Source organism: Lentzea sp. NPDC059081, from assembly GCF_042738015.1.
Classification (GTDB): Bacteria; Actinomycetota; Actinomycetes; order Mycobacteriales; family Pseudonocardiaceae; genus Lentzea.
Genome location: NZ_JBHYGW010000020.1, coordinates 53,646 through 109,162 on the forward strand (window position 1 = coordinate 53,646; position 55,517 = coordinate 109,162).

General features: G+C 68.6%; 58 protein-coding genes (1 of these 58 only partly in view). 21 read left to right on the forward strand and 37 right to left on the reverse strand.

Annotated elements, in window-relative coordinates; all coding sequences use genetic code 11:
* Positions 1-122: 122 nt before the first annotated feature.
* The 3 genes from ACFWV3_RS33110 to ACFWV3_RS33120 form a co-directional block, all read right to left on the reverse strand.
* Complete coding sequence (locus tag ACFWV3_RS33110; protein ID WP_382417121.1) at positions 123-1,232, reverse strand: polysaccharide deacetylase; 1,110 nt, start codon at positions 1,230-1,232, stop codon at positions 123-125.
* Positions 1,233-1,344: 112 nt separating this feature from the next.
* Positions 1,345-2,046 (reverse strand): class F sortase, encoded by a 702-nt coding sequence (locus tag ACFWV3_RS33115; protein ID WP_382417123.1) that lies wholly within the window; start codon positions 2,044-2,046, stop codon positions 1,345-1,347.
* A complete protein-coding gene (locus tag ACFWV3_RS33120; protein WP_382417124.1) occupies positions 2,043-3,431 on the reverse strand; it encodes a collagen binding domain-containing protein in 1,389 nt (462 codons plus the stop codon). Before ACFWV3_RS33120 ends, ACFWV3_RS33115 begins: the two co-directional genes overlap by 4 nt.
* A gap of 319 nt (positions 3,432-3,750) precedes the next feature.
* Here ACFWV3_RS33120 and ACFWV3_RS33125 point away from each other — a divergent pair, with 319 nt between their 5' ends.
* Positions 3,751-4,557 carry a Bax inhibitor-1/YccA family protein gene (locus ACFWV3_RS33125; protein WP_382417126.1) on the forward strand — a complete coding sequence of 269 codons (807 nt, stop codon included), beginning with the start codon at positions 3,751-3,753 and terminating at the stop codon, positions 4,555-4,557.
* Between the two features lie 169 nt (positions 4,558-4,726).
* Here ACFWV3_RS33125 and ACFWV3_RS33130 read toward each other — a convergent pair whose 3' ends face one another.
* From ACFWV3_RS33130 to ACFWV3_RS33140, 3 genes are all read right to left on the reverse strand, one after another.
* Entirely contained in the window at positions 4,727-4,936 is a 210-nt protein-coding gene (locus ACFWV3_RS33130; RefSeq protein ID WP_382417128.1) for a hypothetical protein, read from the reverse strand.
* A 175-nt stretch (positions 4,937-5,111) separates the two neighbouring features.
* A complete protein-coding gene (locus ACFWV3_RS33135; RefSeq protein ID WP_382417130.1) occupies positions 5,112-6,332 on the reverse strand; it encodes an acetyl-CoA C-acetyltransferase in 1,221 nt (406 codons plus the stop codon).
* A 108-nt stretch (positions 6,333-6,440) separates the two neighbouring features.
* A complete protein-coding gene (locus ACFWV3_RS33140) occupies positions 6,441-7,313 on the reverse strand; it encodes an SGNH/GDSL hydrolase family protein (protein WP_382417132.1) in 873 nt (290 codons plus the stop codon).
* A 117-nt stretch (positions 7,314-7,430) separates the two neighbouring features.
* Here ACFWV3_RS33140 and ACFWV3_RS33145 point away from each other — a divergent pair, with 117 nt between their 5' ends.
* From ACFWV3_RS33145 to ACFWV3_RS33155, 3 genes are all read left to right on the forward strand, one after another.
* Positions 7,431-8,801: a cystathionine beta-synthase gene (locus tag ACFWV3_RS33145; protein WP_382417134.1), complete on the forward strand. Its 1,371-nt coding sequence runs from the start codon at positions 7,431-7,433 to the stop codon at positions 8,799-8,801.
* Positions 8,802-8,888: 87 nt separating this feature from the next.
* Complete coding sequence (locus tag ACFWV3_RS33150; RefSeq protein ID WP_382417136.1) at positions 8,889-9,974, forward strand: RDD family protein; 1,086 nt, start codon at positions 8,889-8,891, stop codon at positions 9,972-9,974.
* A 115-nt stretch (positions 9,975-10,089) separates the two neighbouring features.
* Positions 10,090-11,235, forward strand: coding sequence for a cystathionine gamma-synthase (locus ACFWV3_RS33155; RefSeq protein ID WP_382417137.1), 1,146 nt, complete (start codon positions 10,090-10,092; stop codon positions 11,233-11,235).
* Between the two features lie 426 nt (positions 11,236-11,661).
* Here ACFWV3_RS33155 and ACFWV3_RS33160 read toward each other — a convergent pair whose 3' ends face one another.
* Both ACFWV3_RS33160 and hppD read right to left on the reverse strand, forming a co-directional pair.
* Positions 11,662-11,907: a hypothetical protein gene (locus tag ACFWV3_RS33160; protein ID WP_382417138.1), complete on the reverse strand. Its 246-nt coding sequence runs from the start codon at positions 11,905-11,907 to the stop codon at positions 11,662-11,664.
* Positions 11,908-11,962: 55 nt separating this feature from the next.
* Complete coding sequence (gene hppD / locus ACFWV3_RS33165; RefSeq protein ID WP_382417140.1) at positions 11,963-13,144, reverse strand: 4-hydroxyphenylpyruvate dioxygenase; 1,182 nt, start codon at positions 13,142-13,144, stop codon at positions 11,963-11,965.
* Between the two features lie 74 nt (positions 13,145-13,218).
* Between hppD and ACFWV3_RS33170 the strand changes: the two genes are divergently transcribed.
* A complete protein-coding gene (locus tag ACFWV3_RS33170) occupies positions 13,219-13,728 on the forward strand; it encodes an Lrp/AsnC family transcriptional regulator (protein WP_382417142.1) in 510 nt (169 codons plus the stop codon).
* A 26-nt stretch (positions 13,729-13,754) separates the two neighbouring features.
* Here the strand turns inward: ACFWV3_RS33170 and greA are convergent, their stop codons facing one another.
* Together greA and ACFWV3_RS33180 are read right to left on the reverse strand one after the other, a co-directional pair.
* Positions 13,755-14,252: a transcription elongation factor GreA gene (gene greA / locus ACFWV3_RS33175; RefSeq protein ID WP_090053440.1), complete on the reverse strand. Its 498-nt coding sequence runs from the start codon at positions 14,250-14,252 to the stop codon at positions 13,755-13,757.
* Between the two features lie 184 nt (positions 14,253-14,436).
* Positions 14,437-14,859: a DUF4307 domain-containing protein gene (locus tag ACFWV3_RS33180; protein WP_382417144.1), complete on the reverse strand. Its 423-nt coding sequence runs from the start codon at positions 14,857-14,859 to the stop codon at positions 14,437-14,439.
* Positions 14,860-14,954: 95 nt separating this feature from the next.
* Here ACFWV3_RS33180 and mca point away from each other — a divergent pair, with 95 nt between their 5' ends.
* On the forward strand, positions 14,955-15,824 hold the full coding sequence (gene mca / locus ACFWV3_RS33185) for a mycothiol conjugate amidase Mca (protein ID WP_382417146.1): 870 nt from the start codon (positions 14,955-14,957) through the stop codon (positions 15,822-15,824).
* Positions 15,825-15,826: 2 nt separating this feature from the next.
* The gene (locus ACFWV3_RS33190; protein ID WP_382417148.1) at positions 15,827-16,081 is read left to right on the forward strand and encodes a hypothetical protein; all 255 of its coding nucleotides are present in this window, start codon (positions 15,827-15,829) and stop codon (positions 16,079-16,081) included.
* Positions 16,082-16,118: 37 nt separating this feature from the next.
* Here ACFWV3_RS33190 and ACFWV3_RS33195 read toward each other — a convergent pair whose 3' ends face one another.
* The 3 genes from ACFWV3_RS33195 to ACFWV3_RS33205 are packed head-to-tail and all read right to left on the reverse strand — an operon-like array spanning position 16,119 to position 20,535.
* Positions 16,119-16,733, reverse strand: a complete 615-nt coding sequence (locus ACFWV3_RS33195) for a DNA polymerase beta superfamily protein (RefSeq protein ID WP_382417150.1) — start codon at positions 16,731-16,733, stop codon at positions 16,119-16,121.
* On the reverse strand, positions 16,730-19,198 hold the full coding sequence (locus tag ACFWV3_RS33200; protein ID WP_382417152.1) for a polynucleotide kinase-phosphatase: 2,469 nt from the start codon (positions 19,196-19,198) through the stop codon (positions 16,730-16,732). Before ACFWV3_RS33200 ends, ACFWV3_RS33195 begins: the two co-directional genes overlap by 4 nt.
* Entirely contained in the window at positions 19,198-20,535 is a 1,338-nt protein-coding gene (locus tag ACFWV3_RS33205; RefSeq protein WP_382417154.1) for a 3' terminal RNA ribose 2'-O-methyltransferase Hen1, read from the reverse strand. Before ACFWV3_RS33205 ends, ACFWV3_RS33200 begins: the two co-directional genes overlap by 1 nt.
* 55 nt (positions 20,536-20,590) lie before the next feature.
* On the opposite strand from ACFWV3_RS33205, the gene ACFWV3_RS33210 reads away from it, so the two are divergent.
* Positions 20,591-22,564: a thioredoxin domain-containing protein gene (locus ACFWV3_RS33210; protein WP_382417156.1), complete on the forward strand. Its 1,974-nt coding sequence runs from the start codon at positions 20,591-20,593 to the stop codon at positions 22,562-22,564.
* Between the two features lie 56 nt (positions 22,565-22,620).
* Positions 22,621-23,175 (forward strand): hypothetical protein, encoded by a 555-nt coding sequence (locus ACFWV3_RS33215; RefSeq protein ID WP_382417158.1) that lies wholly within the window; start codon positions 22,621-22,623, stop codon positions 23,173-23,175.
* Here ACFWV3_RS33215 and ACFWV3_RS33220 read toward each other — a convergent pair.
* Positions 23,168-23,998, reverse strand: coding sequence for a DMT family transporter (locus ACFWV3_RS33220; protein WP_382417160.1), 831 nt, complete (start codon positions 23,996-23,998; stop codon positions 23,168-23,170). The two genes, ACFWV3_RS33215 and ACFWV3_RS33220, sit on opposite strands and share 8 nt — an antisense overlap.
* Before the next feature lie 84 nt (positions 23,999-24,082).
* Here ACFWV3_RS33220 and ACFWV3_RS33225 point away from each other — a divergent pair, with 84 nt between their 5' ends.
* Positions 24,083-25,429, forward strand: coding sequence for a PLP-dependent aminotransferase family protein (locus ACFWV3_RS33225; protein WP_382417162.1), 1,347 nt, complete (start codon positions 24,083-24,085; stop codon positions 25,427-25,429).
* Between the two features lie 13 nt (positions 25,430-25,442).
* On the opposite strand, the gene ACFWV3_RS33230 is transcribed toward ACFWV3_RS33225, so the two are convergent.
* Positions 25,443-25,574: a hypothetical protein gene (locus ACFWV3_RS33230; protein WP_382417164.1), complete on the reverse strand. Its 132-nt coding sequence runs from the start codon at positions 25,572-25,574 to the stop codon at positions 25,443-25,445.
* A gap of 90 nt (positions 25,575-25,664) precedes the next feature.
* Between ACFWV3_RS33230 and ACFWV3_RS33235 the strand changes: the two genes are divergently transcribed.
* Positions 25,665-27,212 (forward strand): ATP-dependent DNA ligase, encoded by a 1,548-nt coding sequence (locus ACFWV3_RS33235; protein WP_382417166.1) that lies wholly within the window; start codon positions 25,665-25,667, stop codon positions 27,210-27,212.
* 154 nt (positions 27,213-27,366) lie between these two features.
* Here ACFWV3_RS33235 and ACFWV3_RS33240 read toward each other — a convergent pair whose 3' ends face one another.
* A complete protein-coding gene (locus ACFWV3_RS33240) occupies positions 27,367-27,636 on the reverse strand; it encodes a hypothetical protein (RefSeq protein WP_382417168.1) in 270 nt (89 codons plus the stop codon).
* Between the two features lie 155 nt (positions 27,637-27,791).
* Here ACFWV3_RS33240 and ACFWV3_RS33245 point away from each other — a divergent pair, with 155 nt between their 5' ends.
* The 4 genes from ACFWV3_RS33245 to ACFWV3_RS33260 are packed head-to-tail and all read left to right on the forward strand — an operon-like array spanning position 27,792 to position 31,767.
* Entirely contained in the window at positions 27,792-28,574 is a 783-nt protein-coding gene (locus tag ACFWV3_RS33245) for a GNAT family N-acetyltransferase (protein WP_382417170.1), read from the forward strand.
* Positions 28,575-28,605: 31 nt separating this feature from the next.
* On the forward strand, positions 28,606-30,045 hold the full coding sequence (locus ACFWV3_RS33250; protein WP_382417172.1) for a GuaB1 family IMP dehydrogenase-related protein: 1,440 nt from the start codon (positions 28,606-28,608) through the stop codon (positions 30,043-30,045).
* A 1-nt stretch (position 30,046) separates the two neighbouring features.
* Positions 30,047-31,000: an ATP-binding cassette domain-containing protein gene (locus ACFWV3_RS33255; protein ID WP_382417174.1), complete on the forward strand. Its 954-nt coding sequence runs from the start codon at positions 30,047-30,049 to the stop codon at positions 30,998-31,000.
* Positions 30,997-31,767 (forward strand): ABC transporter permease, encoded by a 771-nt coding sequence (locus tag ACFWV3_RS33260; RefSeq protein WP_382417176.1) that lies wholly within the window; start codon positions 30,997-30,999, stop codon positions 31,765-31,767. The genes ACFWV3_RS33255 and ACFWV3_RS33260 overlap by 4 nt, the downstream gene beginning before the upstream one ends.
* A gap of 60 nt (positions 31,768-31,827) precedes the next feature.
* Here ACFWV3_RS33260 and ACFWV3_RS33265 read toward each other — a convergent pair whose 3' ends face one another.
* Positions 31,828-33,132, reverse strand: coding sequence for a PhoH family protein (locus ACFWV3_RS33265; protein ID WP_382417302.1), 1,305 nt, complete (start codon positions 33,130-33,132; stop codon positions 31,828-31,830).
* A gap of 388 nt (positions 33,133-33,520) precedes the next feature.
* On the reverse strand, positions 33,521-34,771 hold the full coding sequence (locus tag ACFWV3_RS33270; protein ID WP_382417178.1) for a DUF885 domain-containing protein: 1,251 nt from the start codon (positions 34,769-34,771) through the stop codon (positions 33,521-33,523).
* A gap of 229 nt (positions 34,772-35,000) precedes the next feature.
* Between ACFWV3_RS33270 and ACFWV3_RS33275 the strand changes: the two genes are divergently transcribed.
* Complete coding sequence (locus tag ACFWV3_RS33275; RefSeq protein WP_382417179.1) at positions 35,001-35,258, forward strand: hypothetical protein; 258 nt, start codon at positions 35,001-35,003, stop codon at positions 35,256-35,258.
* 86 nt (positions 35,259-35,344) lie between these two features.
* Positions 35,345-35,614 carry a hypothetical protein gene (locus tag ACFWV3_RS33280; RefSeq protein WP_382417181.1) on the forward strand — a complete coding sequence of 90 codons (270 nt, stop codon included), beginning with the start codon at positions 35,345-35,347 and terminating at the stop codon, positions 35,612-35,614.
* 59 nt (positions 35,615-35,673) lie between these two features.
* Here ACFWV3_RS33280 and ACFWV3_RS33285 read toward each other — a convergent pair whose 3' ends face one another.
* The gene (locus ACFWV3_RS33285; protein ID WP_382417183.1) at positions 35,674-36,453 is read right to left on the reverse strand and encodes an isoprenyl transferase; all 780 of its coding nucleotides are present in this window, start codon (positions 36,451-36,453) and stop codon (positions 35,674-35,676) included.
* A gap of 77 nt (positions 36,454-36,530) precedes the next feature.
* On the opposite strand from ACFWV3_RS33285, the gene ACFWV3_RS33290 reads away from it, so the two are divergent.
* On the forward strand, positions 36,531-37,202 hold the full coding sequence (locus ACFWV3_RS33290; protein WP_382417185.1) for a hemolysin III family protein: 672 nt from the start codon (positions 36,531-36,533) through the stop codon (positions 37,200-37,202).
* 94 nt (positions 37,203-37,296) lie between these two features.
* Here the strand turns inward: ACFWV3_RS33290 and ACFWV3_RS33295 are convergent, their stop codons facing one another.
* The 9 genes from ACFWV3_RS33295 to ACFWV3_RS33335 form a co-directional block, all read right to left on the reverse strand.
* Positions 37,297-37,656 (reverse strand): hypothetical protein, encoded by a 360-nt coding sequence (locus ACFWV3_RS33295; protein WP_382417187.1) that lies wholly within the window; start codon positions 37,654-37,656, stop codon positions 37,297-37,299.
* 154 nt (positions 37,657-37,810) lie between these two features.
* Positions 37,811-39,037, reverse strand: coding sequence for a tyrosine-type recombinase/integrase (locus tag ACFWV3_RS33300; RefSeq protein WP_382417191.1), 1,227 nt, complete (start codon positions 39,035-39,037; stop codon positions 37,811-37,813).
* A gap of 11 nt (positions 39,038-39,048) precedes the next feature.
* Positions 39,049-39,231 carry a helix-turn-helix domain-containing protein gene (locus ACFWV3_RS33305; protein WP_382417193.1) on the reverse strand — a complete coding sequence of 61 codons (183 nt, stop codon included), beginning with the start codon at positions 39,229-39,231 and terminating at the stop codon, positions 39,049-39,051.
* Between the two features lie 16 nt (positions 39,232-39,247).
* The gene (locus ACFWV3_RS33310; protein WP_382417195.1) at positions 39,248-40,861 is read right to left on the reverse strand and encodes a replication initiator; all 1,614 of its coding nucleotides are present in this window, start codon (positions 40,859-40,861) and stop codon (positions 39,248-39,250) included.
* Positions 40,862-40,917: 56 nt separating this feature from the next.
* Complete coding sequence (locus ACFWV3_RS33315; protein ID WP_382417196.1) at positions 40,918-42,390, reverse strand: FtsK/SpoIIIE domain-containing protein; 1,473 nt, start codon at positions 42,388-42,390, stop codon at positions 40,918-40,920.
* Between the two features lie 332 nt (positions 42,391-42,722).
* Positions 42,723-42,971, reverse strand: a complete 249-nt coding sequence (locus ACFWV3_RS33320) for an AMED_5909 family protein (RefSeq protein ID WP_382417198.1) — start codon at positions 42,969-42,971, stop codon at positions 42,723-42,725.
* Positions 42,971-43,243, reverse strand: coding sequence for a hypothetical protein (locus ACFWV3_RS33325; RefSeq protein ID WP_382417199.1), 273 nt, complete (start codon positions 43,241-43,243; stop codon positions 42,971-42,973). The genes ACFWV3_RS33320 and ACFWV3_RS33325 overlap by 1 nt, the downstream gene beginning before the upstream one ends.
* Positions 43,244-43,254: 11 nt before the next feature.
* Entirely contained in the window at positions 43,255-43,671 is a 417-nt protein-coding gene (locus tag ACFWV3_RS33330; RefSeq protein ID WP_382417200.1) for a hypothetical protein, read from the reverse strand.
* Between the two features lie 119 nt (positions 43,672-43,790).
* Positions 43,791-44,561 carry a GntR family transcriptional regulator gene (locus ACFWV3_RS33335; protein WP_382417202.1) on the reverse strand — a complete coding sequence of 257 codons (771 nt, stop codon included), beginning with the start codon at positions 44,559-44,561 and terminating at the stop codon, positions 43,791-43,793.
* Positions 44,562-46,366: 1,805 nt separating this feature from the next.
* Here ACFWV3_RS33335 and ACFWV3_RS33340 point away from each other — a divergent pair.
* Positions 46,367-46,777 (forward strand): NUDIX hydrolase, encoded by a 411-nt coding sequence (locus tag ACFWV3_RS33340; RefSeq protein WP_382417204.1) that lies wholly within the window; start codon positions 46,367-46,369, stop codon positions 46,775-46,777.
* A 36-nt stretch (positions 46,778-46,813) separates the two neighbouring features.
* Here the strand turns inward: ACFWV3_RS33340 and ACFWV3_RS33345 are convergent, their stop codons facing one another.
* Positions 46,814-48,208: a class II fumarate hydratase gene (locus ACFWV3_RS33345; protein ID WP_382417206.1), complete on the reverse strand. Its 1,395-nt coding sequence runs from the start codon at positions 48,206-48,208 to the stop codon at positions 46,814-46,816.
* A 62-nt stretch (positions 48,209-48,270) separates the two neighbouring features.
* Between ACFWV3_RS33345 and ACFWV3_RS33350 the strand changes: the two genes are divergently transcribed.
* Positions 48,271-49,239 (forward strand): NAD(P)/FAD-dependent oxidoreductase, encoded by a 969-nt coding sequence (locus ACFWV3_RS33350; RefSeq protein ID WP_382417208.1) that lies wholly within the window; start codon positions 48,271-48,273, stop codon positions 49,237-49,239.
* A gap of 24 nt (positions 49,240-49,263) precedes the next feature.
* On the opposite strand, the gene ACFWV3_RS33355 is transcribed toward ACFWV3_RS33350, so the two are convergent.
* Complete coding sequence (locus ACFWV3_RS33355) at positions 49,264-49,725, reverse strand: Lrp/AsnC family transcriptional regulator (protein WP_382417209.1); 462 nt, start codon at positions 49,723-49,725, stop codon at positions 49,264-49,266.
* A gap of 110 nt (positions 49,726-49,835) precedes the next feature.
* Here ACFWV3_RS33355 and ACFWV3_RS33360 point away from each other — a divergent pair, with 110 nt between their 5' ends.
* A complete protein-coding gene (locus tag ACFWV3_RS33360; RefSeq protein WP_382417211.1) occupies positions 49,836-50,774 on the forward strand; it encodes a Glu/Leu/Phe/Val dehydrogenase dimerization domain-containing protein in 939 nt (312 codons plus the stop codon).
* An 86-nt stretch (positions 50,775-50,860) separates the two neighbouring features.
* Here ACFWV3_RS33360 and ACFWV3_RS33365 read toward each other — a convergent pair whose 3' ends face one another.
* From ACFWV3_RS33365 to xseA, 7 genes are all read right to left on the reverse strand, one after another.
* On the reverse strand, positions 50,861-51,271 hold the full coding sequence (locus ACFWV3_RS33365; RefSeq protein WP_382417213.1) for a L,D-transpeptidase: 411 nt from the start codon (positions 51,269-51,271) through the stop codon (positions 50,861-50,863).
* Between the two features lie 70 nt (positions 51,272-51,341).
* Entirely contained in the window at positions 51,342-51,698 is a 357-nt protein-coding gene (locus ACFWV3_RS33370; protein ID WP_382417215.1) for a L,D-transpeptidase, read from the reverse strand.
* A gap of 337 nt (positions 51,699-52,035) precedes the next feature.
* Positions 52,036-52,806 (reverse strand): S1 family peptidase, encoded by a 771-nt coding sequence (locus tag ACFWV3_RS33375; protein ID WP_382417217.1) that lies wholly within the window; start codon positions 52,804-52,806, stop codon positions 52,036-52,038.
* A 131-nt stretch (positions 52,807-52,937) separates the two neighbouring features.
* Entirely contained in the window at positions 52,938-53,978 is a 1,041-nt protein-coding gene (gene glpX / locus ACFWV3_RS33380) for a class II fructose-bisphosphatase (RefSeq protein ID WP_382417218.1), read from the reverse strand.
* Positions 53,979-54,044: 66 nt separating this feature from the next.
* Positions 54,045-54,278 (reverse strand): exodeoxyribonuclease VII small subunit, encoded by a 234-nt coding sequence (locus ACFWV3_RS33385; protein WP_382417220.1) that lies wholly within the window; start codon positions 54,276-54,278, stop codon positions 54,045-54,047.
* Complete coding sequence (locus tag ACFWV3_RS33390) at positions 54,275-54,619, reverse strand: sugar ABC transporter substrate-binding protein (RefSeq protein WP_382417222.1); 345 nt, start codon at positions 54,617-54,619, stop codon at positions 54,275-54,277. Before ACFWV3_RS33390 ends, ACFWV3_RS33385 begins: the two co-directional genes overlap by 4 nt.
* On the reverse strand, positions 54,609-55,517 hold the 3' portion of the coding sequence (gene xseA / locus ACFWV3_RS33395) for an exodeoxyribonuclease VII large subunit (RefSeq protein ID WP_382417304.1). Its footprint extends 333 nt past the window's final position; only the last 909 of its 1,242 coding nucleotides appear in the window; its start codon lies beyond the right edge, outside the window — the gene reads right to left on this strand; its stop codon occupies positions 54,609-54,611. The genes ACFWV3_RS33390 and xseA overlap by 11 nt, the downstream gene beginning before the upstream one ends.

The window sequence follows — 55,517 nt, forward strand, 5'->3', positions numbered from 1 at the left end:
GGATACGTAAAAAAGGAACAACAACGTTTCGCCTGGTCCAACAAACGACGGAACCTTCCCCACCGACGTTTAAACCGCGGTGGGTGTTTCCCGCCGCAGGGGGGGGGAAACCCCCCCACCGCTCAGTTGCGCGCCGGCGGCATCTTGCGGAGCTGGTCCAGCACGACCGGGTCCTGCAGCTGCATCCACTGGATCACCTCGGTGTAGGTGGCGCACACCGTCTCCGGCTTGTCGCACACGTACTCGAGGAACTGCTCCATCGCGTTGGAGAACGCCGACCCGTTCCACTCGTTGAAGTGGTTGCCGACGACGATCGGCGCGCGGTTGCTGTTCAGCGCGGCCTGGTGCACCGACTTGTAGGTGTCGAAGACGATCTGCGTGAAGTCGGCTGCGCGCTCCGGCTGGTCCTTCGCGCCGTTCAGCGAGAACCAGAGGTTGTAGTCCATCATCACGACCTGCTTGCCCAGACCGGGGACCTTCACCTCCGGCATCGGGAACTCGTACAGTCCGTTTTGGACGGACGGCCACTGCACGCCCAGCGCCACCTTGCTGGTGTCGTAGACGAGGCCGTGCGCGGCCATGGCGGGGAAGGCCTGGTCCCAGATGCCCTCCAGGCACGGCGTCCGGCCTCCCCGGATCGCGCTCTGCGGCAGGTTGAGGCCCGCGGCGCGCGACCTGTCGAGGATCTTCCTGAACTCGTCGAGCTCCGCGTTCCAGGCCGCGGTGTTCCACTTGTCGACCGACGGCTGGGTCGTGCTGCCGGAGCAGAAGTGACCGTTGTAGTGCGTGCCGATCTCGTGGCCGTCGGCGATCACCTGGTTCAGGTAGCCGATGCGCGCCGTGATGTCCTGCCTGGTGCCGCCGAACGAGATGTCGGAGGAACCGCGCGCCAGGCCCGCCGGCGGCTGGTACTGCGTGCTGTCCTGCTCCGACAGCATGTACACACCGGACAGCAGGCCGGTGACGTGGGCGTTCTTGGCCTTGGCGATCGGCAGGACCTTGTCCCAGTGCGGCTTCGAGACCGCGCCGTCGAAGGAGAAGAGCACGAACTGCGGGGGCTTCTCACCCGGCGTGAGCTTGTGCATCCACGGCTGCTTGGCGATCTGCTCCTGGGTGGGGGCGGGCACCGTGGGCGTCGGCCCAGCATCCTTGGGCGCGGGCAGGCGCGGCGCCATCGGCAGCGGGCCCGACTCGGCCTGGTTCTCGGAGTCCTTGTGCGGACCGAGGGTCATCACCAGAACGAGAGCGAGTGCCAGAGCAACACCCGTGGTCAGCCATCCCCAGCGTTTCACACTTATGGAGACGACTGGTCACCCGAAGGGGTTGCGCGGAGTCGAGAACTGGTCACGCGACGGGTTCGGCGATCACCACTCGGTTCGCCTCGTACCCCTGCTTGCCGCCCACCCAGGTACCGCCGCACGTGACGAGGACGAGCCGGTGCGGGCCGCGCGGACCGAAGAACTCGACGGCGCGCGCCGGCAGCTCCTCCTTGCGGACCGTCTCGATCTGCCTGATGCGGAACTTGAACTCCTTGCCCGCGCTGTCGGCGATCACGACCTCACGGCCGTTCTGCGCCTGCCACAGCTCCGCGAACGGGCCCTTCGCGCCCTTCCAGTCGACGTGCCCGGCGAGGACCGTCGCGCCCTCGGCGCCGGAGAGCTCGGTGCCCCACCAGGTCGCCTCGCCGATGCCGTCCGGCACGGGCAGCACGCCGTCCTTGACCTCCCTGCGCACCAGCGTGGCCGAACCGCCGGCGGGCAACCGCACGGAACCGGGCCCCGCTTTGGGCGGCGCCGGCTGCTGCTGTTGCGGCGCGGGCGGGTCGGCGGGCTTGGCGTTGTCCGTGTTCGCGCCGCCGATCAACCCCGTGAGGTCGGCGCCGCGGCCCGTGCTGAGGCTGTCGGCGACCGGACCGGGGCCGACCACGGGGATCTCGTCCGCGACCGCGCGTCCACCGACGACCTCGATCTCGGACGTGGCGACCAGCACGCTGGCGGCGGCGAGTCCCGCCACCAGCGCACCGGTCAGGAAAGCCCTGGAACTCACTGCCTGCGCCACACCAGGAAGCCTGCCAGCGCCGCACCGAGCAGCACCAGGCCACCCACCCCGAGCATCAGGCCGGGACGCAGTTGCGTGTCGAACGACGCGGTCGCGACCGGCGTCTGGCCCTCGGTGCCCGCGGGGATCGTGCTGGGCACCACCGGCTTGTTCGGCTTGTTCACCAGCTCCAGCGCGAGCGTCTGGCCCGCCGCCACCGCGCCGCACGCGGCAGGCGGTGCCTTCGGGTCGAAGTACTCCTCGTAACCCTTGGGCGCGGCCACCTCGACGAGGCAGATCTCCTGCGGCGTGCGCAGGTCCGGCACCTCGACCGTGCCGTCGGCACCGGTCTGCAGCACCAGCGGCTTGCCGTCCGTGCCGACGAGGTCGCCGTCGTCCTGCTTCTTCGCGGGCGACGTCTGGTCCTTCGCCGTGACGCGCAGCGCGACGCCCGCGATCGACTTCTTGGTCTCGGAGTCGATCTTCGTGATCTTCACGGCGCCGGGCGCGGTCTTGGCCAGGCCGGTGGCGTTCGCGTTGAGCTTCTTCTCGCCGCCGGTCGTGACCATGCGCTGCATGTTCTCGGTCTGGATCGGGAAGTGCACGACGGGCCGGTCGGCGGGGGAGTCCGCGACGGCCGCGATCGTCGGCTTCGGACCGGTGGGAATGATCTTCACGGCGGCCGGCTGGCCCTCGGCGCCCGTAGTGGCCTTGCCGCTGGTGCTGCCGTCGGCGAGCTTCGCGTCGGTCAGCGTGAAGTCGATGCCCGCGTTGGTGACGCCCTGGTCGTTGGCCTTGACCAGGGCCAGCGTCCAGGTGGACTCGGTGTCGATGACCAGCGGTTCCTTCGGTGCGGTCGCGGTGAGCGTCCACGGGCCGCGGTTGGCCTCGGCGTCGGCCTTCATGCGCGCGACGGCGTCCATGACGGACTGCGGCAGGCGCGCGGCGTAGAAGGGCGCGTCGTAGGCGAGGTACTTCGGGTCGGTCGTGTCGAGGCGGACCGCGCCGTCCGGTGCGGACGTCCAGCTGTGCAACAGGTGCGCGAGCGCGGCGGCCTCGTCCGGCGACTTCGTCGTGGAGTAGCGCAGCAGCAGGTAGGAGATGTTCGCCGCGATGTCCGGCGCGAGGTCCTTGCCCGCCTTGGTGCGCAGCGCGTCGCCCTCGTTGTAGCCGACGTTGCTGTCGGGCGCGGGCAGCGCGTACTGGACGCACCACACGTGCTTGTCCTGCCAGACGTAGGACCCGTGCCACTCGCTACCCGGTGTGGCGTTGGGCTGGAGCCCTGACGCGTTGTGGCCGATGCCCTTGACGCCGACAGCAGTCGCCGTCGCGGGAACGGTCAGGAGCGCGAGCCCCGAAACCATCGCCACGGCGGCCAGACGTTTCCAGCCCATGGTGAATCGTGATCCCCTCTGACCTGTGTATATCCCGCGTGCGAGCTTGTCGGTCCCCCGAACCGGCGACAAGCCCCCACGAGAGGGAAGTCTGGGTACTACGCAGAGTGTGATCGTGAACGAAGTGTGATCTGGACTACTCGATTCGAGCGTGCCGCGCCGCGACACGCCGCAGTCTTATAACGCTCCGGAGTCACGGCCCTATTTGCACGCGTGTGATCGTCGTCGGGGGTAAAGTCGCCTTTACCGACGGGGAACATGGCACCGGGCGTGCTCGTTGAACCCCATGACGGCGTAAGCAACGCCCCAGGAGGACCAGGTGCGCTCGAGCAGCAACCCGGCTTTCCGTAACCTGCCGACAGGCGGCGGGTACGGAGGCTACGCAGGCTTCGGCCAGCCAGAACAGGCTGGCTACCAGCAGGCCCCGCCGCCGCTGACCAGCGAGCGGCCGATGACGATCGACGACGTCGTCACCAAGACCGGCATCACGCTGGCCGTGGTGGCCGTCACCGCAGTCATCACCTACCTCATGCAGGCGTGGTTCCTGCTGTTCCCGGCCGCGATCATCGGCCTGGTGCTCGGTCTGGTCATCTCGTTCAAGCGAGTCCCGAGCCCGCCGCTGGTCATCGCCTACGCCGCCGTCGAAGGCATCTTCCTCGGCGCGTTCAGCGGCATCATCGGCGGCATGATCGACAACTGGACCCGCAACCCGGGCCAGGGCGTGGTGGTCATCGGCCAGGCCATCATCGGCACGATCGGCGTCTTCGCCGGCATGCTCGTGGTCTACAAGACGGGCGCGATCCGCGTCACGCCGAAGTTCACCAAGTGGATCACCGGCGCCATCATCGGCGTCGCCGTCCTGATGCTGTTCAACCTGATCATGAGCTTCTTCACCGACGGCGGCCTCGGCCTCCGCAACGGCGGCACGCTCGCGATCATCTTCAGCCTCGTCTGCATCGGCCTCGCGGCGTTCAGCTTCCTGATCGACTTCGACGCCGCCGACCAGGCGATCCGCGCCGGTGTGCCGGCGAAGTACGCGTGGCAGATCGCGTTCGGCCTCACCGTGACCCTGGTGTGGCTGTACACCGAGATCCTGCGCCTGCTGTCGTACTTCAACTCGGACTGACGTCCGGGTGCACTCGGAGGGGCGTTCCGCTGCGGCGGGGCGCCCCTTCGGCGTTTGTGCAGGAAATCCGAGGAATTCGACTTCCGGGGGAATCGGAAGTCATTGAATTCGAGCGGCATTCGGCCGGGGCGGGCCTGTTCGCCGTATTTCGACGAATGCTGAAAAAGACCTACACGCGCCAGCGCACGTCCGGGATCTCCGTGCCCACCTTGATCAGACAGGCGGTGCACAGCATCCCCGCCTGAGCGCGCGACACCCGCTCATCAGGCACCGAGTGCTCGCAAACGGCCTCGTAGAAGCTCCGCGGCCCGTCGGCTTGGTCGAGAGAGAAAGCGTGGCATTGCAGGTCGTATTCGCTTTGCCACCACACGTACGGCATGTCCGAACCCTCCTTGCTCATCGGTAGGGACGGACTTCCCCTCGCCTGATGACGTCATTTGAACGACGTTTTGTCTCATCGGCAGAAAGGGGGCAGACAAGTAGCTCCGTTCGGGTGAAGCGGAGCTACTTGCAAGCGTCAAATTGCAGATCTTGAACGAAAGATGCCGAACGACTCAGCTCAGCCGCTCGATGACCATCGCCATGCCCTGGCCGCCGCCGACGCACATCGTCTCGAGGCCGAACTGCTTGTCGTGGAACTGCAGCGAGTTGATCAGGGTGGTGGTGATGCGCGCGCCCGTCATGCCGAACGGGTGGCCCACGGCGATCGCGCCGCCGTTCACGTTCAGGCGGTCGAGGTCGATGCCGAGGTCCTGGTAGGACGGGATGACCTGGGCGGCGAACGCCTCGTTGATCTCCACCAGGTCGATGTCGGAGACCGAGAGGCCGGCCAGCGCCAGCGCGCGCTTCGAGGCCTCGACCGGGCCGAGGCCCATGATCTCCGGCGACAGGCCGGAGACGCCGGTCGAGACGATGCGGGCGAGCGGGGTGATGCCGAGCTCGCGGGCCTTCGTGTCGGACATGATCACCAGCGCCGCGGCGCCGTCGTTCAGCGGGCAGCAGTTGCCGGCGTTCACGCGGCCGTCGGGGCGGAAGACCGGCTTCAGGGCGGACACGGCCTCGTAGGTGACGCCGGCGCGCGGGCCGTCGTCGGCGGAGACCACGGTGCCGTCGGGCAGTTCCACCGGCGTGATCTCGCGGGCCCAGAAGCCGCCGGCGATCGCCTTCTCGGCGAGGTTCTGCGAGCGGACGCCGAACTCGTCCATCTCCTGGCGCGAGATCCCCTTGAGCAGGGCCAGGTTCTCGGCGGTCTGGCCCATCGGGACGTAGACGTCCGGCACGACGTCGAGCGTGCGCGGGTCGACCCACTCCGAGGCGCCGGACGAGGCCGTGGCACCGGTGCGCGCCTCGGCGTCGGCGAAGACCGGGTTGTGGGTGTCCGGCCACGAGTCGGAGCTGCCCTTGGCGAAGCGCGACACCATCTCGACGCCGGCGGAGATGAACACGTCGCCCTCGCCGGCCTTGATGGCGTGCAGGGCCATGCGCGTGGTCTGCAGCGACGAGGCGCAGTACCGGGTGACGGTCGTGCCGGGCAGGGTGTCCTGGCCGAGCAGCACGGAGACGACGCGCGCCATGTTGAAGCCCTGCTCGCCGCCGGGGAGACCGCAGCCGAGCATCAGGTCGTCGATCTGCGCCGGGTCGAGCTGGGGCACCTTGTCCAGGGCCGCCCGCACCATCCGCGCGGCGAGGTCGTCGGGCCGCAGGTCCTTCAGCGAGCCCTTACCCGCCCGGCCGATGGGGGAGCGGGCGGCGGAGACGATCACGGCCTCAGGCATCACGAAACTCCTCGTTGAGAGTCAAGGTTGCCGTCGAGCCTAGTTAACGGCCGCTCACCCCGGCCAGCGCGAGTGACGAGCATTTCGAAACCCGGTCATTCCGAAAACTCACGCGTGCCGCTTCTGCAGCCACGCCGGCACCCGTGACGGGCGGACCGCCAGCGCCGCCGCTGAGCGGACCGGCAGCGGCGACGCGGCCCACCCCGGCCACAAACCCGCGACCTGGCACAACGGGGCCAGCAGCACGCCTGCCGCCGCCTCGTAGCCGATCGCGCTGGGGTGGAAGCGGTCTGAGCTGAACATGTCGACGTGCCGCGCCAGGAACTCCGGCGCCAGCAGGTTCGCGAGCGACACCGGCACCCCGCCCGCACGCCGCACCTCCGCGGTCTGCGCCGCCGCGAGCCGCAGGCTGTACCGGCGTCCGATCGCCCGCAGCGGCTGCGGGATCGGCCGCACGATGCCCAGGTCGGGGCAGGTGCCGACGACGACACCGCAGCCGGCGGTGCGCAGCCTGCGCACCTGCTCGGCCAGCAGCAGCGCCGACTCGCGGGCGCCGATCCGCGACGTCACGTCGTTCGCGCCGATGATCACCAGCGCGACCTGCGGCTCGTCCAGCACCGCCGCGTCGACCTGCGGCACCAGGTCGCGGGTGGTGGAGCCGCTGACGGCGTAGGTCGAGAGCCGCACCGGCCGTTCCGCCTCCTCGGCCAGCGCCTGGGCCAGCAACACGCCCGGCATCTGCGAGGGATGTGTCACACCGACGCCCACCGCCATCGAGTCGCCGAGGACGGCCAGGCGCAACGGGTCGCGGCCGTCGTCGAAGTACACCCCGTCGGGCGCGGGCCAGAGGTGTTCCAGCACGCCGATGGCCACGCGGGCGCGTCTGCCCTGCTCGTTCAGCAGGCCGACGAGCGCTCCGGACAGGCCTCCGACCGTCGCGGCGGTCATCGCCACCGCCCGCAGCGTCCTCAGTCCGATCATCCGCGACACCCCCTTCACCAGGAATCGTCGGCCGCGCTGTTCGAATCACCCTCCGCAGCCACTAGAGCTACGCTTCCTCCCGCTATCTCGGAGAGTGGGAGCAGGGAGTAGATACCGGTGGAGTACGTCGAGCACGTCGTCGATCTGGTCGGCAACACGCCGCTGGTCAAGCTCAACTCGCTGACCGACGGCATCAAGGCCACGGTGCTGGCGAAGGTCGAGTACCTGAACCCCGGCGGCAGCGTGAAGGACCGCATCGCGCTGCGCATGGTCGAGGCCGCCGAGAAGTCCGGTGAGCTGAAGCCGGGCGGCACGATCGTCGAGCCCACCTCCGGCAACACCGGCGTCGGTCTCGCCCTGGTCGCCCAGCGCAAGGGCTACAAGTGCGTGTTCGTGTGCCCCGACAAGGTCAGCGAGGACAAGCGCAACGTCCTCAAGGCCTACGGCGCCGAGGTCGTGGTGTGCCCGACCGCCGTCGCGCCCGAGCACCCGGACTCCTACTACAACGTCTCCGACCGGCTCGTCCGCGAGATCCCCGGCGCGTGGAAGCCCGACCAGTACTCCAACCCGGAGAACCCGGCGAGCCACTACCACCAGACCGGCCCCGAGATCTGGCGCCAGACCGAGGGCCGCATCACGCACTTCGTCGCGGGCGTCGGCACCGGCGGCACGATCTCCGGCACCGGCCGCTACCTCAAGGACATCTCCGACGGCGCCGTGCAGGTCATCGGCGCCGACCCGGAGGGCTCCGTCTACTCCGGCGGCACCGGCAGGCCGTACCTGGTCGAGGGCGTCGGCGAGGACTTCTGGCCGGAGGCCTACGACAAGACCATCGCCGACCGGATCGTCGAGGTCTCCGACGCCGACTCGTTCGACGTCACCCGCCGCCTCGCGCGCGAGGAGGGCCTGCTCGTCGGCGGTTCGTGCGGCATGGCCGCCGCCGCCGCGCTGCGCGTCGCGAGGGACCTGCCCGAGGACGCCGTGGTGGTCGTGATCCTCCCCGACGGCGGACGCGGTTACCTCTCCAAGGTCTTCAACGACCGCTGGATGGCCTCCTACGGCTTCCTCCCGCCGGACTCCACCGGTGCGACCGTCGGCGACGTGCTGCGCCGCAAGGGCGGGATCCTCCCCGATCTGGTGCACGCTCACCCGAACGAGACCGTGGGTGACGCCGTCGCGATCCTGCGCGAGTTCGGCGTCTCGCAGATGCCCGTCGTCAACGCGGAGCCGCCGGTCATGGCCGCCGAGGTCGCGGGCGCCGTCAACGAGCGCGACCTGCTCGACGCCCTGTTCACCGGCAAGGCCCAGCTCTCGGACCGCCTCGACAAGCACATGTCGCCGCCGCTGCCCACGCTCGGCGCCGGCGAGCCGGTCGGGATCGCGATGAACGCCCTCTCGCACGCCGACGCGGCCCTCGTCCTGGAGGACGGGAAGCCCGCCGGCGTGGTCACGCGACAGGACATTCTGGGGTTCTTGGCTGGTCGCTGAGCGTAGAACCGGGTGCGTCCGATAGCGTGACGCCCCAGATCATCAGTCTTACTCGTACACGGCCCAGCCAAGGGGGTTGGAAACCGGATGAACGCTCCGCAGCCGCCAGGAAACCAGTTCGGCGGTCAGCCGCACCAGGAGCAGCCCAACGCGGACGCCACGCAGGTCGTCCCGGGAGGTGGGCAGCACTCCGCTGCCAACCCGAACCCGGACGCGACGCAGGTCGTCTCGCCTGGTCAGGCTCCTGCCGCACCGCAGCAGAACGCGGACGCCACCCAGGTCGTCAGCCCCGGTCAGGTACCGCCCTCGGCGGGCCCCGGCTCGGGCGGCTTCCCGGCGCAGGGTCCCGGCTCCGGCGGGTTCCCCGCCCAGCAGCCGCCCCCGTACGGCGCCCCGCAGCAGCCTTACGGCCAGCCGCAGCAGCCCTACGGCGCTCCGCAGTCGAACCCGTACGGCCAGCCGGCGGCCTCGCCCTACGGTCAGCCGCAGCAGCAGCCGTACGGTGCGCCGCAGTCGAACCCCTACGGCCAGCCGGCGGCCTCGCCGTACGGCCAGCCCGGGTACGGCGGTGCGCCCGGCTACGGCGCACCCGGCATGGTCCCGCCGCCTCCGACCGGCTACGCCGAGTGGGGCACGCGCGCCATCGGCTACCTGATCGACATCGCGGCCCCGACCGTCGTCTCGGTGGTGCTGTACTACATCATCGCCGCGATCGCGGTGTCCGCGGACGCGCCCGGCATCCTGTTCCTGGGTGCCCTGGTCTACCTGGCCAACTTCGGCTTCATCATCTGGAACACGGTGATCAAGCAGGGCCAGACCGGCCAGTCGATCGGCAAGAAGGTCGCGAAGATCAAGCTGATCTCCGAGGAGACCGGCCAGCCGCTCGGCGGCGGAACGACGTTCATCCGCCAGCTGTGCCACATCGTCGACGCCCTGCCGTGCTACGCGGGCTTCTTCGCCCCGCTGTGGGAGCCGAAGAAGCAGACCTGGGCCGACAAGATCATGAAGTCGATCGTGGTCAACGCCCCGGAGACCGCCTCGCCCTACGGCGGCGGCGCGGGCACCGGCGGCTACCAGCAGCAGCCGAACACCGGCGGCTACCCCCAGCAGCAGCCGGGCGGCTACGGCCAGCCCCCGCAGCAGGGTTACGGCGGCCAGCAGCAGGGCTGGTAAGCCCTCAGCCAGTCGCGAACGGCCCCGGTCACCACCTCGGTGACCGGGGCCGTTCCCGTTTTCACCAGGTGGACTACCCCCCGGCGGGGGCCAGATGGGTGAGTACCCTTCGGACATGAGCACCCCATACGGCTTCGCCACCAGGGCGATCCACGCCGGTCAGGACCCGGACCCGACCACGGGTGCGGTGAACGTGCCCATCTACGCGACCTCGACCTACGCCCAGGACGGCGTGGGAGGTCTGCGCGAGGGCTTCGAGTACTCCCGCACCGGCAACCCGACCCGCCGAGCGCTGGAGACCTGCCTGGCCTCCCTGGAACGCGGCCGCTACGGCAGGGCGTTCTCCTCCGGCATGGGTGCGACCGACGCGGCACTGCGCACGTTCCTCAAGCCCGGCGACCACATCGTCATCCCGAACGACGCCTACGGCGGCACGTTCCGCCTGATCGACAAGGTCTTCTCCCAGTGGGGCGTGACCCACTCACCGGCCCCGGTCTCCGACGTGGACGCCATCCGCGCCGCCGTGACCCCGGCGACGAAGCTGATCTGGATCGAGACCCCGACCAACCCGCTGCTGAACATCGGCGACATCGCGGCCATCGCCTCGGTGGCCCACGAGTCCGGCGCGAAGCTGGTCGTGGACAACACCTTCGCCTCCCCGGCCCTCCAGACCCCGCTGGAACTGGGCGCCGACGTGGTCCTGCACTCGACCACCAAGTACGTCGGCGGCCACTCCGACGTGGTCGGCGGCGCCCTGATCACCTCCGACGAGGAGATCGACGCGGCCTTCGGCTTCCTGCAGAACGGCGCTGGCGCGGTCCCGGGCCCGTTCGACGCCTACCTGACCCTGCGCGGCATCAAGACCCTCGAACTGCGCATGGAGAAGCACTCGGACAACGCCGAACTGGTGGCCGAGGCCCTGACCCGCCACCCGCGCGTCAAGAAGGTCATCTACCCCGGCCTGGAGTCGCACCCCGGCCACGCGGTGGCAGCCAAGCAGATGCGCCGGTTCGGCGGCATGGTCTCGTTCATCGTGGACGGCGGCGAGCAGGCAGCCCTCGACGTGTGCGCCCGCACGAAGCTGTTCACGCTGGCGGAGTCGCTCGGCGGCGTCGAGTCGCTGATCGAGCACCCCGGCAAGATGACGCACGCGTCCACCTCGGGCTCACTGCTGGAGGTCCCGGCGGACCTGGTCCGGGTCTCGGTGGGCATCGAGTCGGGCGACGACCTGGTGGCGGACCTGCTGGCAGCCCTGGGCTAGACACGCCACGCCGAACGTGACGCGGCGCGGCACCGCTTTCAAGCGATGCCGAAGGCGAGCAGTCAGACCTTGCGCCGATGGGTAGCGGTGCACCCACTCGTGGTTTGGCGATTGGGGCTTGACTTTGGGTGCGAGGTGCTACCACTAGTGGATCGGCCGGTTGCGAAGCATCCGGCCTTTTCCGGCCGAACCAGCGCCTCGCAAGGGCCCCGAAGTCAAGCCCCAATCGCAATCGTCGCGCAGCGGCGATGTACCCAGGTCTTCGTCCGAGGTGCACGCCCACGCTGGAACAGGCACCAGACCGCACTGGCGACCACGCTGGAACTCGCACCAGACCGCAATGGCGACCACGCTGGAACTCCCACAGCCCGAAAACAGACGAAGGCCCCCTCCCACCGGGAAGGGGCCTTTCACGTCTACCAAGCCCTAAGGCTTCTTGGACCCGCCGAACCGATCCACGTTCTCCACCTCGGCCACAGGAGCCGCCGGAAGATCGGCGCCGTTCACACACCCACCGACGAACTCGATGGACGTGCCGGTGCGCACGAAGCGGCCGGCCTCGTCGCAGCCCGCGTGGGCCACGGTCAAGAACGCCGCGCCGGTCAGTGCCGCAGCCGTGGTCACGGCTCCGACCAGCGGGATCACCGCGGCCACGCGTCGTACGAGTGCCATGCCACCTCCCCACGATGTGTTGCCCCCGTGAAGCCACCTTACCGGGGGAACGCCATCAGAGGTTGCCGCGGCGCTCCTGCTCGCGCTCGATCGCCTCGAACAGGGCCTTGAAGTTGCCCTTGCCGAAGCCCAGGGAGCCGTGGCGCTCGATCAGTTCGTAGAACACCGTCGGGCGGTCGCCGATCGGCTTGGTGAAGATCTGCAGCAGGTAGCCGTCCTCGTCGCGGTCGACCAGGATGCGGTGTTCCTTGAGCACCTCGATCGGCACGCGGACCTCGCCGATGCGGGCACGCAGCTCCGGGTCGTCGTAGTAGGAGTCCGGGGTCTCCAGGAACTCGACGCCCGCGTCGCGCATGGACGTGACCGTCTTGATGATGTCGTTCGTGGCCAGCGCGATGTGCTGGACGCCGGCACCCTCGTAGAACTCGAGGTACTCGTCGATCTGCGACTTCTTCTTCGCGATCGCCGGCTCGTTCAGCGGGAACTTGACGCGGTGGTTGCCGTTGGAGACGACCTTGGACATCAGCGCCGAATAGTCCGTGGCGATGTCGTCTCCGATGAACTCCGCCATGTTCACGAAGCCCATGACGCGGTTGTACCACTCGACCCAGTAGTCCATCTTGCCGAGCTCGACGTTGCCGACGCAGTGGTCGACGGCCTGGAACAGGCGCTTCGGCGCACCCTCCGGACGCTTGACCGTGGACGTGCGAGCCACATAACCCGGCAGGTACGGGCCGGTGTAGCGAGAGCGGTCGACGAGCGTGTGGCGGGTCTCGCCGTACGTTGCGATAGCCGCCGTGCGCACCGTGCCGTGCTCGTCGGAGATGTCGTGCGGCTCCTCCAGCACGGTCGCGCCCTGCTTGCGGGCGTGCTCGATGCACTGGTCGACGTCGCCGACCTCCAGCGCCAGGTCGACGACGCCGTCGCCGTGGCGGCGGTGGTGGTCGAGGAGCTCGGAGTTCGGGGTGACGCCGCCGTGGATCACGAAGCGGGCCGAGCCCGACTTCAGCACGAACGACTTGTGGGTGCGCTGGCCGGTCTCGGGGCCCGCGTAGGCCACGAGCTCCATGCCGAACGCCACCTGGTACAGCCACGCGGTCTGCGTGGCGTTGCCCGCGACGAACACCACGGCGTCCATGGCGCGCACGGGGAACGGGTCCTTGGTCGCGTCGTAGTCGACCAGGCCCACGAGCTGCCTGAGCTGGTCGTAGCTCACGTCGTCAAGCTGCTGCGTCATGTCATTCAGCATGAATCGACCTAGCAGGGTGAGCAATAGTCGACGATTTTGCTGCGCAATTTGTACAGTGATCTATGCCCAATGATCAGCAGAGTGAGCACTCTGACCAGCCCGTCGACGAACTCGACGCGAAGCTGCTGCTGCTCTTGACAGACGAGCCCCGCCTGGGCGTTCTCGAATGCTCGCGGCGGCTCGGCGTCGCCAGGGGAACGGTGCAGGCCAGGCTGGACCGGCTCACCGACAGGGGAGTGCTCGGCGGGTTCCCGCCGGCGCTCGACCTCGGCGCGATGGGCTACGGGCTGACGGCGTTCGCGACGGTCGAGATCGCGCAGGGACGGCGGGCCGAGGTGTGCGCGGGGCTGGCCGCCATCCCGGAGGTGTGCGAGGTGCACGCGACGACGGGTCAGGGAGATCTCTTCGTGAGAATGGTCGCTCGGTCCAACGCCGACCTGCAGCGCGTGGTCGACCACATCGTCGACGTTCCGCACGTCCGCCGGCTCTCGACGTCGATCGCGCTCTCGACGCCGGTGCCGCCGCGGGTGCGGCCCCTCCTGGAACGCGTGAAGGGCCGGTCACCGAAGTGACCGGCCCTTCGACAACGTCGTCGTGACTACCCGCCGTAGGGAACGGCGGAGATCAGCGTGACCTTCTGGAGCTTGCCGTTGGGCAGCTCGTACTCGACGGTCTCGCCGTCCTTCGCGCCGTTCAGAGCCTTGCCGAGCGGCGACACCGGGGAGTAGACCTCCATCTCGCCGTGCGCGCCCTCTTCGCGCGTGGCGAGCAGGAAGGTCTCCGTCTCGTCGTCACCCTCGTAACGGATCGTGAGCACCGTGCCCGGTGCCGCGACACCCTTGGTGGTGGGAGCCTCGCCGACCTTCGCGGCCTGGAGCAGCTCGTGCAGCTGGCGAATCCGCGCCTCCTGCTTGCCCTGCTCCTCGCGGGCCGCGTGGTAGCCGCCGTTCTCGCGCAGGTCGCCCTCCTCGCGACGGGCGTTGATCTCGGCAGCCATGACCGGGCGGTACGCGATGAGTTCGTCCAGCTCAGCCTTGAGCCGGTCGTAGGCCTCCTGGGTCAGCCAGGTCACCTGGGTGTCGCTCACGGTCACCAACTCCTCGTCTTGCTCTGGTGCACACGTGTGCACCAGATAGTTCCCGAGCCGGGGGCCCGGAACGGAAAAACACGGCCCGCGCCGGGGCCGTGCTTGAGCTGCAACTATAACACGGAGACAACGTTCAACGACGGCGATTTGTTCCCAATCTCGCCGTTCAAAACGCAGATCACCCGCTTGGCCGCTAGCTCGTGGACAAGTAGGGGGGAACCTGGTAGGAGCACCCGAACACCTCGCCGGTGACCGGCGGCTTCGAGCTTCGGAGAACTGTTGTCTCGACGACGAGCGAATTTCCCGGCGGAACCAGAACTTCGCGTCGACCTGCTTCGTCCCCGTCCTGGGACCGGGCCCGAATGATGCAGACCGCCGCGCGCTCCGGTTGATCTCGGGAAACCTCGAAACTGACCTGTACGCGGTCGTCGCCGAGGATCGTGAACGCCGTCTGCTTGGCCTCGATCGGCTTTGTGCCGAGATTTCGGTAACCGACGAAGGCGACCAGGGCACCGACCGCAACGGCTACAGCGAGTAACGCCCACCGCGTCCACTTGGCGAGCGGTTTGCCGCCCTGCCTGCTGTACCGCCCCACCGGCAGCGCGCGTTGTGCCACTTGCCGCGCCCTCCTCGGTCTCTGGGGAACAATGGTGCCCGACGTTCAGTTGATGAGTGTCGCAGGACCGTTGACACAGGAGGACCACGGGGGTCATGGCCGACAAGCTGCGCCTTATGGCAGTGCACGCACATCCCGACGACGAGTCGAGCAAGGGCGCGGCCACGATGGCCCGCTACATCGCCGAAGGGCACGACGTGATGGTCGTGACCTGCACCGACGGTGGTGCGGGCAGCATCCTCAACCCGGCGATGGACAAGCCGGACGTGCTCGAGAACATGGTCGAGATCCGCCGCGAGGAAATGGCCAACGCCGCCAAGATCCTGGGCATCCAGCACCGCTGGCTGAACTTCAAGGACTCCGGCCTTCCCGAGGGGGACCCGCTGCCGCCGCTGCCCGAGGGGTGCTTCGCCCTCGTGCCGCTGGAGGAGTCGGTGCCGCCCCTGGTGCAGGCCATCCGCGAGTTCCGCCCGCACGTCGTGGTGACCTACGACGAGAACGGCGGCTACCCGCACCCGGACCACATCCGCACGCACGAGGTCTCGATGGCCGCGCTCGACGCCGCCGCGGACCCCGAGTACCAGCCGGAGCTGGGCGACGCGTGGGAGACGCAGAAGGTCTACTACGGCCACGGCTTCTCGCGCGCGAAGATCCTCGCCTTCCACGAGGCGATCGAGGCTCGTGGCGGTGAGTCGCCCTACACGGAGTGGCTCGCGAACTGGAGCACCGACCGCCCGGACGTCATGCAGCGCGTGACGACGCAGGTCGAGTGCGCGGACTACTTCGACGTGCGCGACGAGGCGTTGAAGGCGCACGCCACCCAGATCGACCCGACGAGCCGCTGGTTCGCCATCCCGATGGACGTGCAGCGCGAGATCTGGCCGACCGAGGAGTACGAGCTCGTGCGCTCGCAGGTCGACTCGACGCTGCCGGAGAACGACCTGTTCGCCGGAGTTAAGGTCTAGGGGTGAACCCCTGGTACGACACCGTCGCGATCGTGGCTGTGCAGCCGTCGAACTCGAACGAGAACGACAAGGGCGGTCAGGGGGAGGACTTCGGCAAGTCCTCCCCGGTCGGCCTCGTCCTGCTCATCGTGTTCTTCATCGCGGTGTTCTTCCTCGTCAAGTCGATGAACAAGCACATCAAGGGCCTGCCGGCGTCGTTCGACGAGCCGGAGAAGCCTGCCGCGGAGCCGTCTTCGGAGACGAAGAAGGCGGACTAGCCGGCCGGTCGCGACCACCGCGCTCAGGTGCGGTGGCTCACAACGACCTCCTGCGCACGGAAACCAGCCAGTCCTCGACCCGGTCGCGGTCCGGCTCCTCCGGCAACGGCCCCTCCGCGGCCACGATCTCCGCACCCAGCCGGTGCGCCCACGCCACCGCGTCGTCCCACGGCATCGAGCCGTCGCGGATCTTCAGCAGCGACCGGTCCGCCGCGATGTCGTAGCGGCCGGTCCGCAGCAGGGTCAGGCCCACCAGCCGCAGCCGCACGACGTGCATGAGCTGCTTCGGCTTGAGGTTGCGACCGGCGCGCGAGAGCTGCATCTCCGTCGCGCGCGTGAACGCCCGCACCGCGTGCCGGGAGAGGAACGCGGGCAGCAGCTCCCGCAGTTCCTCCCCCAACGGCGTGCTGATCTCGACCAGCGGGCTGACCAGCGTCTCCAGCACGGTCGGGTTCGACTTCAGACCGAGCCTGCAGAAGTGCTCGACCTCCCAGCTGAGCTGTTCGGGGTCCGGGCCCTCGACCGAGGTCGGGGGCTTGTCGAACCGCCAGAACGCCTCCGCCGGCGCGACGAACACGCCTCGTCTGTCCACATCGGACGACGAGCTCGCGAGCCCGTAGGCGTGCGAGCCGACGATCACTTCGAGGATCACAGTCGTGGGTCCACCGGTTCCGATTCCAGGGCCAGCACTCCGAAGACGCATTCGTGCACCCGCCACAACGGCTCGCCGCGCACAAGACGCTCCAACGCCTCGATGCCCAGCGCGTACTCGCGCAACGCCAGACCGCGCTTGCGGCCGAGCGAACGCTTGCGCAGCCGCGCGAGGTTCGAAGGCTGCGTGTAGTCCGGTCCGTAGATGATCCGCAGGTACTCGCGCCCGCGGACCTTCACGCCCGGCTGCACGCGTCCGCCGAGGTTCGCCAGCGGCTTGACGACCATGCCCTCGCCGCCGTCCGCCGTCAGCTCCTCCCACCACCGCACGCCGGCCACGACCTGCTCGGGGTCGGTGACGTCGACCACGAGGTGCCGGGTCTGCTGGAACAACGGTCCGTCCAGCTTCGCCAGCGTCTCCAGGTGCCACAGGTGCGAACGGTCGTGGAACGTCTGCCCCTCGGCCGCGAGCAGCTGGAACGGCGCGATCCGCACGCCCTCCAGCCCGTCGGTCGGCCAGCAGTACCGCTCGTAGGCCGCGGTGTACGCCGAGGCGTTCGCGGCCCGCTGAGCGGTGCGTGCCAACAGGTCCGCGACGTCGACACCACGCGCGGCGGCCGCTTCCAGTGCCGAGACCGCCACCGGCAAAGCGCCACCGGCGGCCGCGCCGACCGCCGCGTACTGCTCGCGGATCAGGCCGGAAGCCTTGGCGTTCCACGGCATCAGCTCGGCGTCGATGAGCAGCCAGTCCGTGGCGAGCTCGTCGAACAGCCCGGCGCACGCCGAACGCACTCGGTCGAGCAGTTCGTCGCCCAGCGCACCGTCGAAGAACGCGCGTCCGGTGCGCGTGTAGATCGCACCACCCTCCTTGCGCACCAACAACACCGCGCGCGAACCCATGTGCTTCTCCTCGCAGATCACCTGCGAGACGCGCGCGGCCCGGTACTCGGCGAAGGCGTCCTCCGGGTGCTCCAGCACGTCGTCGCGCTGCGAGGTCGTGGTCGGCGCCATCGTCGGCGGCAGGTACAGCAGGTCGTGCGGGTCGATCGCGAACCGGCTCATCACCTCCAGCGCCGACGCCGACTGCTCGGCCCGGACCGTCACGGCACCCATCACCGACGTCTCGATCCGGCGCAGGCCGGTGACGTCGGTCAGCGCCAGCACGTCCGGTGCGCGCTCGACGGGCTTGGCGGGAAACGGCGAGGTGCTCTCGTACCAGGCCTGATGCGCCTTCACCGACACGATCTCGCGCGACGGGTAGCGCAACGCCGTGAGCTTCCCGCCGAACACCACACCGGTCTCGAGGCACATCGTGTTGTTGATCCACTCGGCCTCGGGCACCAGGACGTGGCCGTACAGCACCATCGCGGCGCCGCGGTAGTCGTTCGCCCATGGCAGCCGCACGGGCAGTCCGTACTCGTCGGTCTCGCCGGTCGTGTCGCCGTACAGCGCGAAGCTGCGCACCTTGGCCGACGCACGGCCGTGGTAGCGCTCGGGCAGACCGGCGTGCGCCACGACGAGGTTGCCGTCGTCGAGGACGTAGTGCGCGACCAGACCGTCGCAGAACCTCGTGGCGGCCAGGCGGAACTCCTCGGTCTCGTGCGCGAGCTGCTCCAGCGACTTCTCCAGCCCGTGCCGGACCGTCACCTTGTGCCCGCGCAGCGCCCGGACCAGCTTCTCCTCGTGGTTCCCGCGCACGCACAGGGCGTGGCCGCCGGCGACCATGCCCATCACGAGCCGCAGCACGCCGGGGGTGTCCGGGCCGCGGTCGACGAGGTCGCCGACGAACACGGCCTTGCGGTCGTCCGGCGGGACGGCGTCGACGGGACGGCCCTCGTCGTCGCGGACCAGGGTGTAGCCGAGCTCGGTGAGCAGCTCCTCCAGCTCCGCGCGGCAGCCGTGCACGTCACCGATCACGTCGAACGGGCCGGTCTCGTGCCGCAGGTCGTTGAGCAGCCGCTCGTACACGATGGTCGAGCTGTCCACTTCGGACTCCGAGCGCAGCACGTGGACGCGCTTGAAGCCCTCCTTGCCGAGGAACTTCAACGACTTCCGCAACGCGGCCCGGTGCCGCTTCACGACGTGCGCGCCGAAGTCGCGGTCGGGGCGGGTCGCGTTGCGCGCCAGGCACACCTCGGTCGGGGTGTCCAGCACGATCGCGACCGGCAGCACGTTGGCTCTCCGCGCGACCTCGACCAGCTTGGCGCGGTCGGGTGCCTGCACGTTGGTCGCGTCGATCACGGTGACACGGCCGGCCTCCAGCCGCTTCGACGCCACGTAGTGCAGCACGTCGAACGCGGCCGCCGACGCCGACTGGTCGTTCTCGTCGTCGGACACCAGCCCGCGGAAGTAGTCGCTCGACAGCACCTGAGTGGGCAGGAAGTGCTTGCGCGCGAACGTGGACTTGCCCGAACCGGAGGCGCCGATCAGCACCACCAGACACAGGTCGGGGATCTTCAGCTCCATCAGTTCACGTCCTTCACGCTGAACACGGCCATCTGGGTCGGAGCGCCGCGGTCGGCGTTCTCCGGTCCGATCGGCACGTAACGCACTTCGTAGCCACGGCGTTCCGCGACGCCGTCGGCCCATTCCGCGAACTCCGCCCGCGTCCACTCGAAACGGTGATCGGAATGCCTCAGCTGGCCTTCCGGCAACGTCTCGAACAGCGGGTTGTACTCGACGTTCGGCGTGGTCACCAGCACCGTGCGCGGCCTCGCGACCACGAACACCGAGTGCTCCAGCGCGGGCAGGCGCGACGGGTCGACGTGCTCGACGACCTCCATCAGCACCGCCGCGTCGTAGTCCGCGAGCTCCGTGTCGGCGTAGGTCAAAGCCGACTGCCGCAACGTGATCCGCTCGCGCTGGCGCTCGCCCATCCGGTCGAGGTGCAGCTTGCGCGCGGCCTCCTGCAACGCCTTCGCGGACACGTCGACGCCGTGGATCTCGGTGAACTCGGGTTCGTTCACCAGCGCCCGCAGCAACGCGCCACCACCACAGCCCAGGTCGAGCACGCGCTTCGCCCGTGCCTCCTTCAGCGCCGCGATCACGGCGTCCTTGCGCTGTGCGGCAAGGGAGATCTTCGGCTCGGCCAGCGCGTTGTCGAGCTCCTCGGGCTCGACCTCGTCGACGTCGGCGAGCCGTTCCAGGGCCGAGGTGATCAACGGGCGCTTGCGGGCCAGGTAGCGGGTGGTGATCAGCTCCTTGTCCGGGTGGGCGGCCAGCCAGCCGTCACCGGCCTTGAGCAGCTTGTCGACCTCGTCGGCCGCGACCCAGTAGTGCTTGCCGCCGTCGAGGACGGGCAGCAGCACGTAGAGGTGCTTGAGGGCGTCGCTGACCTTGAGGGTCCCGGTCAGCGTGACGTCACCGAAGCGCGAGTCGCCGTGCCCGGTCGTCTCCACCCTCCAGCCGAGCGGCGCGAACAACCGCTCCGCGAGCCGGTGCGGCAGCGCGGGAACGCGGATGACCAGCGGGATCGGGGTTTGGGCGAGCTCGGGGAAGCTGTCGCTGCGGCCGTTCATCGCCGTGCGGAACACGCTGCCGAGCGCGACCGTGAGCAACGAGCCGGCCGCGTACGGGCGGTCGTTGACGTATTGGGTGAGCGTGCTGCCGGGACCTCGCACCAACGCGATGGGGTCGACCTCCAGCAGGAGGGCGACCGTGCATTCGTCGTGCGTCGCCTTGGGGTAGAAGACGTGCGCGACACCCGAGCTCGTCGAGAAGGACTGGGCCCGGTCCGGGTGCTTGTGCAGCAGGTGACCGAGGTCGGTCGCCGGCTGGTGGGTCGTGGTCATGGTGAGCAACACCCGCACGAGTCTGATCGAGCGACGCCGTTTCCGCAGGCGATTTAGGGTGGAGGGCATGGCGAACCGACTCGCGGACGCGACCAGCCCCTACCTGCTGCAGCACGCCGAGAACCCGGTCGACTGGTGGCCGTGGACCGAGGAGGCGTTCGCCGAGGCACGGCGGCGCAACGTCCCGGTGCTGCTCTCCATCGGGTACGCGGCCTGCCACTGGTGCCACGTGATGGCCCACGAGTCGTTCGAGGACGTGTCCATCGCGGAGTTCCTGAACGAGAACTTCGTGTCCGTGAAGGTGGATCGCGAGGAACGTCCCGACGTCGACGCCGTGTACATGGAGGTCACGCAGGCCATGACCGGCCACGGCGGCTGGCCGATGACGGTGTTCCTCACGCCGGACGCGCGCCCGTTCCACGCGGGCACCTACTACCCGCCGGCCCCGCGGCCGGGCATGCCGTCGTTCAAGCAGATCATCGAGGCCGTGCACGCCACCTGGACCACTCGGCCGGACGAGATCCTGGAGTCGGCTTCCGTCGTGGTGGAGGAGATCTCCCGGCACGCCGCGCCACTGCCGCCATCCGTTGTGGACTCGGACGCGCTGGCGGGCGCCGTGGTGTCGTTGCTGGGGGAGTTCGACCGGCGGCACGGCGGGTTCGGTGGCGCGCCGAAGTTCCCGCCGTCGATGGTCGCGGAGTTCCTGCTGCGCCACCACGAGCGCACCGGGTCGGTCGAGGCGATCTCGATGGCGACCACGACGGCCGACGCGATGGCGAACGGCGGCATGTACGACCAGCTCGGCGGTGGGTTCGCGCGGTACAGCGTCGACGCGGCGTGGGTCGTGCCGCACTTCGAGAAGATGTTGTACGACAACGCTTTGCTGCTGCGCTTCTACACGCACCTCACGCGGGTCACCGGGTCCGAGCGCTACGCACGCGTTGCCCGTGACACCGCTGCATTTCTGCTGCGGGACCTCCGTGCGGGGGACGGCTTCGCGGCTTCGCTGGACGCGGACACCAACGGCGTCGAAGGCCTGACCTACGTGTGGTCGTTCGACGAGCTGGGCGACGCGGCCGCGGCGTTCGGCGTGACCGGGGAGCCGAACTTCGAGGGCGGCAAGTCGACGCTGGGGTTCGTGTCGGAGCCGGGGGAGGACGTGCGGGCCGCCTTGCTGGCGCGCCGTTCCGAACGGCCACAGCCGGGACGTGACGACAAGGTGATCGCCGCGTGGAACGGCATGGCGATCGCGGCGCTCGCCGAGGCCGGGGCGTTCTTCGGGGAGCCGGCGTGGGTCACGGCGGCTGTCGAGGCGGCGTCGTTGCTGGCGTCGGTGCACCTGGTCGAGGGCCGGTTGCTGCGCACCTCGCGCGGTGGGGTGGCCGGGCCGTCGTTCGGCGTGCTGGAGGACTACGGCTGCCTCGCCGACGGCTTGCTGGCGTTGCACCAGGTCACGGGGTCGATCCGGTGGCTCGACCTGGCGTGCGGGCTGCTGGACACCGCTCTCGTGCGGTTCGCCGTCCCGGAGACGCCGGGTGCCTACTACGACACCGCGGACGACGCCGAGGCGTTGGTCCGCCGTCCTGCGGACTCGACCGACAACGCGTCGCCGTCCGGAGCGTCTTCGCTGGCCTCGGCTCTGGTGACGGCCTCGCTGCTGGTCGGTGCGGATCGTTCGTCGCGGTATCTGGACGCGGCCTCGGCCGCTGTGACGCGCGCCGGTCTGCTGGCTGCGCGTGCGCCGCGGTTCGCCGGGCACTGGCTGACGGTCGCGGAGACGTTGGTCGCCGGGCCGCTGCAGGTGGCCGTCGTGGGCGCTGGTGACGACCCGCGCCGTGCGTCGCTGTGGGCGGCGGCGGTCGCGCATGTGCCCGGAGGCGGCGTCGTCGTGGCAGGAGAGCCGTCATCGGTTCCGTTGCTCGAAGAACGTCCGTTGCTCGACGAGGCTCCTGCGGCTTACGTGTGCCGCGGTTACGTCTGCGAAATGCCCGTCGCGTCGGTAGATGCGCTGGTCACTTCGCTGACGGCGAACACCCTCTAGCTGATTGCAGGCGTAACGTCGGCAACGACGTAATCATGTAATCAGGGGTGGTTCCGATGGGACGTGGATGGCGAGGACGAGGCGGGTGGCAGCAGGCTGACCTGCCCTCGGCCGACGACGCGGCGGCGTGGTTCGCGGGCAGGCTGCCCGACGCGTGGTTCACGGGCGCGCCGGAGGTGATCGTCGACCGCGAGGAGATCACGGTCGTCGGCACGCTGGCCGACCTGGAAGGCGAGTTCGACGACGCCTCGCGCGCGGCGGCCGAGTCGGGCCGCATCGCCCGCTGGCGCGAGGAGACGCGGGACGAGCGCATCGAGATCGCCCGCCAGGCCGAGCACCGCTACGGCCGCAAGGTGGCCTGGGGCGCGGTCCAGGGCGGCACACGCGAGCTGTTCACGCACCTGGCCGTCCCGGTGATGACGCGGCTGCGCCAGCCAGAACGCCAGGTGCTGGACACGTTGGTCGCAGCCGGCGTGGCGCGCTCTCGTGCCGACGCGCTGGCGTGGGCCGTGCGTCTGGTCGGTGAGCACGCCGACTCGTGGCTCGGTGAGCTGCGGGACGCGATGTCGAAGGTGGACGACCTGCGTTCGCAGGGGCCCGACCTCACGTGACGCTGGGAGCCGTCCGTTCGACGATCGGGTCGACGGACGGCTCCTGTGCTGTGCGGAGCCCGATGACGCACCCGAGTGCGACCGTCGTGACGCCGAGAACGGACACGAGCGTGAGCTCCTGCGCTTCCAGCAGGACCGACGTGACCAGGCCGGACACCGGCATCAGACCGATGAGCACCCCGGCGCGGTCCGAGCCGAGCCGGTTGACGGCGAAGTACCAGAGGCCGAACGCGAGCGCGGTCACCAGGATCGCCAGCAGCACCAGGGCAAACGTTTGCCGCGTGTCCGGTACCTGCCAGCCGCCGACGAACGTGCCCGCGACGGCGCCGATGACGGCGGCGAGCAGGCAGGTCCAGGTGGCCACGCCGAGCACGCCGAGGCGGCGCACGACCCCGACGGCGAACAGCGTGAAGCAGACTTCGCCGGCCATCGTGAGCAGTGCGAGCACGAGGCCCGGGCCGTGCCACGAACCGCCACCGGACAACAGCACGATGCCTGCCGCCACCACCACGGCGCCCACAAGGGCCGAGGTGGTGCGTTGGCGTGAGAGCAGAGCCAGTGCGATGGGGGAGCCGCCCATCACGGCGGCCACGAAACCTGGTTGTGCGTACTGCTGCGCGGCGATCAGTAGGGCGTTGAAGCCGAGCATGCCCGTGGCGACCACGCCCAACAACGGCGGGATGTCGCGCCACGACGGCATGGGCAGGCGTCGGGCCACCAGCAGCAACACGGCCGCACCGAGTGCGTAGCGCATGGCCTGGCCCGTCAGGACCGGGTAGCTCTCCAGCATTCCCGTGACCGGTACCGACGCTCCGACGATCATTGCCGCTGTTGCTCCCGCGGCCACCCCGAGTCTCATGGTTCTCCAGCCTGGTGTCGGACTGGTCCAGGTTTAAGCTCCACTTCAATGGCCACGAACTGGACCACTTTTCGCGAGCTGCTGTTGCCGGGGCACCAGCGGCGGCGTGGCGTGGAGGTCGAGCTGCGCAGGGCGATCCGCGACGGGCGGCTCGTGCCGGGCACGCGGCTGCCGTCGAGCAGGGACCTCGCGGCGCAGCTCGGGGTGGCGCGCGGGACCGTGACGTCGGCGTACACGCAGCTCGTGGCGGAGGGGTACCTCACGTCGCGGCGCGGGTCGGGGACGACTGTGGCGAGTCTCGGGCCCGCCGGCGCGCGCGGGGTGCCGGAACCGGCGCGGAGGTGGCGGTACAACCTGCGGCCCGGACTGCCCGCGCTGGGCGCTTTTCCGCGTGCCGAATGGGTTTCCGCTCATCGGGCGGCGTTGGCCGAGCTGCCGGACGACGACCTCGCCTACCCCGACCCCGCCGGGTTCTTGGGGCTGCGCAAGGAACTCGTCGACTACCTGGCCCGTGTTCGCGCTGTGGTGGCACGGGACGCGGTGATCACGAACGGTGCGGCGGACGGGTTGCAGCTCACCGCGCGGATGCTCGACGGCAGCATCGCGATCGAGGAACCGAGCCACTTCGGCAGCGAGCACATGCTGCGGTCGCACGGGCTGGACACCGTGCCGATTCCCGTTGACGACAAGGGGATTCGGGTCGACCTGCTTGCCCAGACGGACTGTCGTGCGGTGCTGGTGACGGCCGCGCACCAGTTCCCGCTGGGCGTGGTGCTGCATCCGGAACGACGGCGCGCGCTCGTCGAGTGGGCGCGCTCGTGCGATGGGTTGATCATCGAGGACGACTACGACGCGGAGCACCGGTACGACAGGCCGGCGTTGAGCGCGTTGCAGGCGCTGGCGCCCGAGCACGTGGTGTACCAGGGGACGACGAGCAAGGTGCTCGCGCCGGCGTTGCGCCTCGGGTGGCTCGTCGTGCCGGAACGCCTGCGCGAGGACATCGTGCAACGCAAGCAGTACAACGACATGGGCACCGGCACGATCCCGCAGGCGGCGTTCGCGCACCTGTTGCGGACCGGTGGTTATGACCGGCATCTGCGACGTACGCGCGCGCTCTACCGGAAGAGGCGGGATGCGTTGCTGGAGGCCGTGGCGGAGCATCTGCCGGGGTGGCAGGCCGTTGGCGTGGCAGCCGGGTTGCACGTCGTGTTGCGCATGCCCGACGGGATGGACGACCTCGCGTTGAAGGGCAGGCTTGAGACGCGAGGGGTGCACGTGTGGGCGTTGGCGCAGTACACGCGCACGCCCATGTGGCCTGGCTTGGTGGTGGGCTACGCGGCGTTGTCCCCGGACCGGTTGCGTGAGGCGGTCAGGGAGATCGCCGCTGCCATCTGAAAGCAGGTGGCGTTCAGAGGATGTGTTCGCGCTTGGAGCTCGTGTCGGCGTCGGAGCCGAGGATGTGCGCGCGGTCGCCGGTGCCGGTGCCGGGGGCGGCGAGGACGGCGGCGACCAGCAGGGCGGTGGCGATGAAAGCGCGCATGGCTCGGTAAACCCCCAGGTAGAACCGATGGTCCGGCCAGCCTAGCCCGCGTCTCGAGAAATTGTCAGTGCTCGGGTGCACCATTGATCCGTGCTCCTCTCCGAAGTAGTCGACACGTCGGCCGCCGTGGCGGCGACCCGGTCGCGCCTGGCCAAGATCAAGGCGCTGTCCGCGTTGCTGCGCTCGGCGACGGCCGACGTCGTGGTCGCGGTGGTGTCGTTCCTCATCGGCACGCCGCGGCAAGGTCGCATCGGCGCGGGCTGGCGCACGGTCGTCGACCTCTCGGTGTCCCCGGCTGCCGCCGCCGGGCTCACGATCGCCGAGGTCGACGCCGCGCTCGCCGAGGTCGCCGCGACGTCCGGCAAGGGCTCGGCCCAGCGCCGGGTCGACCTGCTGACCGCGCTCTTCGCGCGCTCCACGGAGGCGGAGCAGGACTTCTTACGCCGGTTGCTCACCGGCGAGCTGCGCCAGGGCGCCCTGGAGGGCGTGATGCTGGACGCGATCGCGTCCGCGTCGGACGTGCCGGGCGAGACGGTCCGCCGCGCCTTCATGCTGTCGGGCCGACTGCCGGAGACGGCCGTGGCCGCCCTGGAAGGCGGTGCCGCGGCGCTGGAGGCGTTCCGCCTGGAGGTGGGCCGCCCGCTGCGCCCGATGCTCGCCTCACCCGCGGAGTCGCTGGACGAGGCCCTGGAGGAGCTGGGCAGCTGCGTGGTGGAGCACAAGCTCGACGGCGCCCGCATCCAGGTGCACCGCTCCGGCGACGAGGTCCACGTCTACACCCGCACGTTGCGCGAGATCACCAAGACCGTGCCCGAGCTGGTCGAGCTGGTCCGCGGCCTGCCGTGCACGTCCGTGGTGCTCGACGGCGAGACCCTGGCCCTCACGGACGAGGGCAGGCCGCGACCGTTCCAGGAGACGATGAGCCGCTTCGGCGCGCAGGACGAACGCGAGCTGCTCCTGCACCCGTACTTCTTCGACTGCCTGCACCTCGACGGCAAGGACCTGCTCGACGAGCCGCTCCGCGACCGCCTGGCCGCCCTGCGCCAGGTGGCGGGCGAGCACGTCATCCCCGGCGTGCTGGACCCGTCGGCGCCAGAAGCCGCCGAGGTGGTGAAGGCCTCGCTGGCCGCGGGCCACGAGGGCGTGATGGTGAAGTCACTGGCCTCGCCCTACGCCGCCGGCCGCAGGGGCCGTGCCTGGCAGAAGGTGAAGCCGGTCCACACCCTCGACCTGGTGGTGCTGGGCGTGGAGTGGGGCAGCGGCCGCCGCCGCGGCTGGCTCTCGAACCTGCACCTGGGCGCCCGCGACCCGGACGGCGGCCCGCCGGTCATGGTCGGCAAGACCTTCAAGGGCCTCACCGACGAGCTGCTGAAGTGGCAGACCGAAGCCCTGCAGGCCATCGCCACGGACAGCTCGGAGTGGGTCGTGATGGTCCGCCCGGAGCTGGTCATCGAGATCGAGCTGGACGGCGTCCAGGTCTCGCCGCGCTACCCCGGCGGCGTGGCCCTGCGCTTCGCCCGCGTGGTGCGCTACCGCCCGGACAAGGACCCGTCGGAGGCGACGACGATCGACGAGGTGAGGGCCCTGCTGCCGGCGGCGGGCCCGCCGCCGGAGGTGGTGGCGGACCCGGAGGAGTGAGCCCGGCCAGGCCAGGTCGGTTCGGCGTGAGACCGGGGTCGGGGCGCGGAGAGCCACCTCGGGGCGAGCCTCGGCGGTGGCGCGGGGTGTGAGGCGAGCCCAGCCGTGATGGCTGCCGCGAGCCACCCGCGCCGGTGTGCTCTGCCCGCCTCCCTCAACCGCCACCCGCCCGGCCCGCCACCGCCGCCCGCTCGGCCCGCCACCGCCGCCCGCTCGGCCCGCCACCGCCACGCCGCCACCGCCACCGCCGCCCGCTGCCTGCCGCCACCGGGCCACCGCCACCGGGCCACCGCCACCGGGCCACCGCCACCTGCCGCCCGCCACCTGCCGCCCGCCACCTGCCGCCCGCCACCTGCCGCCCGCCACCTGCCGCCCGCCACCTGCCGCCCGACGCCACCACCCGCCGTTGGCCACCCGCAGCCACTCCATCTCCGCCCTCGACCCCTGGCCGCCACACCACCCTCACCCGTCGCCCGCCACCCCCGACCTGCCCTTGGCCCCCCGTCGTACCCCCACCACCCCCAACCGCGCGCGAAATTCGAGTGCAGCCCGTCGCCACCAGCCAATACCGTCCGGCCGGTGACCGATGCCGCCGCGCTCCTGCGCGCCTACGACGACCAGGCCCGCTCCGCCGAGTGGGCCTCCCGCGACCCCGAAGCCACCGTCGACCGCGACGGCCCGGTGTACCGGGTCTCCCGGCCGGCCAGGCCGGGCTTCGTCGCCGGAGCGCCGGACCTGGGCATCACCGGCCAGAAGCTCGACGAGCTCATCGCCCGCCAGCGCGACTTCTTCGCGGCACGCGGCCAGCAGTTCGAGTGGAAGACCTGGGGCCACGACATCCCCGCCGACCTGCCGGAACGGCTCACGCGGGCCGGGTTCGAGCCGGACGACCGCGAGACCGTGCTCATCGGCAGGGCCGAGGAGATGGCCGCGCCCGTCCACCTCGAAGACGGCATCACGCTGCGCGAGACCAGGGACGAGGCCGACATCCGGAAAGCCGTCGCGTCGTCGAGCGAGGCGTTCGGCAAGGACGTCGGCTTCCTGACCGACTATCTGCTCGGCAAGAAGGACGACCCCGACACCGTCATCGTCCTGGCTGAAGCACAAGACCGGGTTGTCTCGTCCGCGCGGCTGGAGGTCGTCAAGGGCACCGAGTTCGCCGGCCTGTGGGGTGGCAGCACCCTCCAGGAGTGGCGCGGCAAGGGCATCTACCGCGCCCTCATCGCGCGCCGGGCGGAAACGGCGCTCCGGAGGGGCGTCAAGTACCTCCAGGTCGACGCCACCGAGGACAGCCGGCCGATCCTCGAACGGCTCGGGTTCGTGGCGGTCACCACGACCACCGGGTACGTCTGGAAACCGTGAGAACCTGCGAAGACGCGTATCGTGGAAGCACGTGCGGTTCATCGAAGGGCATCGACCCTCTTACGACCTGACCTACGACGACGTGTTCCTCGTTCCCGGCCGCAGCGCCGTGGAGTCCCGGTTCGGCGTCGACCTCTCCACCTCGGACGGCACCGGGGCCACGATCCCCATCGTCGTCGCGAACATGACGGCCGTGGCCGGGCGGCGGATGGCCGAGACCATCGCGCGGCGCGGCGGGATCGTCGTCATCCCGCAGGACGTGCCGACCGAGGCCGTCGCGGAGATCACCTCGTGGGTCAAGGAGCGGCACCCGGTCTGGGACACCCCGCTGACGCTCACCACGGGCGACGCGGTGGCGGACGCGTGGAACCTGATCCACAAGCGGGCGCACGGCGCGATCGTGGTTGTGGACGACGGCAACAGGCCGTTGGGCGTGGTCGACGAGGCGGCGCTCACGGGCGTCGACCGGTTCGCGCGTCTGGGCGACGTGATGAACACCGACGTGTTGAAGCTGCCCCTCGGCACGAAGCCGCAGGAAGTCTTCGAGAAGCTCCACCACAGCACGCACAAGATCGCGCTCGGAGTCGACGAGCAGGAGCGGCTCAGCGGTGTGCTGACCGAGCTCACCGCGTTGCGGGCAGAGGTCTACCAGCCCGCCACCGACGACGAGGGCCGGCTGCGGATCGCCGCCGCGGTCGGGGTCAACGGTGACGTGCGGGCCAAGGCCGAGGCGTTGGTCAAGGCCGGTGTGGACGTTCTCGTCGTGGACACCGCGCACGGTCACCAGGAGAAGATGATCGCCGCGCTCAGGGCGGTCAGGGAGGCCAACCCCGGCGTGCCGATCGCGGCGGGCAACGTCGTCACCGCGGAGGGCGTGCGCGACCTGGTCGAGGCGGGCGCGGACATCATCAAGGTCGGCGTCGGGCCGGGCGCGATGTGCACCACGCGCATGATGACGGGCGTCGGGCGGCCGCAGTTCAGCGCCGTCGCGGAGTGCTCGGCGGAGGCGCGCAGGCTCGGCAAGCACGTCTGGGCCGACGGGGGCGTGCGGCACCCGCGCGACGTGGCGCTGGCACTGGCCGCGGGGGCGAGCAGCGTCATGGTCGGCAGCTGGTTCGCGGGCACCTACGAGTCGCCCGGCGACCTGCAGCGCGACGAACGCGGAAACCTCTACAAAGAATCCTTTGGAATGGCGTCGAAGCGCGCCGTGACGGCCAGGACGCGCAGCGACAACGCGTTCGACCGCGCCAAGAAGGGTTTGTTCGAAGAAGGCATCTCCACCTCGAAGATGAGGTTGGACCCGGTGCGCCCGAGCGTGGAGGACCTGCTCGATGCGATAACCTCCGGCGTCCGCTCGGCCTGCACGTATGCCGGCGCGACCTCGCTCGAGGAATTCCACGTCAGGGCCGTTCTCGGCATCCAGTCGGCGGCTGGGTTCGCGGAAGGTCGGCCCCTGCCAGGGGGATGGTGAAATGGACGAAGCGGTTGAGGTAAGAGATCTCCGCAAAATCTACAAACCCGGACAAAAACCCGCGGTCGACGGATTGAGCTTCACCGTTCGCCGCGGTGAGGTCTTCGGTCTGCTCGGCCCGAACGGCGCCGGCAAGACGACCACGGTCGGCGTGCTGACCACGCGCGTCCGCCCCACCGAGGGGCAGGCGTTCGTGGAGGGCGTCGACGTGGTCGCCGACTCCCAGCGCGCCCGGCAGCTGCTCGCCGTCGTGCCGCAGCGCAACAACCTCGACCGCTCGCTCAACGCGCGGCAGAACCTGCTGTTCCACGCTGCCTACCACGGCATCGGGTCCAAGGAGCGGGAGAAGCTCGCCGACGACATCCTCGAGCGCATGGGGTTGAAGGACCACCAGAACGCGCTCGTCGACACGTTGTCAGGCGGTCAGGCGCAACGGCTGATGATCGCCCGCGCGCTCATGCACCGCCCGAAGGTGCTGTTCCTCGACGAACCGAGCACCGGCCTCGACCCGCAGGCGAGGCTCTTCGTCCACGAACGCGTCACCGCCCTGCACGACGAGGGCGTCACGGTCGTGCTCACCACGCACGACATGGACGAGGCCGCGAAGCTCTGCGACCGCGTCGGCATCGTCGACCACGGCAAGCTGCTCACCCTCGACACGCCGGACGAGCTGACCAGGAACCTCCCCGGCAGCAACACCGTCAGCGTCACGGTGAGCCCGAACGGCCACGAGCCCGCCAAGATCACCCAGGCGCTGTCCGAAGTGGACGACGTGCAGCGCGTCGAGGAGCTCGGCGCCATGTTCCGCGTCTACACCGACGCCGACACCTCCGTCACGCTGCCCGCGGTGCTGAACGCGTTGCGGGACCTCGACGTCGTCGTCAGCGACGTCGCGATCGGCAAGCCCAGCCTCGAGGACGTCTTCATCCACCTGACCGGCAGGGAGCTGCGGTGAGCCAGTTGACGACGTTCCGGGCGATCCTGTGGCGCGACGTCTTCGTCACGGGCCGCGAGCTGCCGAGCTTCCTCGCGCAGGTGATCATCCAGCCGTTCTTCACCCTCTTCATCTTCGCGAAGGTGCTCGGGGACGTCGGCTACGTCCAGGGCGACTTCGCCCAGGTGCTGCTGCCCGGCATCATCGCGATGAACGGGTTCCTGGGCGCGTTGCAGAACACGACCCTTCCGCTGGTGCTGGACTTCTCGTGGACGCGGGAGATCGAGGACCGGCTGCTCGCGCCGATCTCCATCCCGCTCGTCGCGGTGGAGAAGATCGTGTTCGGCGCGATCCGCGGGTTCTTCGCGGCACTGCTGATGGTGCCGGTCGGGTTCGTCATGCTCGACGTCTCGTGGCCGTGGGCGGGCGTTCCCGGTGCGCTGCTGGTGGTCGTCCTCGGGTGTCTCGCGGGCGGCTCGGTCGGCATGGTCATCGGCACGTCGGTGCCCGCGCGCCGCGTCAACATCATGTTCGCGGTCATCCTGACCCCGTTGCTGTTCACGGGTTCCGCGCAGTTCCCGTGGCGGTCGCTCAGCGACGACCTGCTGTGGTTCAAGGTGGTCTGCGCGCTCAACCCGCTGACGTACGTGAGCGAGGGCATGCGCGCGGAGCTCGTGCCGAACGTGCCGCACATCCCGCTGCCGGTCGTGGTGCTCGTGCTCCTCGTCGCGATCGCCGGCTTCGGCGGGCTCGGCCTGCGCGGGTTCATGAAGCGCGCACTCGACTGACACGACGTGGGAAAACGGCCCCGCGCAACGAAAGCGCGGGGCCGTCCTGCTTTCCCGGAACTACGAGGCGTAGTCCTCCAGCATCTCCGTGACGAGAGCCGCGATCGGCGAACGCTCCGAGCGCGTCAGGGTGACGTGGGCGAAGAGCGGGTGGCCCTTCAGCTTCTCGATCACCGCCGCCACGCCGTCGTGCCGGCCCACCCGCAGGTTGTCGCGCTGCGCCACGTCGTGCGTCAGCACCACCCGCGAGTTGCTGCCCAGTCGCGACAGCACGGTCAGCAACACGTTGCGCTCCAACGACTGCGCCTCGTCGACGATCACGAAGGAGTCGTGCAGCGAACGGCCGCGGATGTGGGTGAGGGGCAGGACCTCGAGCATCCCGCGGTCCATCACCTCTTCCACGACCGCCTGGCTCACCAGCGCGCCGAGGGTGTCGAACACCGCCTGCGCCCACGGCCCCATCTTCTCGTTCTCGCTACCGGGCAGGTAGCCGAGCTCCTGGCCACCGACCGCGTACAACGGCCGGAACACCACGACCTTGCGGTGCTGCCTGCGTTCCATCACCGCTTCGAGGCCGGCGCACAGCGCCAGCGCCGACTTGCCGGTGCCCGCACGTCCGCCCAGCGAGACGATGCCGACATCGGCGTCGAGCAGCAGGTCCAGCGCGATCCGCTGCTCAGCGGACCTCCCGTGCAGTCCGAACGCCTCCCGATCTCCGCGCACCAGCCTGATCTGCTTGTCCGCGGTCACCCGGCCCAGAGCGCTCGACGTGCCCGCCAGCAACCGGAGTCCGGTGTGGCAGGGCAGCTCGGCGATGTGCTCCAGGTCCTCGTACTGGGTCGGGTCGACGACGTTCTCCTTGAACAGGCCGTCCACGAGGGACTGGGGAACGTCCAGATCGGACATGCCCGTCCAGCCTGACAGGGTGACGTCGTGCGCCCGGTACTCCTCCGCCGGCAGGCCGACCGATCCGGCCTTGACCCGCAGCGGCATGTCCTTCGTCACCAGGGTGACGTTGCGCCCCTCAGCAGCGAGGTTGAGGGAGCACGCGAGGATTCGGGCGTCGTTGGAGTCCGTTCGGAAACCTGATGGCAACACCTCCGGGTCGGAGTGGTTGAGCTCGACGTGCAAGGTGCCTCCCAGATCCCCGATGGGGATCGGCGAATCGAGGCGACCATGCCGCAAGCGCAGGTCGTCGAGCAGGCGCAGTGCTTCCCTCGCGAACCAGCCCAGTTCGGGGTGGTGGCGCTTGCCCTCCAGCTCGCTGATCACCACGAGCGGGAGCACGACCTCGTGCTCCGCGAACCTGGTGGGGGCGAGGGGATCGGACAGCAGTACCGACGTGTCCAGCACATATGTCGTGATGGCCGGTGCGGCGGACTTGCGCCGGGAGGAAGAACTGCGCGATGAGCCTGAGGAACGGCTCGCGGGACGTCGTGCGTTCACGGCAACTCCCTCACGAACGCGGCACCCGCGTCCGCTCCTCGCTGGGCCAGGCACTACCCTGATTGATCGTCGAGCCCTCCGCCGTGGTGGCGTCAGGCAGGTCGACCACGAGGGCCGGGTGCCGGCCCCCTCGCGACGTCGTCTGCCACGATCAGAGCCTCCCTGCGCGGTCCGCAGTGGTCGCGTCCCGCCGGTTTCGAAGTTACCTGTGGAAGTGCCCCATCGGCACGAAGCCACACAGGTGAATCCGAATTCGTCATCTGCCCGAAAACATCCCGAAACGTGACCGCAAGCGTGTTTTTGCTGGTCAGATGGCGTTTTCCGGTGATCCGTGAGCGAGCCACGACAGACCGTCCCTCACCTCGTTTTCAAGTGAGGCCGGCACGAGGGGCTCGTCGAGAAGCCTCAGATAGCGCGAGTCGAGCGTTTCTCCCGGCGCCCGGACGTCCAGCCAGGCCCGCACGAGACGGACGCCTTCGACGTACGTCGTGGTGTACGCGCGCCACAGCGGATCCGCCAGAAAACGAACCATCTGCCGGGCACGGCGTTCGGGGACTAGCAGCCACCTGCGCAGATGCGCAACCACGTCATCCTGATCCGCACCCCGATCGTGTAGCAGCAGCGCCGCGTCCTGCCGCACCGTGAGCAGGCCCGACGCCGCCGACTCGACCTTTTCGGACAGTTCGCCGTCCATTCGCAACCCCAGGTCGCGGAGGACGCTCTCCGTCCAGACGCCCCAGCCGGGCCCGACCGCGGCGTGCAGGCCGAGGTCCGCCATGCCCTCGGCCATGAGGCACTGCGGCGTGTTGATCAGGAAGATCGACTGCTCGGCGTACCCGCGCTTCGCCACCAGGCCGGCGTCCTTGCGACAGTGCTCGGTGTGGTGGCCGGGGTAGGACTCGTGCGCGACCAGGTGCGGCAGGGTGGATATGCGCTGGCCCAGGTCCGCGTTGATCGCGACCCGGCTGCGGTAGTCGCCGAGGTAGTGGTTGAAGCCGCTCCACGGCTTGTCGGTGACCACCTGGTACTCGACGACCTCGTGCTCGGGCAGCGCGTACTTCTGCCGCACGCGGTCCCTCAGCGCGCTGGAGACGGCCTGCACGGCGTCCTGGAGCCGCCGCACGGGCACCTCGTCGGCCGTGCGGAACGCGTGGAGGCGGTCGGCCAGCGAGCCGGACCCCTCGAGGGCGGCGTCGAGCTTGCGGTGGGCGTGCGCGTACGCGTCCTCGTCACCGGGGCGGACGCGGACCTGGAAGTACCGCTCGACCTCGTCGACGAACGAGATCCGTTCGCCGTCGAGCTTGCGGGCGGTGCACTCCAACGCCCGCAGGTGCGCGTCGAGAAACTGTTTGCGCTGCTCAGCGAGGTCGCTGCCGGGCAGTTCCGCGCGCAACCGCCGGGCGTGCTCGCCGAGCGCCCTCGGGTGCAGGCGCGGTTCGTTGTCGACCGAGCGGCTCAGAGCGGGGTCGCCGGTGAAGGAGTCGACGAACCCGGACACGAGGCGCCCGAGCCGCAGCCCCAGCACCTGATATCCGCGCACCAGCTCGTCGGCGTCCATGAGTCGAAGAGCGTAGAGCGTCTACCACAGCGACTTGGCCGCGACCGAATCGTGAAACGACGACCACCTGATCGGGGAATGTCGTTGATCTTGTCGTCACACAATGGTGTCACTCGGGCGGCCGATTGCGATCACTGCCTATAGCGTTCTAGCCCGGAGACCCCACCGCTCCGGAGATCCCCGAAGACTCCGGAAATGACGGGGAAAACCCGACATGAAGGAGAATGACGTGAAGAAGGTTTGTGCCGCGGTCGCTGCCGCTGCCGCCCTGTCGCTCGCGTTCGCCCCGGCTGCGATGGCCGGCGAGGGCCACGGTGGACACCACTGGTCCAACGGCCCGCTGCTCGTCCTGCTGAACGGCAACAACCTCAACGGTACCGTGGGCGCCTGCGGCAACAACGTCGGTGTCCTGGGTGGCGCCGTGCCGATCAACTCGCCGTCGCTCACCGACACCTGCGCCGCCGGCGGCATTGTCGACGAGGGCTGATCTCTTTCGTGCTGCGTCTGGGGGCGTCATTTTCTGGCGCCCCCAGATTTGTTTCATCAGTTTCACACCTTCATGAGGAGAAAATCGTGCTGAAGAAGGCTGCTGCCGCTCTCGGCGTTGCCGCTGCGTTCCTGGCCGTCGGTTCCCCCGCGATGGCCCAGGGCGGTCACGAGTGGACCAACATGCCGCTGCTGGTCGTCGGCAACGCCAACAACCTCAACGGCACCGTCGGTGCCTGCGGCAACAACGTCGGTGTGCTCGGCGCGGCGGTTCCGGTGAACTCGCCCTCGATCACCGACACCTGTGCCGCCGGCGGCATCGAGGACGGCGCTGACTGGATGGGCTGGGACGACTGATCTCGTCCTCAAGCTGAAAGGGGCGCTCACCGCACGCGGTGGGCGCCCCTTTTCGCACGTCAGTTGCCGTAGCGGCGATGGCGCTTCGCGTACTCGCGCATGGCCCGCAGGAAGTCGGTGCGCCGGAAGCCCGGCCAGTAGGCCTCGCAGAACCAGAACTCCGAGTGCGCCGACTGCCACAGCATGAACCCGGAGAGCCGCTGCTCACCGGACGTGCGGATGATCAGGTCGGGGTCCGGCTGCCCGGACGTGTAGAGGTGCTCCGCGATGTGGTCGACGTCGAGCACCTCGGCCAGTTCCTCGATGGTGCCGCCGCGCTCGGCGTGCGCCTGCAGGAGCTTGCGCACGGCGTCCGCGATCTCCTGCCGCCCGCCGTACGCGACGGCGACGTTGACCTGGATGCCAGTGCGGTTCTTGGTCTTGTTGGCCGCGGTGGTGAGCCGCTCGGCGTGCTCCTCGGGCAACATGTCGATGGCGCCGACGTGCCGCACCCGCCACGGCATGCCGTCACCGGCCAGCTCGTCGGTGATGTCGGCGATGATGTCGAGCAGCGGGGCGAGCTCGGCGTTGTCGCGGTTCAGGTTGTCGGTGCTCAGCATCCAGAGCGTGACGACCTCCACTTTGGCGTCACCGCACCACTCGAGGAGCTCGAGGATCTTCCTGGCGCCGGCCCGGTGCCCGTCCGCGACGTCGGTGAAGCCGGCCTCCCTGGCCCACCTGCGGTTGCCGTCGAGGACCACGCCCACGTGCTTGGGCACCTGTGTCCCGCTCAGCTCGCGCCGGAGAATCCACTCGTAGAGGTGGATAGCGACATCTTTCACACGGGTCCGGAGTGCCACGCCAGAAGAGCGTACGCCGTGCGGGCTTCATCACTGACCGGCGGCCCGAAACCTACGGTCGCGTAACCTAAGGCCCTGTGACCACTGCGACCATTCCTCCACAGCCCGGACTGCGGCCGCGCCTTCGTGGGTGGCTGCACCTCTGGTCGTTCATAGCCTCGGTGGCGACAGGCGCGACACTCATCGCCCTCGCCGCGTCCACGGTGTCCGCCCGAGCGGCCCTGGCCACCTCGGTCTACGGCGCGACAGTGCTGGGCCTCTTCGGCGTCTCGGCTCTCTACCACCGCGTGACGTGGAAGTCCGACCGCGTGCGCACGTGGATGAAGCGCCTGGACCACTCGATGATCTTCGTGTTCATCGCCGGCACCTACACGCCGTTCGCCCTGCTGGCGATGAACCCCGGGACCGGCTCGACCGTGCTCTGGGTGGTGTGGATCGGCGCTTTGCTGGGCGTGACCCTGAAGCTCGCCTGGCCGCACGCGCCCCGGTGGCTCGGGGTGCCGATCTACATCGCGCTCGGGTGGGTGGCGGTGTTCGTGCTGCCCGAACTGCTGCACCACGCCGGCGTTGCCGCGCTCGTGTTGTTGCTGGTGGGTGGGGCTTTGTACACCGTGGGCGCGGTCTTCTACGCGACTCGGTGGCCGAATCCTTGGCCGCAGGTGTTCGGGTACCACGAGTTCTTCCACGCTGCGACTGTGGTGGCGGCGATCTGCCACTACATCGCCATCTGGCTCGCGATGTACTCCTGACCTGGCGTTTTGTGGTTGGTTGATCTTGTCAGGCCGTCTCCAGGCCGTCAGCCCGTTTCTTCGGCTTGAAGAGCGCGTTGGCGGCCCCAACGGTCTACCGTCTGTGCTTACCCAGGGTAGGAAGACCGCCCGAGACTGGCTTGATGCTTGCGCCCGGTGACTTGATCACCACCGACAGGGAGGGCTTGGGCTGCCCGAAGCGCCAGAATTTCACTGCTCGGCGATCTACTACATGGCGCACACCGGCGATGAACAGTGCAACTTGCGTCTTGCGCGACTCGACGACACGTCCCCAGTGGCCGATGAGTGGTCCCGTGCAGACCAGTCCGAACTGGAACTCCTGCAGGTAGCGCTGATTCGCCGCGCGCTTGGCTGCTTTCGCTGCTGCAGCCTTGGCGGCTTCGGCAGCCCGAGCTTCCTCGATCGTCTTCTTTGCTTTGCGACGTTTCCCCATTGACCCTCTCTCAACGATGAGACAGTGCCTCGTCAGACGGTGAATCAGTCGAACGCATGCGGTCCAGGCTTGGTCTGTCCAGACCAGTGGCGCGCCTGCGTCTTCGTGCCTTCGGTGGCGGCCATGACTACGTGTCGCTAGCTGGTCGACTTCGTTACGCCGTCTCCAGGCCGTCAGCCCGCTTCTTCGGTTTGAAGAGCGCGTTGGCGGCCTTCCTGCTCTTGTCGCCGCTGGACGGCATCAGGTGCGTGTACACGCGGAGCGTGAAGCCGGGGTCGTGGTGCCCGAGGTTCACGCTCAGAGCCTTGACCGAGACGCCGCCCTCCAGCTGAGCGGACGCGTAGAGGTGCCGTAGGGCGTGCATCCCGTCGTCCTGCGGCACGTACTCCAGACCGGCCCTGGCGAACGCGGGACGCCAGACGCCCATGTTGAACTTCTGGCGTCGGCACGCGCTCCCGTCCGGCGTGGTCATGAGCAGCCGGACCGTCACGAGCTTCCCGTCCGGCTTCTCCCAGGGCAGCGTGACCGCGACCGGCGGGTACTCCTCCATGTAGTCGTCCAGCTCGTCCAGGACGCCGTCACCGGCCGGAACGCTGCGTTCCTTCTTGCTCTTGGGCGGAGCCCACACGAGCGTGTTCTTCACGATCCGCACCTGCCGCACGATGTGGAGCTCGGCGGCGTCCCGGTCGATGTCGTCGGGGGAGAAGCCGAAGACCTCTCCCTGACGCATCCCCGCTCCGGCACCGAGCACGGCAGCAGGCTTGTAGCGGGCAGGCAGCGCGAGCCGGATCGAGTGCAACCGCTTCTCCGGCCACGGCTTGATCCTGCGTTCAGGCGGTGACGGCCGTTGCACACTCCGTGCCTTGCACGCGTTGGCGTGGATGATCTTCTCCTCCACCGCCGCGTTCAGGATGGACGAGAGCCGGTCGAACAGGAGTTGCTGATAGGTGAGCGACAGGCCGGCCTCGCTCATGCCGGTGATCCAGCCGCGGACCATCGGAATGTCGATGCTCTTGAGGCTGCTCTTGCCGAAGTACGGCACCAGGCGCTTGTTCACCTGATACCGCAGGTTCTCCTGCGTCGCCGCGTCCTGTGACTGCCCGCCGAACCAGGTCTCGACGTACGCCGCGAACTTGATCTCACCGGCCTTGGGATCGACGTACTTGCCCTCCCGCTTGTCCGACTCGACCTCAAGCAGGAAGTCGTCCGCCCTCTTCTTCTGACGGTCCGGGAAGCTCCGACTCTTCTCGTTCCCGTTGGGGTCGAAGTAGCGCACCTTGTACCGCAGGCCCTTGCCGTGCAGCTCCGTCTTGACCCGCTTGACCTCCTTGGTCTCGGGGTCCTTGACCTCTTTCCACCAGCGATCTTGCACGTGTCCCATCGCGTCACTCCCTACGCTGTTGGATCTTGTTCAACCCACAGGCGCACCTGTGCGGGCACGTAGCGCAGGTGCTTGCCGACCTTGCGCACCGGCGGGCCGTAGCGCCGCCATTTCCACTGGTAGAGCGTCTTGACCGGCACCCTCAGGAAGGCCGAGACCTCTTCCACGCCCCACAACGGTTCGACGTCCGACATGCAGATCCCCTTGGAACTAGGCGGCAATTGCTGGAGTTGCTGAAAGATCTGGCGCGGGACGAGGAAGCGCCGCGAGCGTGGCTTGCGCCTGTTCGTACTCGGCTCGCCACTTGAGCCGTTGCGCGATCATCTGCATGAGCAGTTCGGCACGGCCGGGAACGTGCGGATCACCGGCCCGGACGGGCGACCACACGAGCCGCGTCCGGTCGGTCTCCTCCTTGGCGATACCAGCCGCCGCGAGCGCTTCCTTCACGAACGCGGCCCGGTCGGACTTGTGCTCGGCGAGGGTCTTCCCCGACCAGCGCCGAGACACGAGCACACGCCGGCCGGGCAGACCGAGCGTTTCCCTGCGGTGAGCCTTGGAGCGGCAGCGCCCCGGAGTCATCCGCGAGTTCGCGCCCTTGGGCTGCACGCCGTAGATCAGCCAGACCGCGCACCGGTCCGAGCACGGCGTGACGGCCAGCTCTGCGGCCAGGCGGTCAGCGTGGTCCGAGACCCGAGCCGAGGCGTCCACCTCAACAACTTCGGCGATCGACTTCACGAGGTACTTGGTCAGATAGCCGACGTGCCGCCCAGCCTCCTCCGTGCCGCCGAGGATGCCCTTGGAGTGCACCTGACGGCCGAACTCAGCCACATGCGCCGGAGCGTCCAGGTTGGCCACCGCGTCCGCCCACAGGGTCAGCGGGACGTTCGTGTCCGGGTCCACGAAACCCTTGGCGCGCATGTCCCACACGGGCATCCGCGTACCGCTGTACTTGATCTCGTCGTGGTCGGGCCACCACACCTGGAGATAGGTGGCCGCCGTGACGTCGCGGACGACCTGGTGCGGGATCGAGCCCCGGACGGCGAAGTGCGCGTGCGGGGTGATGCGCCGCTGGGGCTCGACCGTGCCGAAGTACTGCGCGTCGAAACCCACGACCCGACGGAGGTTCTGCCACCACCGGTCCAACAGAGACGCGAAGTGCACAGCGTCCCGCGCAGCACGCCGGTAGTCGTACGAACTCGGGTCAACAGGCGTGCCGTCACTGCGCACCTTGCCGTAGGTGTCGAGCGTCAGCGTGATGAACGTGGACGGCCGGTACTTGCCCGCGAACTCCCTTCCCACCGTCCGCTTGTCCACCTTGCGCCGAGGCAGGTTGGGCGCGTCCTGCCGCCGACGAGTCGACCGAACCGGAGCCGTCCTGGCCGGCCTTTCCACGGCGGGAAGGTTCCCGCGGACTCCCTCCCGCCGCAGGTCAGAGTCAGCCTCGCTGATCGCCTCACGCAGGTCGTCGACCTGGTCGACCGCGCCTTCCACCTCAGCCTTGCGGTACTCCGCCGTCAGGTCCGACCGGTACGTGACGAGCGCGACCTGATCGGCGGTGGGCTTCTCGCGTTCGGCGACGGGTTCGTGGTCGAGGTGCCAGCCCTCGCGGCACTGAGCCATGCGGGAACGGCGGTTGCGGTCCGCGCAGGCCGGGCACTTGCTCGCCTGAGTCGAGTTGCAGCGAACCGCAACGATCCGGACCTCTCCGGTGTCGAGGTCGACAACCTCCCGCATCACCGGCCGGGTACACACGCCGTGCTGCTCAGCCGCCGCTTTGATCACGTCGAGCGAGAGCGGCAGCCGAGCCCGTTCCGCCGACGTCATGCCCGCAACATCAAGCGGCACAGCGGGAACAACGCCATCAGTATCCGATGTGGACATCACGCCGCCATCCCTTCTTGCCCTTCGGTTCGTCCGGTGAACTCGTGCACCGTCGCGTCGGTGAGGAATAGGGAAAGCTCGACCAGGTCCGCGTCCGTCACGTGGAAGGCCCGAGCCCTCTCCGGCTTCCGCTGGCCGTCCTGCTTGACCCACGCGACACCGGGCGTGTTCTCGCTGATCTCATGAGCCGCCGCACCGCGTTGCCGGACACCGTCGCCCAGGACCATGTCCACCTGAACCGGCTCGTCCAGCCGCAGAGCAACGCGCGTGGTGAACAGGTGCCGGAACCCGACGATCTCCTTGCGCGGGTCCTGGACGAGCGCGACCGTCGCGAACCCAGGAGCGCGTCCCTGCGAGGTGATCGTCTGCACCGCCCGAGTAGCGCGGTCCCGCAGGTTCTTGTCCGTCTGGTAGGCGATCACGTCCGCCAGTTCGTCCACGATCAGGACCGTGAACGGCTCACCGGTCGAACGAGCCCACAGGCGTCGGACACCCCGGTACCGCGACGCCCGTTCCTTGACCTCAGCGGCGATCTCTTCAAGCAGCTCGACCGCGTCCGGGCCGTTGTCGTAGACGACCTTGGCGAAGGCGTCCGGGCACTGCCCAAGCTCCATGCCGCCCTTGGGATCGATGCCGACCAGGCGCACGAGCCCCGCACGGATGGCCGGGGCGAGCTGCCAGACGATCGACCACAGCACCGAGCCCTTGCCCGCACCGGGAACACCGACGACGAGCAGCTGAGAGCCCAGCAGCCGCAGCAGCCACGGCCGGCCATTCTCGGTAGCTCCGACCACGACGCGCTTGAGGTTCACCGCCGCCGCATCGTCCGACAGAGCAGGCACCGCGAGAGGTCGAGCGAGCGGGTCCGAGTGGATGAAGTCGAGTTCGAGCACCCGAGGCCGCAGCACCCGGACCCGGCACGACTTGGCGTTGAAGGAGTGCGCCAGGTTGTCCCGCCGTGCCTCCCACTGGTCCGGGGACTGCGCGGGGATCATCTTGACCCGCACCCGGTCCCGCCAGCCCTCCGAGCGGACGCGACGCAGCTTCGGGCGGTGCTCGGTACCCCGGTTGTCCTTCGTGAGGTCAGCGAGCCGTGTCACGGTGCGCCAATGCGGCACGTAGACCGTGGCCCGACGCCACTCCGTCAGCACCCGGAACCAGCAGTGCCGAACGAACGTCGGCCGGTGAAGACCAGCCCAGATCACCAGCCCACCGGCACCGGTCAGCACGACGACCACCAGGCCCCACAGCCCGCCGTGCACCTGGACCAGGTAGAGCGTGACACCCCCGAAGACGGCCACCGGGTAGCGCACGGCCAGCACCGCAAGCCGCACAGCGAGCCAGCCAGCCAGCACCAGCAAACCGACCGGCAGCAGCACGACCTTGACCCACCGAGGCAGGAAGAACCACCACGGCAGACGCGGCCGGACACCCTCGAACGGAGCCGGATCAACCCACCTGTTCCCAGCCATCACGCCTCACCGCCGCTCACCACGACGACGAAGATCAGCGGCAGCCAGCCGAGGCAGGCACAGCACTTGATCTGTCCGGGCGCGTAGATGCCGAACCGGTGGCACACCTGGCAACGGCGGCCGTTCGGCAGCTTCCAGTCACTCCCGCTTGACGCGCTGCACGAGTGTGGCGATACCCTTTGCATGACTCGAATCTCCTTGTTTCCCAACGAATGCATGGCAGATCGAGTCGGTACGTCGCCGGGGAGCAGTCGAGGCCCGCCAAGACTTTCGACTGCTTCCCGTGCGACACACCAACAGGTATTCGGTTGTCGATCAGGGGACTTCGGGGATCAGGCCCCGTCCACTTCGCGCGCCAGCCGGGCCTCACGGTCAGCCCAGTACAGCGCCTCGTGGTGGTGACCCCGGTCCAGCTCCGCGACCCTCTGGTACACCGCCGCGCTCTTCTCGTGGAACTTCCGCAGCTCCGCCGGATCGGCCCCGTTGCGCGGCATCAGCCGAGGCAGCAAGTCATGCGCCTCGCTCAACGACTGCACTTGAGCGACCCGCGCCCACGTCACCTTCTGTTCGGCCACGGTCATCACAGCCTCCCCGCGCCGGACTCACCGAGGTCGTCAGAGTCGCGGAGCGAGTGCCGTCCTTCAGTGCCCGCCAGCGAGGACGAAAGCGCAAGAGCGCTGTTGGCCAGGCTCCGCATGTAGTCAGCGAGCAGCGCCGGATCACCCTCTTCCGGCGAGCCGATCGCGATTCGAGCCCCGCCGAAGGTCAGCCGCAGCGCCAGGAAGTCCGAGTCAGGCCAGCGGACCACTTCCACCTTGGACCCGGCATCGATCGTGAAGATGCCCTGCATCATCGGCACCTCACCTACGCCGCAGCAGACGACGCGTCAGGCTTCTGCGTCGCCTTGCTCGGACGGTTCGCGGTCTGGGGAGACACCATCTCGTCGGCCCAGACCGTGTAGCTGACCCAGCCGTCCCGCACGTAGGGCGTGACCTTGAGCCCGAGGAACATCGCCGGGCGGAACGGCGTGCCGGGCAGCGTCTCCGGCGGAACCGGCTGGTAGTCGGCCGCGATCTTCACGACCTGACCGGTGTTCTTGCCCTTCGCGGAGGGGTCCGTGCCCTGCACCGTCCACACCGGACGACCCGTGAGCTTGCAGACGGCGGGCTTGGTCTTGCCATCGGCCCAGTCGTTCGCCCGCTCCACCGAGATGACGTAGAAGCCCTGCGGGAACAGCTCGTCGAAGGTGATGGGGAACCTGTGACCAGCGGGGATAGCCATGTTGTTTGCCTCTCATGATCCTGTTGCTCGTATCCAAGCTTGTGCACTCGTCTACTAGTGTACACAAGTATGCAAGGCGCAAAAGGGGCCTGCTGACCAGGGTGAACCTGGAAGCAGGCCTACTCGGGCGCGGCGAACTCGTAGCTGAAGCTGTACTTGTCTGCGGCTACGACGCTGTCGAACACCTCCACCGGGACGTCGTTCTGGTCATAAGCGACACGGACGAGTTGGACGACGGGGACCCCACCAGCCAGTTGCAGCGTGCGAGCCTCGTCAGGGGTGGGCATCCGCGCCGTGAGGTCTTCTCGAAACCGGGTGAGCATGTGGCCGGCCTCTTCGACGCGGGCATAGGAGCCGCCGGGACCCGAGTCCTGTTCGACAAGCTTGGTGCCCGCTGCCAGAGATGCCGGGAAGTAACTGTCCGCCAGCTGCATCGGCACGTCGTCAGCGAACATGATCCGCCGTCGCACTACCGTCTGGTCGCCTTCGCTGAGCTTCAGCAGCTCGGCAACGTAGCCCGGCGGATCGATCGCGCCGACCTCAAGCAGCTTCTGGCTTGGAGTCATTCCAAGGCGCTTCACCTCGGCTGCGAACGCGCCGTCGCCAGCTTCCCGGCGTTTGCGGGAGAACCGGTTCATGCCTGCACGGATGATCACGGGCGAAGAGCGGACGAAGACGCCTCGGCCGTGCTGTGAGACGGTCAAACCCTCTGCTGCCAGCTCACCGAAGGCGCGTCGAGCGGTCACGCGGGTCACGCCGTACGTCTTCGCCAGCTCGTTCTCGGACGGCAGGCGTGCTCCAGGACCGTAGGTTCCGTCGTTGATCGCCTGTCGCAAGATGTCGGCGATCTGCCGGTAGACAGCTCGGTCACTGGATTGATCGATCTGCACTAGCCCTCCTCTCGTAGGTTGTGTACACAGGTACATGAGCATACGTCATTGAGCTCGGAATGAAAACAATGAGAGTCCTCTAGATCGTGCAGGTACTCGATTGTCCGAAGGCTCTTATGAGATTTAGTGATTTTCCATAGGGGGAGGGTCGGTTATTGGGGTGCTCAATCCGCCGACTTGAAGCCAATCTCGGTCAACGTACGATTCATAGACGTCCTCGGAGTGTCGTGTAACTGTAGTAGTGACCTTCCATGGCTTTTGGATTCCAAGTAACCTGACTTCGTTTGCGTCAAGCTTGAGTCCACAAACTTCGCACTCAAATCCTATCGGCAGCACGGTGCTTAGGTACTCGCGGGTTTCTCCAATTTGAATGTCTGGTTGGCCACTTGATCCGGATTTATCGTAGTCGGCATAGAGCAGTCCGGCGTGTTCGCATACTTTGCACTTCTCAAAGTCGACAAACGACGACACCATGCGTACGGACAAGTTTGCGGTTACGATTGCCGCATACTCCTTGATGTTAGGACCCAATCGATTTGTTAGATCCTGGAGCCGTTGCTTCGCAATTTCCAGCTTGGCGTCTAGTCGGATCTGAATCTCGGTCGTGGCCTCATTGAGGAGTCTTTTTGCTGTTAGAGAGCTCGATCCCCAAAATTTCTCCCAGTCTGCGGATATTATATTGATAAGTTCGTTGGTGAGGCGCACAAAACTTCGTAGCGCTGCTGTCGCGCGCGCCCTGTCTGCTATCCCGGTATGGCAAATGGAATTTCTAACTTCAAATATTACGCTGTCTGGGTTGGTGGCGTAGGAGAAATTGGGGTGAAGTTCGCGCACGCGCTTACATGCTTCGGGTCCGCTCACTGTACGAATCTTCTGAAGGTCAACTTCAATCGCTGGCATTGAGCCCGATAGGTATCTCAATGTTTCGAAATTGCAGCCCTGATCGGCAATTAGTACAGGACTTGAGATCGAAAGGCAATGCTTGGCAAGGTATTCCAGGGATAGACCGCCCTGAAGTGCTCCTCTGTGAACTGACTCCGAACTATCGTGGAAGGATCCGACTGCTTCTCGTGCAGCTCGGCTAGCGGAGTCAAAGAGAAGACGTGGAAGCGCTGTGACGTCTCGCCATTCGTCAGACTGTGTCATCATCCCGCCCTGAGAGTCGTGCTGGCACTCTAGCGGTAGGGCTGCTGCTGAATTGTGCTTTATGGGATCAAGGCGCGCCGCCGTCGGCGGCGCGCAGCGGGCCGGTCGCCTACAGCGTGGCCCGCATCCATCCGGGCACGTCGGGCTCCCGCTTCGCTCCGCCCGCCGGCCACGGCGGCACGGCCCACGAGGCGGCGCAGCAGCGCACCACCGACGGCGGAACCAGGACCACGAGCTACCAGCCAACGCCAGCCGGAACGATCGCCAGGTGGCCGCCTGATCGAGCCGGGCACGGCGATCGACTGCCGCGACGGCTACGCCGCCTTGCCACCGAGCATGGAACCCCAGGCAGCATGAAGGGCACCACCCCGACACGCCATGATCAGCCACTGCCAGCAGCACCGCGTCAAGACGGGAAGCGTGTCTTGACCCAGCACCACTGACCGCGAGATCGGCTCAGTGTCGAGGTGATGCCCGAGGTGCGGTTGATCAACTCCCAGGCCGTCTCCAGGCCGTGAGACGTCCCAAAGCGCCGACAGCCAGTGAGAACATCCGAGCAGGAAAACTGCAGATCAACAGCGGTGTACGCCAGCATTCGCGCTCAGCGTGAATCCCGGCGCGCACAACATCGCCATCTGGCTCGCGATGTACTCCTGACCATGCACTCGGTGAGCGTCGCCGGTGTCGTCGTCAACGACGCGGGCGACGTTCTCGTCGTCCGCCGCCGGGACAACGGTCGTTGGGAACCGCCCGGTGGCGTGCTGGAGCTGCCGGAGACCTTCGAGGACGGCGTGCGCCGGGAGGTCCTGGAGGAGACCGGGGTCTCGGTCCGTGTGGAACGGCTGACCGGTGTCTACAAGAACATGAAGCTCGGCTTCGTGGCGCTCGTCTTCCGCTGCACGCCGCTGGGCGAGCCGAGCGATGAGACCGACGAAGCCGCGGAAGTGCGGTGGATGTCGCTCGACGAGGTGCGCGAGGCGATGGCACCCGCATACGCCGTGCGCGTCACCGACGCGTTCGGGCCGAGCGCGCACACTCGCGCCCATGACGGCGTGAACCTGCGTTCCTGATCCCGGTGCCGGCCGAAACCGGCACCGGACCAAGGATCAACGACCGCCGCGCGCCATGTGCAGCACGTCCAGCGCCGCGTCCAGCTGCTCCTCGCTCAACTTCGAAGGCACGTGCCCGCGTTCCAGCACCACCTCGCGGATCGTCTTGCGCTCCTTCAGCGACTGCTTCGCGATCGAAGCCGCCTCCTCATACCCGAGGTACCGGTTCAACGGCGTCACGATCGACGGCGACGACTCGGCGTACTCCCTCATCCGCGAGGCCACGGGCTCGGCACCGGTCAGCACCTTGTCCGCCAGCAGCCGGGCCACCGCGGCCAGCAGGCGGGACGACTCCAGGACGTTGCGGGCGATCACCGGGAGCATCACGTTCAGCTGGAAGTTGCCCTGCGAGCCGGCGAAGGCGACGGTCGCGTCGTTGCCGATCACCTGGGCCACCACCATCATCGTGGCTTCGGAGATCACCGGGTTGACCTTGCCCGGCATGATCGACGAGCCCGGCTGGAGGTCGGGCAGGGCCAGTTCGCCCAGGCCGGTCCGGGGGCCCGAGCCGAGCCAGCGGAGGTCGTTGGCGATCTTGAACAGGGCCACGGCGGAGGCGCGGAGCTGGCCGGAGATCTCGACCACGCCGTCCTGGGTGGCCTGCGCCTCGAAGTGGTCTCGTGCCTCGACCAGTGGCAAGCCGGTCGCCGTCGCCAGTTCCGCGGCCACCGCGGCGCCGAAGCCTTCGGGGGCGTTCAGGCCCGAGCCGACTGCCGTGCCGCCGATCGGGAGTTCGGCGAGGCGCGGGACCGACGATGACAGGCGCTCCACGGAGTAGCGGACCTGCGACGCCCAGGCGCCCGCCTCTTGGCCGAGTGTCACGGGTACGGCGTCCATCAGGTGCGTGCGGCCCGACTTCACCAGCGACGACCACTCGGCGGCGCGGGATTCCAGTACGCCCAGCAGGTGTTCCAGGGCGGGGATCACGTCGCCGAGAACGGCTTCGGTGGTGGCCACTCGCAGGGTGGTCGGGAAGGTGTCGTTGGACGACTGCGAGGCGTTGACGTGGTCGTTCGGGTGCACGTCGCGGCCCAGGGACTTCGAGGCCAGCGAGGCGATGACCTCGTTGGCGTTCATGTTCGACGACGTACCGGAACCCGTCTGGAACACGTCGACCGGGAAGTGCGCGTCGTGCGCGCCGGCCGCCACCTCGTCGGCCGCGGTCGCGATGGCCTCGGCGACGTCCTCGGGCAGGACGCCGAGGCGGGCGTTCACCCTGGCCGCGGCTCCCTTGAGCAGGCCGAGGGCCCTGATCTGGGCTCGGTCGAGGCCTCGACCGGAAATCGGGAAGTTCTCGACCGCGCGTTGGGTCTGGGCGCGCCACAATGCGTCGACCGGCACGCGGACCTCACCCATCGTGTCGTGCTCGACGCGGTACTCCTGTTCAGACATACCTCCGAGTCTCTATCGTCGATCAGAGCACTGCCACCCACCACTGGCAGAAGGGCCCTCTCATGGAGCGTGACGTCGACCTCCTCGTCGTGGGTGCTGGTCCCACGGGGTTGTTCGCCGCTTACTACGCAGGCTTCCGGGAAATGAACGTCGCCGTCGTCGACGCCCTGCCAGAACCGGGCGGCCAGGTCACGGCGATGTACCCGGAGAAGATGATCTTCGACGTGGCCGGGTTCCCCGCGGTGCGCGGGCGCGACCTCGTCAACGGGCTGGTGGAGCAGGCCGGGCAGTTCAAGCCCGACTACCTGCTCGGGCGCCAGGCCCGCACCTGTGAGTCCATTGAGGACGGTCTGAGGATCGGGCTCGCGGACGGCACCGCCATCAACACCAAGGCAGTGCTGATCACGGCCGGCATGGGCGAGTTCAACCCGCGTCCGCTGCCCGCCGGCAACGGGTGGCTGGGGCGCGGCATGGTGCACTTCGTGCCGGTGCTGGCCGAGCACGCCGGGCAGCACGTCGTGATCGTCGGTGGTGGCGACTCGGCGTTCGACTGGGCGCTCGCGCTGCACCCGATCGCCGCCAGCGTCACGATCGTCCACCGCAGGGCCAACTTCCGCGCGCACGCCGCGACCGTGCGGCAGGTGCGGGAGCTCGGCATCGAGATCATCACGGACGCCGAGGTGCTCGCGTTGCGCGGCGAGCCGCTGTCCGAAGTGGACGTCAAGGTCAAGGGCGAGGACGTCAAGACGCTGCCGGCGCACACCGTCGTCGCGGCGCTCGGGTTCACGGCCGACCTCGGGCCGATCGAGTCGTGGGGGCTCGAGCTCGACCACCGCGCGGTCGTCGTCGACACGACCATGAAGACCAAGCTCGACCGGATCTACGCGGCGGGCGACGTCGCGCAGTACCCCGGCAAGGTCAAGCTCATCGCCACCGGGTTCGGCGAGGCGGCGACCGCGGTCAACAACATCGCGGTGCTGCTCAACCCGTCGGCGCACCTCTTTCCCGGGCACTCCAGCGACGGCAGCTAGAAGACGGTGCCGGGCGCGCGGAACTCACGCGCCCGGCAGCGGTGCCGGGTCGTGCTTAGCCAGGTGCTGGAAGATGATCGACGTGCGGAACCCGACGATCTCCTTGCGCGGGCTCAGCTTGTCGAACAGGAACGCGTGCAGCGCCTCGTTGTCCTGAGCGCCCACGTGGATCAGGAAGTCGTCGCTGCCCGCCATCACGAACACCGCCGTCACCTCGGGCAGCCCCACGGCGAACGCCTTGAAGCTGTCGATGACGGCCCGGCTGAGCGGCCGGACGTGCACGGCCACCAGTGCCTGCACGCCGCGGTTGAGCGCGGACGGGGCGATGTCGGCGTGGTAGCCGCGGATCACGCCGCGTTCGCGCAGCAGCCGGATGCGCTCCAGACAGGTCGACGGCGCCACGCCCACCTTGCGGGCGATGTCGCGGTTCGACTGGCGGGCATCGCGCTGCAGTTCCCGCACGATCGCCGAATCAAGTTCATCCATCGCGCACCTCGCACGCCCGTCGCCGAACAAAGTTCGGGCAACCACCTGAAACCCTGATTTTCACCCTAACTTCGAGGTCAAACCATGGCTGAAGTTCGGGAGGAACGCAGATGTGGGAACACGAGCGTCTGGTGGTCCGCACGGGGAAGCGGTCGGGGATGACGACGATGGTCGCCCTGCACTCGACGCAGGCGGGGCCGGCGGTGGGCGGGTGCCGGATGAAGGCCTACGGGCAGCTCACCGACGCCGTCGCGGACGTGCTCAGGCTGTCGAAGGCCATGACGCTCAAGTGCGAGGCGGCCGGGATCCCGCACGGCGGGGCCAAGAGCGTGATCGTCGTCGACCGGCCGCTCACGCCGGAGCTGCGCAGGGACGTGCTGCTCGACCACGCCGACCTGATCAACGAGTTCGCCGGCAGCTACCAGGCGGGACCGGACGTCGGCACCGGCCCTGCCGACATGGCGGTGCTGCGGGAGCTCACGCCGTGGGCCTACTGCCTGCCGGAGGAACAAGGTGGCACGGGGTCGTCCAGCGGACCGACGGCACGGGGCGTGCTGGCCGCGCTCAGGGCGGCGGCCGAACACACCTTCGGATCGAGCGACCTCACCGGTAAGAAGGTCGTCATCAGCGGGTTCGGCTCGGTGGGCGAGCTGATCGCCGAGGGCTTGGCGGGCGCCGACATCACGGTGTCCGATGTGGACGAGAGCAGGCGCAGCGACCGGTTCGGCTGGGTGCACCCGGCCGAGGCGCACCAGGTCGAGGCCGACGTGCTCGTGCCCGCCGCGGTGGGCGGGGTGCTGAGTCCCGAGACCGTGAAGGACCTGAACGTGCGGATGATCGTGGGACCGGCGAACAACCAGCTCACCGACGACGGTGTCGCGGACCTGCTGGCGGAGCGCGGGATCGTGTGGGTGCCCGACCACGTGGCCAGCGCGGGAGGCGTGATCTACACGCTGGCGCGCGAGGACGACGGGGACGACCACGAGACCGCGCTGACGAGGGTCGACGTCATCGAGACGACCGTGCGCAGGCTGCTCGCGGGCCGCTGAGCCACGACTGCTGAACCACGACTGCTGAACCACGACTGCTGCCCACCGGCGCCTCCACCGGTGGGCAGCTCGTGTCGGGCAGCGGGTTACGGCAGCACCTGCACCTGCTCGCCGACCATCAGGTTGTCGTAGAACACCTGCGAGGCGTCCCAGGACATCCGGATGCACCCGTGCGACTGGACCGCCGTGTCGCCCTGGTGGAACGCGATACCGGTCGTGGTGAAGTACACCGCGTTCGGCATCGGGCCGTTGTAGGGGACACTCCAGTCGTTCTTCACCTTGCGCAGCACCGAGAACGTGCCCACCGGGGTCTCATAACCCGGCTTTCCGTGGCTGATGGGCACCGGGCCGTAGCTCGTCGTGCCGTTGTAGACCAGCCACGCCTGGTTCGTGCTCTTCACGAGGCACGCTCCGTTGTAGACGGTGCATCCCGCCTGAGCTTGTGCGGGTACAGCGAAACCGAGGATCAGGAGCACCGTCGCGATCAGAACTCGCATCTCTCATCACCCCTCGGTAGTGGAGTAGCCACTCTGGGGTGATCTGAATCATAGATTTATGGAAACGCCGTCAGGCGACCACTTGCACCGACTCGCCGATCGCGAGGTTCGTGAAGTAGTACTGCGCCGACGCGCGGTCGAGGTGGATGCAGCCGTGCGACGGTTCGGTCAGCGAGCCCTCGTGGAACGCGATGCCGCTCTCGGTGAAGTACGTCGACCACGGCATCGGGCCGTTGTACGGCCGACTCCACTCGTCCTTCACCTTGCGCAGCACCGGGAAGTTGCCCAGCGGCGTCTCGTAGCCCCGGCGGCCGTGCGTGATCGGCACCGGGCCGTAGGCGATCTTGTCCCCGCGCAGGACCCACGTCTGGTTGGTGGAGAGCTGGATGCACGCGCCGTCGCTGATCGTGCACGGCGTCGGCTTCACGACCGGCGGCGGAGGAGGCGGCGGGGGAGGAGGAGTGGAGGTGGGCGTCGCCGAGGAAGGCGGCGCAGGAGGAGGAGCGACCGAGGAAGACGAGGCCACCGAGGACGAAACAACCGAAGACGGTGGCGCGGTGGGAGTTTCGGCTTGCACGGCCCCCTGCGTGCACCCCGCCACCGACATCAACGCGACCGCCACGAGCACCATCCGCATCGGGCACCCCCATGTTCGTCCCGTCCCTTGCCGAAGTAGACGACCGGGGGACCGCGCTGGTTGCAACGCGGAGGGCCCGCCTCCCATAACGGTTGGGAGACGGGCCCTCGCGGACTGCGGTTACCGGTTACAGGCCGCCCACGTTCGAGCTGACCCACGAGCGGTAGTACGAGACGTCCACGTAGATCGACGGAGCCTGGGCGCAGTTCGCGCCGCCACCGGACCGGCTGGTCGCGCCGATCAGCTCCCAGCGACCGGACACGGACTTCACCTGCGGGCCACCCGAGTCGCCGTAGCAGGCGCCCTTGTTGCCGTCGGTGTTGTTCGTGCAGATCTCGGACGCGGCGCTGATGCCGGAGCAGCGGTTGTCGGCCACGATCGAGGTGTTGAGCTCCTGCAGGGTCACCGGAGCACCGCAGGCACCGCGGACCGGGCAGGTCTGGCCCCAGCCGATGATGCGGGTCGCCGTGCCGACCGCGCCCGACGCCGACGAGATGGTGATCGGGGCCTGGCTGACCGAGGTGTTGAGCTGCACCAGGGCCAGGTCGGCCGACGGGTGCGTGATGATCCGCGACGCACCGGTGGTGGTGCCGCCGCTCGTGCGGTTCGTCGTGCCGATCCGGGTGCGGATCGACGACGCCGACGAGCCCTGGACGCAGTGCTTCGCCGTGACGACCCAGTTGGCCTTGATCAGCGAGGCACCGCAGAAGTGGCTGCCCGAGGTGTTCTGCAGGGACACCATGAACGGGTAGACCTGGGTGGCGTTGCCGCCGCCGACGATCATCGGCGAGACCTCGCCGTCAGCGGTGGGAGCCGGAGCCGCGGTGGCCATGGCGGCGCTGGCGAGCAGGGCGCCCGCGGCCACGGCGATTGCGGAGAACAACGAACGTGCCCTCATCGTCGAGTTTCCTTTCCTGAACCCGGCGCAGGGTTGCCGGGGTCAGGACGGAAACTAAGGACGAACTTCGCATCGTCACTAGGGTCACTCGTCTGGTCACCGAGTGTTCACAGTTCACAGAAAACGGACATTCACGGCAGCGGCTGCTGCGCGTCCTCGGGGATGTCGAAGTCGACGGACGAGTATTCGCGCAGCTTGTGGAGGCTGTGGAAGCCGTCGATCATGCGCACGGTGCCGGACTTGGACCGCATGACGATCGACTGGGTCGTGCAGCCGCCCGCGCGGTAGTGCACGCCGCGCAGCAGGTCGCCGTCGGTCACGCCGGTGGCGCAGAAGAACACGTTGTCGCCGCTGACGAGGTCGTTCGTCGTCAGCACGCGCGACAGGTCGTGGCCCGCGCCGATCGCCTTCTCGCGTTCCTCGTCGTCCTTGGGCCACAACCGGCCCTGGATGGCGCCACCGACGCACTTGAGGGCCGCCGCGGCGATGATGCCCTCCGGCGTGCCGCCGATGCCCACGAGCATGTCCACACCCGACGTGGGGCGTGCCGCGGCGATCGCACCGGCCACGTCGCCGTCGGAGATGAAGTGGATGCGGGCGCCGGCCTGGCGCACCTCCTGCACGATGCCCTCGTGCCGGGGCCGGTCGAGGATGCACACGTTCACGTCGGAGACGTCGCTGTGCTTGGCCTTCGCGACCCGGCGGATGTTCTCCGCGAGCGGCGCGGTGATGTCGATGACGTCGGCCGCCTCCGGGCCCACCGCGAGCTTCTCCATGTAGAACACGGCGGACGGGTCGAACATCGCCCCGCGCTCGGCCACGGCCAGCACGGCCAGCGCGTTCGGCATGCCCTTGGACATCAGCGTGGTGCCGTCGATCGGGTCGACCGCGACGTCGCACTCCGGGCCTTCGCCGTTGCCGACCTCCTCGCCGTTGAACAGCATGGGCGCCTCGTCCTTCTCGCCCTCGCCGATCACGACGACACCGCGCATCGAGACGGTGTGGATCAGCTTGCGCATCGCGTCGACCGCGGCGCCGTCACCGCCGTTCTTGTCGCCGCGCCCCACCCACCGGCCGGCGGCCATCGCCGCGGCCTCGGTGACGCGCACGAGCTCCAACGCCAGGTTCCGGTCCGGGGCTTCGCGACGTCGTTCCGCGGGGGTGTTCACCATTGCGCGCCTCCATGCGACTGCTCAGCGTGCCGGATTTTTGATCGGCAGCTGAATCCTTGCACGGGATCACGCGTCCGAAACGTCCTCCTCGACGACGGCGAGAGCTGCATCGATTCGCTCACGCGCACCGGCGAGATGCTGCTCACACGTCTTGGCCAAAGCCTCGCCGCGTTCCCACAGCGCGAGTGAGTCCTCGAGGGACAGTCCTCCCGCCTCGAGCTTGCGGACGACCTCCACCAGCTCGTCGCGAGCGGCTTCGTAACCGAGTGGAGTCTTCTCTTGGGTGGTTTCCGAACTCACGCGGATTGGCTCCTCAGACGGCTCAGCACGGTCGCGACGGCCAGGTCGTAGCCGACCAGCGCCTCCGCGAACTCCTCGCCGTCACCCTCTCGCACCGCCTCGTCGATGAGCGCCTCGGCCTCCGCGACGCGCCGGTACTGCACCGTTCCGGCGGTGGCCTCGCTCAGGTCGTGCAACGTGAGGATCAGCGTGCGGCGGCTCTTGGTGTCGCAGTCGCCCACCATCGCCGTCCAGCACTCCGCCGCGGCGCGGTTGGCCGCCTCCGCCTTGGTGCGCAGTCCCGAGCCGCACGAACCGGCCGCCTCCATGGTGAGGGGCAGGAACACGGCATCACGCATCATCGGTACCTCCCCCTTCCAGGCTCTGGACAGTCGCTCGCACTGCACCGTCAACGACGCGTACCCGCAGCTGTGTTCCGGCTGGTGCGTCGGTCACGGAACGCAGGACCCCGTCGGGCCCGTCAGGTGTGACGAGTTGCACAACGGCGTATCCGCGGGCCAGCGTGGCGGCTGGTCCGAGGGTCGTCAAGCGGGCTTTCGTCCCCGAGAGGTGGACGTCTTCCCGATCGAGTCGTTGCGTGACTGCCCTGCGGCCCTGGTCGCGAAACCGCTTCACTTCTTCCGAACGGCGTTCGAGCGGGCCGTACGGGTCCGAAAGCACTGGTCGGGAGCGCAGGGAGTCCAACAGCCGGCGTTCTCGATCGACCCAGCCGTGCAGCGCGCGGCGGCCGCGGTCGCGCATCTGCCGGACGCGTTCACTCTCCTCAGCGACATCGGGAACCACCCGTTTGCCTGCGTCGGTGGGCGTCGAACAACGCAGGTCGGCGACGTGGTCGATCAACGGGGTGTCCGGTTCGTGGCCGATCGCGGACAGCACCGGCGTGCGGCACGACGACACCGCGCGGCACAGCGCCTCGTCGGAGAACGGCAGCAGGTCCTCCACGCTGCCGCCGCCGCGCGCGATGATGATCACATCGCACTCCGGGTCGCGGTCCAGAGTGGACAGTGCGGTCATCACCTGGGTGACCGCCATCGGACCCTGCACCGCGACGTTGACGACGCGGAAATGCGCTCCGGGCCAACGGTTTCGCGCGTTCGTCAGCACGTCCCGCTCCGCCGCCGACGCGCGTCCGGTGATCAGCCCGATCTTGTTCGGCAGGAACGGCGGCCGGCGCTTGCGGCGCGGGTCGAAGAGCCCTTCCGCGTGCAGCAGCTTGCGCAGCCGCTCGATGCGCGCCAG

Bases quoted from the DNA above. Each gene is read 5' to 3' on its own strand.
- ACFWV3_RS33110 (WP_382417121.1), bottom strand. From the start codon at position 1,232: ATGACCCTCGGTCCGCACAAGGACTCCGAGAACCAGGCCGAGTCGGGC.
- ACFWV3_RS33120 (WP_382417124.1), bottom strand. From the start codon at position 3,431: ATGGGCTGGAAACGTCTGGCCGCCGTGGCGATGGTTTCGGGGCTCGCG.
- ACFWV3_RS33130 (WP_382417128.1), bottom strand. From the start codon at position 4,936: ATGCCGTACGTGTGGTGGCAAAGCGAATACGACCTGCAATGCCACGCT.
- ACFWV3_RS33135 (WP_382417130.1), bottom strand. From the start codon at position 6,332: ATGCCTGAGGCCGTGATCGTCTCCGCCGCCCGCTCCCCCATCGGCCGG.
- ACFWV3_RS33140 (WP_382417132.1), bottom strand. From the start codon at position 7,313: ATGATCGGACTGAGGACGCTGCGGGCGGTGGCGATGACCGCCGCGACG.
- ACFWV3_RS33150 (WP_382417136.1), top strand. From the start codon at position 8,889: ATGAACGCTCCGCAGCCGCCAGGAAACCAGTTCGGCGGTCAGCCGCAC.
- ACFWV3_RS33155 (WP_382417137.1), top strand. From the start codon at position 10,090: ATGAGCACCCCATACGGCTTCGCCACCAGGGCGATCCACGCCGGTCAG.
- ACFWV3_RS33160 (WP_382417138.1), bottom strand. From the start codon at position 11,907: ATGGCACTCGTACGACGCGTGGCCGCGGTGATCCCGCTGGTCGGAGCC.
- hppD (WP_382417140.1), bottom strand. From the start codon at position 13,144: ATGACGCAGCAGCTTGACGACGTGAGCTACGACCAGCTCAGGCAGCTC.
- ACFWV3_RS33170 (WP_382417142.1), top strand. From the start codon at position 13,219: ATGCCCAATGATCAGCAGAGTGAGCACTCTGACCAGCCCGTCGACGAA.
- mca (WP_382417146.1), top strand. From the start codon at position 14,955: ATGGCCGACAAGCTGCGCCTTATGGCAGTGCACGCACATCCCGACGAC.
- ACFWV3_RS33200 (WP_382417152.1), bottom strand. From the start codon at position 19,198: ATGGAGCTGAAGATCCCCGACCTGTGTCTGGTGGTGCTGATCGGCGCC.
- ACFWV3_RS33210 (WP_382417156.1), top strand. From the start codon at position 20,591: ATGGCGAACCGACTCGCGGACGCGACCAGCCCCTACCTGCTGCAGCAC.
- ACFWV3_RS33215 (WP_382417158.1), top strand. From the start codon at position 22,621: ATGGGACGTGGATGGCGAGGACGAGGCGGGTGGCAGCAGGCTGACCTG.
- ACFWV3_RS33220 (WP_382417160.1), bottom strand. From the start codon at position 23,998: ATGATCGTCGGAGCGTCGGTACCGGTCACGGGAATGCTGGAGAGCTAC.
- ACFWV3_RS33225 (WP_382417162.1), top strand. From the start codon at position 24,083: ATGGCCACGAACTGGACCACTTTTCGCGAGCTGCTGTTGCCGGGGCAC.
- ACFWV3_RS33230 (WP_382417164.1), bottom strand. From the start codon at position 25,574: ATGCGCGCTTTCATCGCCACCGCCCTGCTGGTCGCCGCCGTCCTCGCC.
- ACFWV3_RS33255 (WP_382417174.1), top strand. From the start codon at position 30,047: ATGGACGAAGCGGTTGAGGTAAGAGATCTCCGCAAAATCTACAAACCC.
- ACFWV3_RS33270 (WP_382417178.1), bottom strand. From the start codon at position 34,771: ATGGACGCCGACGAGCTGGTGCGCGGATATCAGGTGCTGGGGCTGCGG.
- ACFWV3_RS33295 (WP_382417187.1), bottom strand. From the start codon at position 37,656: ATGGGGAAACGTCGCAAAGCAAAGAAGACGATCGAGGAAGCTCGGGCT.
- ACFWV3_RS33300 (WP_382417191.1), bottom strand. From the start codon at position 39,037: ATGGGACACGTGCAAGATCGCTGGTGGAAAGAGGTCAAGGACCCCGAG.
- ACFWV3_RS33305 (WP_382417193.1), bottom strand. From the start codon at position 39,231: ATGTCGGACGTCGAACCGTTGTGGGGCGTGGAAGAGGTCTCGGCCTTC.
- ACFWV3_RS33310 (WP_382417195.1), bottom strand. From the start codon at position 40,861: ATGACGTCGGCGGAACGGGCTCGGCTGCCGCTCTCGCTCGACGTGATC.
- ACFWV3_RS33315 (WP_382417196.1), bottom strand. From the start codon at position 42,390: ATGGCTGGGAACAGGTGGGTTGATCCGGCTCCGTTCGAGGGTGTCCGG.
- ACFWV3_RS33320 (WP_382417198.1), bottom strand. From the start codon at position 42,971: ATGACCGTGGCCGAACAGAAGGTGACGTGGGCGCGGGTCGCTCAAGTG.
- ACFWV3_RS33325 (WP_382417199.1), bottom strand. From the start codon at position 43,243: ATGATGCAGGGCATCTTCACGATCGATGCCGGGTCCAAGGTGGAAGTG.
- ACFWV3_RS33330 (WP_382417200.1), bottom strand. From the start codon at position 43,671: ATGGCTATCCCCGCTGGTCACAGGTTCCCCATCACCTTCGACGAGCTG.
- ACFWV3_RS33340 (WP_382417204.1), top strand. From the start codon at position 46,367: ATGCACTCGGTGAGCGTCGCCGGTGTCGTCGTCAACGACGCGGGCGAC.
- ACFWV3_RS33345 (WP_382417206.1), bottom strand. From the start codon at position 48,208: ATGTCTGAACAGGAGTACCGCGTCGAGCACGACACGATGGGTGAGGTC.
- ACFWV3_RS33350 (WP_382417208.1), top strand. From the start codon at position 48,271: ATGGAGCGTGACGTCGACCTCCTCGTCGTGGGTGCTGGTCCCACGGGG.
- ACFWV3_RS33355 (WP_382417209.1), bottom strand. From the start codon at position 49,725: ATGGATGAACTTGATTCGGCGATCGTGCGGGAACTGCAGCGCGATGCC.
- ACFWV3_RS33360 (WP_382417211.1), top strand. From the start codon at position 49,836: ATGTGGGAACACGAGCGTCTGGTGGTCCGCACGGGGAAGCGGTCGGGG.
- ACFWV3_RS33365 (WP_382417213.1), bottom strand. From the start codon at position 51,271: ATGCGAGTTCTGATCGCGACGGTGCTCCTGATCCTCGGTTTCGCTGTA.
- ACFWV3_RS33375 (WP_382417217.1), bottom strand. From the start codon at position 52,806: ATGAGGGCACGTTCGTTGTTCTCCGCAATCGCCGTGGCCGCGGGCGCC.
- glpX (WP_382417218.1), bottom strand. From the start codon at position 53,978: ATGGTGAACACCCCCGCGGAACGACGTCGCGAAGCCCCGGACCGGAAC.
- ACFWV3_RS33390 (WP_382417222.1), bottom strand. From the start codon at position 54,619: ATGATGCGTGATGCCGTGTTCCTGCCCCTCACCATGGAGGCGGCCGGT.